Genomic DNA, 57,671 nt, shown 5'->3' on the forward strand with positions numbered 1-57,671 from the left:
GCGGCGGCGCTGCCCGACGGCGACGGCTGGCAGCTGATGGCGACCGAAGGCTTCATGAACGACTTCGTGGCGCAGGCGCCGTGGTTCGCGGGGTGGTGCGCGGTGATGGTAAACGTCTCGGACATCGCGGCCATGGGCGGGCGGGCGACGGCGCTGACCAATGCGCTTTGGGCCCCTGATGCGGGAATCGCCGCCGAAATCCTGCGCGGCATGGCCGAGGCGAGCGCCGCCTACGGCGTGCCCATCGTCGGCGGCCATTCCAACCTGCGCACCGACCGGCCGCAGCTCGCGGCGTCTATCTGGGGGCGCGCCAAGGCGCTGATCACCAGTTTCGATGCCGAACCGGGCGATGCGCTGATCGCCGCCGTGGACATGCGCGGGCACTATCCCGGCGACAGCGACAATTTTCCGGCCTTCCTCAGCGCCCCGCCCGACCGGCTGCGCGGCGACCTTGCGCTGCTGCCCGAACTGGCCGAGGCAGGTCTCGTCCGCGCGGGCAAGGACATCAGCCAGGGTGGCATCGCCGGCACCGCGGTCATGCTGGCCGAATGTTCCGGCGTCGGCATCGAGATCGACACCGACGCGATCCCCCTGCCAGCGGATACGGCACTGGCGCGCTGGATGGTCACCTTTCCCAGCTTCGGCTTCCTTTTGGCGGCGAAACCCACCGACGTGGCCGCGATCTGCACCCGCTTAGCCGCGCGCGATCTGTCGGCGGGCGTCATCGGGCGGGTCACGCCCGGCAGTGCCGTCACGCTGTGCGCGGGTGATACCCGCGCCACGCTTTGGGATCACGCAGCGCAGCCCTACCTCGGCCTCGCCCCGGCACCGGAGCCCGCCCATGCCTGAAGTCAACTTTCGCATCCGCTGGCCCGACGGCAGCGAAGAGACCTGCTATTCGCCCTCGACCGCGATCCGGAGACACCTGAGCGCCGGGGAAAGCTACGCTCTACACGATTTCCTTGACCGCAGCCTCGCCGGGCTCGACCTCGCCGCGCGCCGGGTCGAGGCGAAATACGGCTTTCGTTGCAGCTCCGCCGATGCGCAGGCCGCGCGCATCACCACCCGCGCCGCGGCCTTTTCCCCCGAGGAGACGATCACATGCCTATCCATGACCTGAACCCCACCCGCACCCATCTGCCCGTCGTCATCGTCGGCGCGGGCCAGGCCGGGATGTCCGCGTCGTGGTATCTGTGCCGCGCGGGCATCGACCATGTGGTGCTGGAGCGGAACGTGCGGTTCAACGCCTGGAAGAACCAGCGCTGGGACACATTTTGCCTTGTCACGCCGAACTGGCAATGCCGCCTTCCCGGCCATCCCTACCGGGGCGACGACCCCGAGGGGTTCATGCTGAAGGACGACATCGTCGATTATGTCGAGGCCTTCGCCGACAGCTTTGACGCACCCCTGCGCGAAGGCGTGACCGTCACCCGCGTGGAACGGGTCGGCGATGGCGGTTTCGAGGTCGATACCGACGCGGGCCTGTGGTCGGCGGATCATGTGATCGTCGCCTCGGGCGGCTATGATCGCCCGGTGACGCCGCCCTTTGCCGCCGATCTGGACCCGTCGATCACCCAACTGCACACGCGCGACTATCACCGCCCCGACGATGTGCCCGAGGGCCGCTGCCTTGTGGTGGGCACCGGGCAATCCGGCGTGCAGTTGATGGAGGATCTGCGCATCGCGGGCCGCGACGTAGCACTGGCCGTGGGCCCCGCGCCGCGCAGTCCGCGCCTTTATCGCGGCCGCGACGCCACCGACTGGCTGTTCGAGATGGGATATTACGACCGCACCATCGCAGAGCAGCCGGACCCCAAGGCGACGGAGGCGAAGACCAACCACTACATGTCGGGGCGCGATGGCGGGCACGAGATCGACCTGCGCGCCTTTGCCCGCGACGGGCTGCCGCTTTATGGATCCGTCACGGGGATGGCGGGGACGACGATCCGGTTCGCCCCGGATCTGGGGCGGAACCTGGATGACGCGGACAAAAGCTACCTGGGTATCCGCGAGATGATCGACGCCCATATCGCCGAACATGGCATCGACGCGCCACCGGCAGACCCTTTCCGCAAGGTCTGGCAGCCGGAGCGCGAGATCACCGAGATCGACGCAGCGGAGGAAGGGATCACCTCGGTCCTGTGGTGCATCGGGTTCCGCCCGGACTACAGCTGGCTGAAGGTGGATTGCCTGGACGACACGGGCCGCCCCGTCCACCGGCGGGGGGTCTGCGACCGCGACGGAATGTACTTCCTGGGCCTTGGCTGGCTGCACACCTGGGGGTCTGGCCGGTTCCTGTCCGTGGGCGACGACGCCGCCTTTGTTACGGATGCGATCATCCACCGGCTGACCGGCGACGAGCGGCGGCGAAGCAACGGCTAAATCGCGATGGGCCTTGGCGGTACCGACAAGCCCCGCACAGGCATCCGCCAACTTCCTTTGCAAGCTGCCGAAACGGGTGTCGGATAACGATCTCAGCGGCGGATGGAACCGTTGCGTCGTTCACCCGCCCCGGTCAAGCGCCCGCCGGGCGCGGTCTCGGATGCTTTCGGCGCGTTCCGGCTTTGGCAGGCCCAGGTCGATGGCACGAACGGCAGCGTCGTGTGCCTGTTGCCAAAGGTCCAGCCCAAAGCAGGATCGGGCCAGCAGCAGATGCGCCTCACTCCTCGTCGGGTCGATCGCCACGGCGGCTTCGGCGTGCCGCTTTGCGGCCTCAAGGCTCTGACGCCGGTCGCCGCCGACGCTTGCGTCCCTGAGCGTCAGGCGGGCAAGCAGTTCGAAAGCGGGCGCGCACCGGCCGTCCAATCGCACGGCACGTTCGGCATGCTGCCTGGCGGCCTCCTCATCGCCCGCGCTCCAGTACCGCTGTGCCAGCGTCAGACTATGCCGCGCCTCTGCTGCGCGTGTCGCGGCGCGGGCGGGCGCAAGGCGGCCGGGGCCACCTTTGCCGCCCGTCAGGCTGCTGAGCAAGACGGCGGGGCTCCGCCCGGCCGCGGCCTCGATGAGCGCGTCCAGAGCCCTTTTTTCCTTCGTGAATCGGGTGCCGTCGTGCAGCAGCACGAGCCGCACAAGATCGCTCAGTTCTTCAAGACTGAACCGAGCGTCATGCAGCACTCGCAGCAGATGACCCTGAAGCGCCTCCACATCCCCAAGGTGCTGTTCGAGGACCCCGTCATGCCAGCTTGCGGTCACGCCTGCGGGGTCCATGATCTTGCGATAGACGACGTCCGGAACCGCGGCGAAGGTCCCGCAAAGGCTGTAGGCGAGCGAGAATGGCAGGTCGGCGCGGTAGCCTTTCTGCCCAATTTCGGGCATCCGCAGCCCCTGCCGCACGGGACCGGAGCGCAGCAGGCTTTTCAGACCAAAGGCAGGCGGCGCGCCGGTCAGGCAGGCGGCGGCGCGGGCAAAACGGTCGCCTTCGATGTCCTGAAAGTGCCGGGTGCGGCGGGCACCGCGCGTGATCTCGATCGCGCCAAAGGCCGAAACGGCATCGGGCTTTTCGCTCATCCGTGCCAGCAGCCGTTCCAGGCAGATCGGGTCGAGCGTGTCGTCGTGAAAACAGAACAGGAAGAAAGACGTGTCTACAGCGTCGAGACAGGCGTTCACATTGCCGACCCAGCCCAGTCGCGTGTCATTCTCTGTCACCGAGACGCGCGGGTCATGGGCGAAGCTGCGGCAAACCTCGGCGCTGCGGTCGTCAGAGGGATCGACCGAGATATGCAGCCGGAATGCCTCGTGCGTCTGTGCAAGGACGCTTTCAATGGCCCGGCCAACCGTGTGTTCGGACCGGTAGACCGGAAGGCAGACGGTCACGTCGGGCGTCATCTTGGCGCGATCCTGTCTGCGATCTCTTCCGCGAAGAGCGGCGCAAGCGTGAGCTTGCCTGTGTCCACAGTGTGATATCCCGGCGGCCCAAGCGTGCTGAGGCCGACATCGTGCCGCGCATGCAGTTCGCTCTGCGGATCGTCGACATCGGTCTGGCCCCAGCAGAAGATCACCCCCGGGACCGAGGACCGTTCGGTGCTTTGCGCCGCGAGCCGCGCGATGCCGGGGACGCGCCTGGCCAGTTCTTCGACCGCCGAATCGAACGTGCCGACCAGGAAGCTGTCGGGCGTGTCGTTCCAGTCGTCGGGCGGACGGATCCGGTCGGTCCGGCGGATGCAGCTGGTCGGATACCAGCTCAGGTAACATGACCCGCTTGGAAGGGTCACGAAATCACCGTAGGGACCAAGGACCATCGTGGCCGAGGCGCCATGGGTCTGTCCGCCAGGCACCTGCATGCGATGGGCCACCTTCTGCCGAAAGAGAAAGGGCCGCGTCACCTCGATCCCAAGGGTCGCATCGACGCGCAGCCTGTCGTGCCACAAGGCGTTCACGACCTCGGTGAACGGCCCCTCCAACCCGCCATCACCGGTCAGAATGTCGAACCGGCCATCGGAGCGTGTGCGGACCGCTTGCACGCGCGTGCTCCACAGGCCGGTCACGTGCCCCGCGCCCCTGATCGCCGTCCGCAGCGCATGGGCCATGCGGCTCAGGTCGATGGCGCGCTCGGGCGTTCGGAATGCGGCGACGACGTATTGCGGGTCGTAGGTTTCTTCAAGCTCCGGCTTGGTCAGGCGCTGGACCGGTGGCAGGTCGGGGCGACCAAGATAGCTGTTGGTCGCGGCGCTCAGGTGCTGGCCGATAGTGTCGTCGATCTCGGCGTAAACCCTTTCCAGCCGGTCGGGATGCTCAAGGCTGTCGGCCATCACAAGATAGTCGAAGGGGCTGGAGGCCGACTGCATGATCTCGGCCGCGGGCCACCACCGGTCCAGCAGCGCGGAAAACCGCGTCGCACCGCGGGCCATGAGCCGGGCCGTGGCCTGGGTGCGGTCCCTGGCGTAGACATAGCCCAGATGGATCTTGCCTTCGTTGTGCAGGCTGGTGCCCGTCACCGGCTGGTCGCCCGCGTCGATCAGGACAACGTCCCGGCCGCGTTCGGCCAGTTCCAGCGCGCTCAACGTTCCCAGAAGGCCGGCCCCCAGCACGCAAACGGTCAATCCTGTGCCCCCTCATGGAAAACGGTGCGCCGGGGTGACATCACGGGCGATGTGGGCGCAGACCAGTCAAGCTACGCCGCAACCATGCATGACTTGGCGCAAAAGCAAAACAGTTCCGCCACGGGCGACCGGATTTGACGCAGCCGCATGCGTGACCGGGCCGCGCCGTACCGGGAACGCGGTGGACCTTCGGCCCTGTTCTTGGTTTCATTGTCATGCAGAATGCGCGGAGGAACGACCTTGAGCAGTTGGGCAAAGCCGCAGGACCCTGCACACGGCACATGCGGGTTTGTCTTTGCGGCGTCCGGCCAGGCCTATGCGACCCTGGCGGAACAGGCCTGCGATACACTCAGGAACACCAACCCGGGGTTCGAGGTCGATCTTTTTACCGATTGCGACGTGCGGCCGGGGCTTTTTTCCCGGGTGCATCCGCTTGATCGCAGTTGGTTCCGGCCAAAGTTCGAAGCGCTGTTGAAGTCGCGGTTCGACCGGACGATCTACCTTGACTGCGATCTGGTGGTGGTGGCCGACCTCAGCGATGTCTTCTGGCTTTTGCAGAAGCACGATATCGCCGCCGCCCATGCGCCTGTCCGAAACGCCGGGTTTGCGACAAGCTGTTGGCGAACGGAGATCCCCAACAGCTTTCCGATGATCAACGCCGGGGTCATGGGCGTTCGGAACAGCCCGGAGAGCAGGGCCTTTCTGTCCGACTGCCAGACCGCGCTGATCGAAAGCGGGCTGCCCCGCGACCAGATCATCGTGCGTGAACTGTTGTGGCAAAGCGGTCTGCGCCTGGCGGTGCTGCCGCCGGAATACAATGTGCGCGACGAACGAACCACGTTGATGAAGGGATCGCGCGTCGGCGCGCCGCGGGTGCTGCACAGTTCGGCCTTTACGAAACGCATGCAAAGCCCCGACCGGGCCCCCACGCCGCACGAAATCTATGGCGAGGTGTTTCTCGACCACGTCGATGCGCTGATCAGGGCCGACCGTCAGCTTTCCCCCGGCGGGCAGCGGCAGGTGCAGGATCTGCCACTGGGGCGCATGGTCAAATGGCGGGCGGCGATGCCGGACTAGCCATCGCTCTCTGGCTGCGGGTCATCCCGTCCCGGATGTCAGACGCAGGCTGAGGCCCTGACTGAACGGATAGGTATATCCCATAAGCGCGATTTCGCGCTTGTAGCGGCGCGCGATGATGTCCCTGTACTGGGCGTGCTGCGCCGCCGAGGTCAGCACCTTGGCGAATTTGCTCCGGCTGTTGGTCTGGTTCAGATGCGCAGGCGCACCCGGCAATGCGTCGGCCCCACACCACGCGCCAACCACCCGAAACACCTTGCCGATCTGGCCGATGTCGACGACCATGTCCGGCAGCACCCGGTTATCGAGCGTAATCATCGCCCATTGCGACCTGATGTGCACATCGGCATCGCGGTCCCGGATCGTGGCAAGCTTCTCGGCGAAATCGATGAAATCCATGTCTGCCTCGAACCCCTGCGCGCCAAGGGCGGGGTGCACCTGGGGCCTGCAGATCTTGTCGACATAGGTCGACACCAGCCGTTCCCACGGGTTGCGCAGGACCGCAAAGGAAAACGTCTCGGCCGCGATCCTGGTGAACTGCGGCTTTGAAATCCGCGGCCAGTCGACCTCTTGGTGGATGTTCCTCATCGTCCGGTAATCGGCGTCCGAGATGAGCGGCAGTAGCCAGGCCCGCAAAGAGGTATTCGCCACCTTCGGGACCGCGAAGTACGCCAGTTTCTGGGGGGCGAAGTGGATGATCACGTGCGTTGCGTCCTTCGGTGGCTGTCAGATCCGGAAGGCGCGCGGGTAAAGCAGCTTGCCGATGCGCCGGTATCTCGGGGAACTCAGGTTGGTGAAAAAGAATGCCGGGTCCTGGCGATACTGCCGCGCCGCGTCGGGACTGCCGATGTGGGCGACGAAGAACGCGACGAAGGGAGTGAGCAAGCGCCGCCAGCGCAGCGGGCCGTAGACGCGCGATTGGTTCGTTTCGCGCCAGATCACCCTGGCGCCTTCGGTCCAGATGGAGGTGGCGGGATCGGCAGCGTCGCTGACGATCTGGTTGCTGGAGCGCCCGCTGTACACGTTTTCGAAACTCAGCCCCTGGAACAGGCGCGCATCGGCCGGTGCGGGATTGTCCAGCATCATCCGGAACCCACTGGTCGCGTCGTTTCCGGTCAGCAGATGACGCCCGATCAGATGCCCGAAATGGACCTTCATGTCCTGGCTGAACGCGACAACCGCATCGTGGCAGTCGCGCGCGAACCGGACGCGGGGTCCTTCCTCGTCCGTGGACATGAAAATGGGCCGCACCCCGTCGCCATCCTTTTCGGCCTTCAGGAAACTACCCTCAGCGTTCAGGAACATCGCCTCGAACATCAGGATGTTGCGCGGGTAGCTGTGGCTGTCGCGGGCCGGGTTGATCCGGTCGACATAATAACCGCGCGTGTGGGTTTCCGGGTTGGGGATGTTGCGGTCGATGTCCTGGAACGTGGCGAAATAGTATCCGCGCAGCTCGTCGGTCTGGAACAGCTTCTGCAGTCCCGCCTGCAACGTACCAAGGTGGCCGATATCGACAACGGCGCCGGTTCGGGCGGTGGTCTTGTTCAGGCCCGAATTTGCGCAGAGTTCCAGGTAGGCCTCCCGCTCCCGTGCCGCATTGCGCAGCACGGGCGTGGCAAATTCGCGGTCGGACACAAGACTGACCAGCCTGTCGCGGTCGGTCGCAAGACCCACGCATTCGTCAGCGGTGGCAAAGCCGTACCGCGACAGAAACTCTGGTCCCAGATCCGCGGCGTCCATGCCGAACCGGTTGGACAGCAGCGCCGACAACGGCATGGGGGTAAAGTTGGTGTCAAGCAACGCCGGAAGGTCCGCAGGCTCGAAAAGCCCCGCCGTCCGGATCGCGCGTCGGGAAGCCAGCACGTAGTGCGATCTTGGCGCGTCTTCGTCACCCGCGGCCAAGGCATCGTAGCAGCGTTTGACGATTTCACCGTCCCGCGACAGGAAAAACAGATCGCGCACGCCATCGGCCTTGGCGTTTTTGAGTACCCAGGCGGCCATTCCGAAAAAGAGCGGACCCAGAACCGCATATCCGCAGGTTTGAACAGAATGCTGCGTGAACCCCGGTACAGGCGCCCGTGGCGCGCCGACGATACGGCGCGCGACCAGCCCGCAGACGGCGCTGCGCATTTCACGGTTGGGGATATCTGCGTATATCCGCGTGAGGGGCGACAGCTTTTCCGCCACCTTCGGCGTGGCGGACAGTTCAAACGTGGCAAGGCCCGCCTGATCGCCGCGGATGATATCCGAGAAAGGATTGTCGCCGATGTGCAGGATCCGGTCCGGCGGCACGCGTTCGGCATCGAGCACATGCGCGAAGAGCGTGCCGGATTGCTTGAGCGCGCCGGTTTCCGAGGACAGATAAAGCGCGTCCCACCCTTCGATCCCGGCGGCCTGCAACCTCAGCTCGATGAACGCGCGGTCAAAGAAGGTGTCCGACACGAGGATCACGCGCTTTCCGGCGGCCTTGGCATGGCGAAAGGCATCGCGCCCGACACGGCGCGGGACAAGCACCTGGTCTTCGACGGACAGCTCCAGCCGGTGCAGCCATGCGGCGTCGTCCGGGCCTAGCCCGAACCGCTGGGCCAGCGCGCCGTACCTGTCCTCAAGCCGGACCTCTTCGCCCACGGCACGGTCGGACGCAAGCGCGCGGGCGGATTTGCGCGCCTCGATGAAGTTGCTGAAACGATTGGGAAAGCGGTCGTGCACGTGGCGCCCCATGTGCAGGAAAATATCCGCAGGGTCCGCGACGACACGTTCGAGCAGCGTGTCGAAGATGTCAAACGACACGACGGCTGCCGCGTCGATCCTGGCGGTCAGATCGGCAAAGTCCTCGGGGCTGTCCACGAAGCCGGTCAGATCCGGCTCGAACCGGATGCTCGCCGCCTTGGCGGCGCCCGGTCCGGCAGGGCGCGCGCCCTTTCGGTTCGATTTGGCCGCCCGGACCTCTTTCAGCTGGACCCGCGTCGCCTCGGCCTTGTCGACTTGGGCGTAGCTCCAGTAAAATCCCAGCATGTCCCGCACCTTGTCCTTGCTGTCGCGGAAAAGGATGGGCTCGCAGCGGGTCACCGGCATGACCGGTGCCAGCAGCGCGGACCAGAAATGCGGGCTGATGAAATCCTGACAGACCGAATGGAACTGGCCCGGCTGGTCTGGCCGGTCGAATTCGATGATGGGTCTGAACAGAAAGCGGGTTGTCTTGTCGAAATACTTCGCCTCGTGCACCACGGAAGAAGAGATCGACACGACCTCGTCCAGATGCGGGCTCGACAGCATGCGGTAGGTCGGATGCGCGCTGACCTCGGCGAAAGGGCGCGATGTCACGAAGCGCAAGATCGCCTCGTCCCCGCGTTTGAGGTAGGGGTGGCGCTGGTAGAACACGCGCGTCCGGCGCGCGCCAAGGTCTTCGAACGCCTGCCTGTAGTCCAGAAGGCTCAGCATCCGGCCCCGATCGCAGACGGATTTGTCCTTGAGCGTCTGGCCGAAGAACGCCGCCGATCCGGGCGGAATGGCGGCTTCCTCGCGGTGCCAGCCCTTGTAGGTCTGAATGCGGATCCGGTCGGCATACAGGTAGAACTGGCTTTCGGGCACGTGGAAGGCCCCGATGCCGGCATGGATCTCCGGATCGTTGGATTGGAACGCGAAAAGAATGTCGTCGTAAAAGCGGACCGGATGAAGCCAGAGATCGATGTAGGTGGCACCGGTGCGGGCCAGCATCCGTTTGGTCTGCGGCGAAAGCTCGTACCCGATCACCAGACTGTGCTCGTCCAGCCCGACGGACTGCAGCGCCTGCACGGAGCGATCGGTGAACAGCGCATCATCGAACCACATCTGCGCGACGTCGGGATCGCACTCAAACCCCGCATCGGCAAAGAACGCGCGTCGACTGAACCGGGCGCCGTCGCTTTCGCCCGAGGCCAGCACGCGCAACGGGGTCTGCGTGGCCATCCCAAGCGGGCGTTTCAAAAGGTCGTGCATCCAGCGCAGGTTCGACCACTGTTCGTCTTCCGAGGTCATCAGGAAATCGCTGCACAGCAGGATTTGCCGGATGGCACTGTGCCGGGATGCTGGCGCGGTTCCTTGAGACACGTTCAAAAGATCGACCCTGACCCGCTTGCACCGTTCCTGACTGCCCGATTTGAGCCATAGCGGCCCTGGTATTGCAAGTGATGGCTGCGGCGTTCCAGCCTTGGTCAGTCGCGCGGATAGAGCCAGCGCCCGATGCGCCAGTAGGTCGGGTGCCGCAAGCGCCGGAAAAATCCGATCGGGTCGTCGCGGTAATGATCGACGTCATGCGGTTGGCCCAACCGCGCCACAGCCATCGCGACGAACGGCGTGAACACCCGCCGCCAGCCCAGCACGCCGAATCCTGCCTGTCGCGGTCTGGGCCGTCCGGACAGTGTCGCGAACCGCCGGGCTGCGCGCGGATACAAGACCGCGGCGCCTTCTTGCCAGCTTGATGTGCCGCCACCCTCCGCCGCGATCAGGGGGTGCGGTGCTGCCTGCTTGTCCGGGTCATCAAAGGTCAGTCGGCCGATCAGGCGCGCATGCGCGGCGTCGGGGCGGGCCAGCAGGGTGGCCAGCGGCAATTCGGCCATATCGGGCGGTATCTCGGCCCCGACGATCTCTGGCGCGATATCTCTCAGCGTCCGCGCCATGGCGACCGCGCCGTCATGCGCGCGGGTCACGAATTGCTCTCTGTCGCGGGTGTCGGTCTGGCCGGTCGCGAGCCCGTGCCATTCGACCCCGGCCCGGGCAACGCCGGTGTAAGAGGGCCCCGCCCGGCACAGCAGGGTTTCGTAGACCCGCCTGTTGCGCTCGATCTGGCGCGTACCGGTGGGGTTGAACCGCGCGGTGAAATAGCCCTGCGACCGGTCGCCGGGCGCGCTGGTCGCAAGGTAGAAGCCCGCGATGTCGCGCCCCAGCAGGGATGACATCGCGGCCTGCATCGTGCCCCTGTACCCGATATCCACGATTGCGCTGTCGGCCTGGTCCAGGCGCAGGCTGGTCAGGTAATCGCGGTAATCCCGCGCCAGCTGCCGGTTCGCCGCCACCGCCGGGCCCGCCATGTCCCGCGCCAGATGCGCGAGGGCGGTGCGTGGGCAGTCGATGCCGATGACGGCCTGGGCATCTCCGATGCCGCAGCGCGCCAGCAGGTCGGCGTCGGGCTGCTGACCGGCGTGGCGCGCGCACCATCCGGCCACGGTTTCGCCGTGGGCCACATGCTCCAGACAGCCAAGAAAGCGTTCTTCACTGGTCACCTCGGTGCGCCGGGCAATCTGGCGCGATGCGATGACGTCAAAGGTTTCGCCGCCCGGGAAAAGTGCGTCATAGGAGCGGCGCATGACCTCGCCCTCGCGCGTCAGGAACCCCAGGCGCGGAGCGCGTGCCCGGTGCGCCGAGTGATGAAGCCAGATCGCAAAGCCGCAAAGCAGCGGACCGAGGCAGACCGCGCCAAACCGCCAGGCGCGCGAGGCCGAACGCGGGTCCTCTGCCATCGCAAGCGCCGCCGATTTGATCAGAAACCCGGTCTCGATCCCCCGCTCCAATCGGTTGAAGGCCGATCCGAGGGTCGGAAAATCCCGCCGAACGGCGGCATCGGGCGGCGGGACATGGGCAGCGCGGAGGCCGTTTTCCGTCGCACGACTGATATCGCTTTGCACGTTGTCGCCGTGGTGACAGATCTCGGCGGCAGGCACGTTCAACCGGCTGAGCACGGCGGGATACAAGCCGCCCGATTTCTTTGTTTTCCCCAGATCGGCAGAGGTGAAGATCCCAGACCATCCCGAATACCCGGCCTTGGTCAGCAGGGCGGCGCATTGATCCGCGCTGTAAAGCGTATCGGACAGGATGATGGGCGCGCGGACGCGTTCAAACAGCCGTTTGCCGCGTGGCAGGGGATGCACGGCGGCCAACTCTTCCTCGAATTCAAGCGCCACCAGCGACGCGACATTCTGCCCGTCCGGCGCGGGCCGGATGGCGGCGTAGACCTCTGAAAGTCTCGGCTCTTGCCGCCCCTCTGCCGCCGCGGTCTTCCTCGCGACAAACTCCGCTTTCCGGCGCGTGTCGCTGAACGCCCCGGGCGCGATACCCAGCAGTTGCGCCGCCTTGGCGGCGATGGCATCGAACACATGGTCGGGCCGGGCGTATCTGCGCGTGATCAGCGTGTCGAAAAGGTCAAACGAATGGACGGTCATCCGAGGCTGAGGCGCGCCCCGTTCGGGCAGGTGCTGTTCAGCCCAGTGAAAGCCAAGCGCATCGCGCAAGGGTCCGCCGGCGGCGGTGTGGGGTGGCGAAGGAGGCGGGGCCGCCAGGTCCAGCATGCCGCCCAGGATGTCGCGCCAGAATGCTGCATCCGTCAGCTTTTGGTAGGTGCCGACATAACCGTCCGGACCGTCAAGCGGCACGGCGGGGTCCAGAAAACGTTGCCCCATTTTACCGAAAAACCGCGCTTCTTCGGACAGGGACGACGACAGCGACGCGACCCCGGCGATGCGAGGGTCGGACATGAGCGCGTAAGAAAGGCCCGACAGGCGCGAGACGTTGGAAAACCCGTCGAGAAACGCGGAAACCTCGGGATCGGACCGTCCGAGCTTTGGATGATCGAGGTAATAGATATGCGGAACCCGCGCCGCGAGGTCAGCGAATTTCGACGCGTGGTCCTGCAGGGTGTGAAAGCCTTGCGGGCCAAGAACCGACTTGTCGCGCGGCAACTGCCCGGCAAAAAGAAAGGCGCCGTCGATCAGGCCGTGCTGCACCGCGTCGGCCTGAAGCTGCGTGATGATCCCGTTGGCCATTTCCTGCAATGCGTCGTCCGGATATTGGTGCCGCCGCAACCGGCTGTTGATGCGCGGATCGGATGACCGCAGCGCGAAAAGGATGTCGGGGGCGAAGCGCACCGGATGCAGCCAGATGTCGATCCAGGCAATGCCGCAAGTCGTCAGCGCATCGCGTGTTCCCTTCGACAGCTCGTACCCGAGAAGAAGCGTTTCGCTTGGCAAGGCGGAGATGAGCATGGCCTTTGCGGCGTCTGGAAGGCCTCTGCCATCGAACCAGCGATGCCTGTCACCGACGGCACCTGTCGCCCCGGCCGCTGTCAGGAACCGCGCCTGATCGAACCCAGCGCCGATCCCGCAGGTCACCAGGACGGTCCCGATCACCGACGACAGGGGGGGTGCTACGTAGCGTTCAAGCCACCTGACCGAAGCCTTTTGTTCGCTTGGCCGCGATGCGAGAAAATCGGCAACCACCTTGACATGCTGGATGGGCATTTGGTCTTCTTGCATTGTTTTCAGGGTGTGGCCGGTCGCATTCATGTTCATTCAAGTCGAACGACGGCCTGGCATGCAACTGCTATCGGTGGTCGCGGTGTGGGATAAGAGTTGCAGTCATGCAGAGACGTGCCCACGATCCTGGCCTGAACTCGCTCATCATCACCGGGGCCAGCAGCGGCATTGGCCGCGCCCTTGCGCTGGAATACGCGCGGCCCGGACAAACGTTCCTGCTCTGCGGACGCAATGCCGAGCGGCTGGAGGCGACGGCGGCAGCAGTGCGCAAAAAGGGCGCAATTGCTGAGCTGTGTTGCGTATCAGTCCGTGACGCACCGGCCTTTGCCGCTGTTATCACCGGTTTCGATGCGCGCTGCCCGGTCGATGGGCTTTTCTTTGTGGCGGGGGTCAAGGCCGGGAACCAGGACGCCATCGAACCCGCACCAGAGGTGCGCCGGGTCATCGATGTGAACCTCGTTTCGGTGATCCTGGCGGTTCAGGTGCTGCTTCCAAGCTTGCGGTCGCGCGGGTCCGCGCGCATCGTCCTTGTCAGCTCGTTCGCGGCGCTGACGCCGCGCGGCGAACTGCTGTCGTACTCGGCCAGCAAGGCAGCGATCATGGCCTATGGCACCGCGCTGCGGCGGGAATTGCGGGGCACCGGCCTGTCTGTCACGACCGTGGTGCCCGGTTTTGTCGACACGCCGATGACCGACCGCCACCTTGGCCCGGCGCCCATGCTTGTCCCTGCGGAAAAGGCCGCGCGGATCATCCGCCGGGGGGTGGCGGCGCGCCGGGCCAGGGTCGTGTTCCCCCGGCTTCTGGCCTTCGGGGTCTGGTGGCAGGAGTGGCTTCCGCCGCGGCTTTCGGACCTGATCGGAGAACGGTTTCGCGCCGGGGTTCTGGCGGACGACGACGAACTGGGACGACGTGGTGACGAAGGTAACAGCCCATGAACCGGATGAGATCGGCTTTCACATGACCCCGACCCGGCTCAAACTGCGGGCGTGCAGGCAGAACGCCCGGGCATCGGATCAGCCTCCGCAGGCCTGTCGCCCCGTTGCACTGGTGTCGGTTGCGCAAAGCGGATGGCGGACATCCAGGGGCCGCGCATGACGAACCGGAGCGTCGCAATTGTCGGCTATGCGGCCCGCCTGCCCGGCGCGCCGGATGTCGCGGCTGTGTGGGATGCGCTGGTCGGGGGCACATGCGCCATTCGTGACATTCCCCCTGACCGTTGGGCCGCGGCGCGGTTTCTGAGCGATGAGGAGGATGCGCCCGGCAAGACCTATGTCGCCCGCGCCGGTCTCATCGACGATGTCTTTGCCTTCGACAACGCGCATTTCGGGGTTACCCCGCGGGATGCCCGCCAGATGGATCCGCAGCAACGGCTGCTGCTCGAAACGGTCGCGACGGCGCTGGATCATGCCGCCATAGACCCGGCGCGGCAGGATCGCACACGGATCGGGGTCTTCGTCGGTGCGTCGTCTTCGGATCATTCGACCCTTGCGCTGGAGGATCCGGACACTGTCGGGCCGAGCTACATGGTCGGCAACACGCTGTCGATCCTGTCAAACCGGATATCCTTTGCCTGGGATCTGCAGGGTCCCAGCTACTCGGTCGACACGGCCTGTGCCTCGGGGCTGTTTGCGCTGGATCACGCCCGGCGCGCCATCGCGGAGGGCGAGATAGACACGGCCATCGTCGCGGGCGTCAACGCCTTGCTGTCGCCGCTGCCCTTTGTCGGGTTTTCGCACGCCCGCATGCTGTCGAAGACCGGGCTGTGCCAGGCCTTTTCCAAAGATGCGGACGGATATGTGCGGGCCGAAGGTGCCGTGGCCTTTATCCTGCGCGATGAAAACAGCGCCCGCGCGCAGGGCGATCAGATCCGGTCGATCCTGGTGGCGTCGGGCACCAACAGCGATGGCAGGTCGCCCGGCATTTCCCAGCCCAAAAGCGCCACGCAGGAACGGCTGATGGCCGAGACGTGCCGCCGGTTCGGGGTCACACCGGACGACCTGGCCTTTCTCGAAGCGCATGGCACCGGCACGGCCATCGGCGACCCAGAGGAAGCGCAGGCGATTGGCGGCGCCTATGGCAAGCGTCGTTCGACGCCACTGCCCATCGGATCGGCCAAGAGCAACTTTGGTCATCTCGAACCGGCCTCGGGCCTTGTCGGGCTTCTCAAGGCGCAGCTTGCGCTTGAACATCAGACGATCCCGGCGTCGCTGCACTGCGCCGAGCTGAACCCGAACATCGACTTCGACGCCCTGGGCTTGAGCGTTGTGCGCGAGACGCAGCCGATCCCGCAGCGCGACAAGCCCTGGTTTGCCGCGGTGAATTCCTTTGGCTTCGGCGGCGCGAATGCGCATGCGATCCTGCGCCAGCCGACGCCGGTTCCGACGGCCGGTGATCAGCCACTGCCCCGCGGTCTGATGCTGAGCGCCAGTTCGCAGGACGCGCTGCGCGCGCTGGCACGCCGCTGGGCGGACAAGGCGCAGGGCGCGGGCCCCCACCTTGCCTCCGAAATCTTTGCCGCCAACACGCGGCTGACCCGGCATCGGCACCGCCTGTGCCTGCGGGCGGGCAGCGCCCAGGGGCTGACGGCGGCGCTTCATGCCTGGCTGGAGCGAGAGGCGACATCCGAGGCGGCCAGCGGCACCGCGCGCTTTGATCAGGGGCGGGTCGGGTTCGTCTTTCCCGGCAACGGCGCGCAATGGGCCGGCATGGGCCGACAGGCGTTCCTGGGCGATCCGGTCTTTCGCGACTCCTTCCAGCGAACCAGCGACCAGTTCCAGGCGCTTGGCCTGACATCCCTTGTCGATCGCCTGATGGCGCCCGATCTTGCGGCATCTCTTGACCGCTCGACCGTCGCGCAGCCCTTGCTTTTCGCCCTTCAGGTCGCGTTGGTGGACAGCCTCGCCGCACAGGGTGTGACGCCACATGCCGTGCTTGGCCATTCGGCGGGTGAATACGCCGCAGCCTGTGCAGCCGGGGCTTTGTCCCGCGAAAACGCGGTCTTCGCGGTCTTCAGCCGCGCGACCGCGCTTGCCGAACTGCACGGGACGGGCGGCATGATGGCGCTGGCGACATCCCTTGATCAGGCGCAGGCGCTGATCGCCGACGCCGGGCTGGCCGCCGACATCGCCGCCGACAATGCTGACAACAACGTCACGGTTTCGGGATCGGTGGACACGCTCGACAGGCTGCGGCGGCTGGCGCGGCAGAACCGCATCGCCGCCAAGATGCTGCCGATCCCCTACCCATATCATTCGCACCTGGTGCAGCCCTTCCGGGACCAGCTGATCCGCGACATGGGCGTGATCGATCCTGCGGACCCATCTGTCGATCTCTACTCGGGAACACTGGCCCGCAAGATCGCCGCAGCGGACCTGACGCCGGACTATTGGTGGACCATGACGCGCGGCACCGTCCGGTTCAGGAAGGCGCTGCGCGAAATGCTGAACGACGGCATCGGCCTTATTGTCGAGATCTCCGGCCGGTCGGTGCTGCGCGGCAATATCGCGTCGATTGCCGCACAGGAAAACCGCGGCGTGCAAGTCATCGCGTCGCTCGAAGACAAGCAGACGGACGTGTTCACGCCCGGCCGCTGCGCGCTCGACGTGCTGGCGCACGGCGGAGCCGTCGACGAAACGCCGCTGCTGGGGCGCCATCAACCGTTTGTCGGCACGCTGCCCGCCTACCCGTTCCAGCGCACGGAATTCCGCCTGAGCTCGGACAAGGGGATCGACCTTTTCGGCCAGGGGGCGGAGCATCCGCTCTTGGGCCACCGGATCGCGCAGAACGTGGATGTCTGGAGAACCGATCTGTCCGTCGGGCGCCACGGCTGGCTGCGCGATCACCGGGTCGGCACGGATATCGTCGTGCCGGGCGCAGCGATTGTCGAAATGCTGTGGTCAGCGGCGAAAGAGCTGTCGGGCGAGGCCGCGTGCGCCCTGTCGGACGTCGAATTCCTTCAGCCCATCATGCTCAAGGACACCGGTCAGGCGGATGTCCGGGTCGTGCACGATGCCGCCTCAAGGCGGCTGTCGGTCGGCCTGCGCGCGGGTCCGCATTGGCGCACCGTCGCCTTTGCCACCCTCACCCAGGCCGCCGCTGCCGCACCAGCCAGGGCGACGGCCCGGCCGGTCGGCCCGGCGGAGGAGCTTTACCCCAGATTGGCCGACATGGGGCTGAACTATGGCCCGGCGTTCGCGCTGGTCACGGGCCTGTCGGTCAGCGGTACCAACGTGTCGGCCGACCTCGCGCAGCCCGGTGAGACGACCGATGGCTTCACCCTCAACCCCTTCAGCCTTGATGCCGGGCTGCATGCGCTTATCGCCCTGATGCCCGACCAACGGCAGGCAAGGCCATTCGTGCCCGGTCGCATCGGGCGGATCACCTGCGGGCCGGACGCGGGGATCAGACGCGCCGACATTCATCTGCGCCGCGCGTCTGATCACGGCCTTTGCATCGACGTGACCTACTACGACGGGTCGGATTGTCTGTGCGTCCAGCTTGACGAGGTCTGGCTGCGTCCCTTCCGCGCCGCGCCACAGCACCGGCCTGCCTTCTGGGATGAACGGCTTGTCCCTGCAAAGCCGTGCCCGGATGCGGATCTGACACGCCGCGCGACAGAGGCCTTCCTGGCCGGACCGGCTGACCCCGATCTTGGCGTCATCCGGCAATCCATCGCCGGGCGCGTGGCTTATGACAGGGCCACCGCTGCGGAGCCGTCGACATGGGGCGCAAAGCGACAGATCGCGCTGGACGCGCTAGAGGCCATGAACCTGCTTTCGGAAGACGGGGACGGACAACTGACAACACGGCAGACCTGCCCCTGGCCCGAGATTGACGAGTTGATCACCCTTCTGGTGTCCAGCTGCCCGGACGCGACGGACACGCTGAACGGCATTCTGCGGCATCAATCCGGTGACGCGCCCGGGGATGTCGGCATCACCCGCGTCGCGACACGCGTGATGTCGGCACTGTCCGGGCATGACGCGCGCATTCTTGTCGCCGGACAGCTCGATCCCGCACTCTTCGCGACGCTCGCGTGCGGCAAGGCGCATGTGGTGGTCGGCGCCGCGGATTCTGACGCGGCTCAGGGATTCGAGATCGTGCTGGGGGCCAACGGCATCGCTCCCGTCGCGACCATTGCGGACCTGGCGGAAGGGCCGACATTCGATCTGGTCGTTGTCGTGGATCCGGGCTCCGGCCTGCCCGGCCCGATGCGGCAGAGCCTGATGGCCCTTGTCGCCCCGGGCGGGGCGATCATGGCGCTGGAGCGGTCGGACGATCTCTTCGAACTTCTGACTGCGCCGGAGGTGCCAGGGCCAGCAGACAGCATTGCCAACGCCCTGAAACGGCGCGCGTTCACCGTGACGCAGCATGTCGCACCCGATGAACCGTCTGTCTCGCTCCTGATCGGGACGGCAGCCCAACCGCAGGTGACGGACGATGTGCAAGGTGACTGCCCTGCCGCATTGGCAACACTGGACGGTCAAAGCCTGGGCGGCGACGCTCGGCTTGTCATCTTGCCGGAACAGGCCGACCCGCTGACGACGGTGGTGGCGCAGGCTGAGGCGTTCAAGCAGATCGACGCAGCGACCGCTCCGGTCTGGGTCGTGCAAAGCGGTCTTGAAGGCGCGCGATCCTTGCGCGCCTGGCGCCGCTGCATCGTGAACGAGACGGGGCGCGACATCCGCGTGGCGTCGGTCAGCGCAACGACGCCGCCGGAATGTGTGCTGCGCCATCTTTCGACAACCCCGGAAACCGAGCTCGAACTGCACGGCTCCCGTGCCCTGGCCCCCCGCCTGTCGAAACGGCTGCTTGAGGATCTGGTCGATCCGGCGGAGCATCGCTATGTGCTGGCCCAGCCGCACGGCCTGCAGCTGAACGACCTGTCCTGGCGACGCGACGATCGGACACCGCCCGTGGGCAACGAGGTACAGATCGAGGTCGAGGCCGTCGGGCTCAATTTCCGGGACGTCCTGTGGGCGCAGGACCTGCTGCCGCCCGACATGCTGGACGGCGGGTTCGCCGGAGCAACGCTGGGCATGGAATGTTCCGGCACGGTGGTGATGTCGGGGCCGGAGGCGACCCTGCAACCCGGCACGCCGGTTCTGGCCTTCGTGCCCGGGGCCTTCGCCAGTCATGTGACCGTGTCCGAAGACACCGTGATGCCCGCGACCGACGCGGCATCCCTGCCCGCGGCCACGTCGATCCCGGTGCCTTTCCTGACCGCGCTTTACGGGCTGGAGGAACTGGCCCGCCTGCAGACAGGCGAAACCGTTCTTATTCACGGGGCGGCGGGCGGCGTCGGGCTGGCGGCGGTGCAGATCGCGCGGCGGATCGGGGCCGAGATCATCGCGACGGCGGGTCGCCCGGCCAAACGGGCCTTTCTGAAATCCCTTGGCGTGCGCCATGTGCTCGACAGCCGGACGCTGGAGTTCGAAACTGGGGTGCAGGAACTGACCCGGGGCCGCGGCGTGGACGTCGTTCTGAACTCCCTCGCCGACGAGGCCCTGAAGCGGTCGCTCGCCTGCCTGGCGCCGTTCGGGCGTTTCATCGAGCTGGGCAAGCGCGATTTCCTCGCGAACACCCCACTTGCCATGCGGGTCCTGCGGCAGAACATCTCGTTCCACGCGGTCGACGTGGACCAGCTTTTGAAACATCGCCCCGACACGGCCAGACGGCTCATGGCCAGCATCGTAGAGCGGATGGCCGCCGGGGAATACGAGCCTTTGCCGACGGCGGTGTTCCCGCCCGAGGACGTCACCGGCGCGTTTCGCCGGATGCAGAAATCCGATCACATCGGAAAGATCGCGTTGCGTCCGAAGACGCCCGGGCCAAACGTTGGGAAGGCGACCCAAGACCTAGGAACGGTGTGGCTGGTCACGGGCGGCTCCTCGGGCTTCGGCTTCGCGACGGCCCGGTGGCTGGCGTCCAAGGGCGTGGGCACCCTCTGGCTCTGCAGCCGCTCCGGCGAACTGAAGCCGGAGCAGGCTCAGGCGCTCACCGATCTGGGCGCCACGGTCAGAACCGTTGCCTGCGACGTTTCGGATCCGTCGGCTGTCGCCGGGCTGATGGCGCAGATCGGGGCGGACGGTCCCGGCCTTGATGGCGTGGCCCATTGCGCGGCGGTCTATGGCGACGGGTTGTTCGGCGAGGCTGACCTTGATGCCGTCAAGGCACGGCTTGGCGTCAAACTGGGCGGCGCGGTACATCTTGATGTGCAGACGCGGCAGTTCGACCTGCGGCATTTCTGGCTTTACGGTTCAGTCGCGGCGCGGTTCGGCAACCCCGGTCAGGCCGACTATGCCGCGGCGAATGCGGCGCTCGAGTCCCTGACCGACAGGCGGCAGGCCGACGGCCTTTGCGGGACGACCTTCGCCTGGGGCCCAATCGGTGATACCGGATACCTGGACCGCAGCCCGAACGTCGCCGAGGCGATTTCAGCGCGGACCGGCGGGCTGATGACCACCGATCAGGCCTTCGCGCATCTCGAAAGCGCGCTCGAAGCCGGGGCCCTGCCCCCGACGCTGACAATCGCGCCAGTGGACTGGCACTCGATGCTGCGCGGATTGCCGGTACGCACGGATCCGCTCTTCTCTCACCTTGCCAAGCGGCTGGTGGCCGAAAGCGATGCGGCCAGGATCGATCTGAAGGCGATGATCCGTGATCTTGGCGAGGCGAGGGCCCGGGAGAAACTGATCGAGATCATCAGGGCCGAGGCAGCGGCAATCATTCAATCCGCGCCGTCGGACATCGACATCGACCGGCCGCTGGTCGATATCGGGCTGGACAGCCTCATGGGCCTCAACCTCAAGATGGCGGTCGAGGAACGGCTGGGGCACAGCCTGCCGCCAGTGTCGATTGGCGAGGGGCTGACGCTGAGAGACATTGCCCGCGATGCAATTGCGCATGCAACCGGTGCTGCGGATCCGGCGGCTTTGAGGGATCAGATGATCGAACGACACGTCACCGATCCGGACGCCAAGGATCAGCTGAAACAGGGGCGGGCCTCAGCCTGACAATCGGAACCGGGATGGAGAAAGATCACAAAGCGACCCTGCTGCGAAAGCTTCGCCAGATCAACGAAACCCTGGCCGTGGCCGAGGCGCGCCCGAAACCGGCCGCGGCACCGCGTCGGGTGCCGTTCGACTTTGCCACGCACGAGAAATTCTCGGAAATCTCCCTGGCCCGACAGGCCGGCGCGTTTCTGGGTGTCGAGTCGCCCTTCTTTCGCAACGCCCGTGCCGCGGACGGCACGCGGATCCTGATCGGCGACACCTGGGTCGAGAACTTCGCCGCCTACGATTACCTCGGGCTCAACACCTGTGACGCCGTCAGGGCCGCTGCGGCGGCGGCCGCCCGGGAATGGGGCGTGTCGGCGACGGCGTCCCGTCTGGTCGGGGGAGAGCGGTCGCTGCATTCCCGTCTGGAGGAAAAGCTGGCGGCCTTTCTTGGCACAGACGCGGCGCTGACCTTTGTTTCGGGCCACGCGACGAACGTGGCGGTCCTGCGCACGTTGCTGGGTCCGCGCGACCTCGTCCTGGTGGATGCGCTTGCCCATAATTCGATCTTCGAAGGGATCAGGGCGTCGGGCGCCGCGCACCTCACCTTTCCGCACAACGACTGGCAGTGGGTCGATGACCAGCTCGAAACCAGGCGGCACAGCTACGACAACGTTCTCATCGCGATCGAGGGGCTATATTCCATGGACGGCGACGCGCCGGATCTGGCGAAGTTCGTGGAGGTGAAGTTTCGCCACGAGGCCTGGCTTCTGTTGGACGAGGCGCATTCACTGGGCGTGCTCGGCGATACCGGGCGCGGCATTGCCGAAGAGCAGGGCATCGACCGGTCGGCCATCGATGTGACCATGGGCACCCTTTCAAAGACCTTTGCGTCCTGCGGCGGTCTCGTGGCCGGGTCCACGGCGCTGACCGACCTTCTGCGCTATCACGCGCCGGGATTCGTCTATTCCGTCGGGCTGTCGCTGCCCAATACTGCAGCCGCCCTGGCGGCGGTCGAAACGCTGGCGCGTGAACCCGAAAGGGTCGGACGGCTGCGCGAGTTGTCGCGCCATTTCAGACGCAAAGCGACCGACCTGGGCCTCGACTGCGGATTGTCGGACGGGTTTGCCATCGCCCCGATCATCATCGGCGACTCCCTCAAGGCGACGAAGATGTCGAACGCGCTACTGGAGAAGGGGTTCAACGTCCTCCCGGTGATCGCCCCGGCGGTGCCGGAAAAATCGGCGCGCCTGCGGATATTCCTCACCCAGGATCACGGGCGGGGCGTCATTGACCAGCTTCTTGACGCAGTGGCAGAGCTTTCGTGAACGGTTTCGTATTCGTCCCCCAGGCCCCTTTCTGTCCGCCTCCCGGTCGGCCATGACATCGCCGGTCCGCGCCTTTCTATTCCTGCAATCGCATCCGTCCTTTTTCGGACGCGCGGTGATCCGCGACATGCGCGCAAAGGGACAGACCTGCCACGTCGTCAACCTCACCTTCGGCGACTGGTTTTTCCGAATGGGCATCGGCGCCGTCAATTACCGCGGGTCGCTTGCGAACTGGCGCGCATGGCTGGGCGGGTTTCTGGAACGGTACGGGATCACCGACATCGTCTATTACGCCGATCAGCGCCCCTATCATCGCATCGCGAGCGAGGTCGCCGAAGGTCGCGGCATCGCCTGCTACGCCTATGAATTCGGATACCTCCGGCCCGATTTCATCACCCTGGAGCGCACCGGGATGGGCGTCCGGTCGCATTTTCCCGCCGATCCAAAGGTGATCGAGGATCTGGCCGCCAAGGTCGATCACGCCGAACCGGACGGGCATTATCCCTACGGGTTCAGCGACGAAGCCCCGACGGAGGTGTTTTATCATCTCGGATCATGGCTGCTGTCCTTTCTCTATCCCGGGTACGTGCGCGACCGGCGGTTCAATCCCGTGACTGAATATCTGAGCTATCTTCCCAAGCTGGCGTTTCGCAAAGGCCGCGCGCGGCACGCCCGGGCGGTGACCGACCAACTTTGCCGGCAGGACACGCCGTTCAACCTGGTGCTGCTGCAGATGCAGGGCGATTACCAGGTCCGGTGGGCGACGCGGTACGAAAGCCTCGACCAGTTCGCCACTGACGTGATCACGAGCTTCTGCGTGCATGCCCCGCCCGACCGGCACCTGGTCTTCAAGTTGCATCCGCTGGAAAACGGGCTGCGGGATTGGGCCGGTCTGATCCGAAAAACCGCCGCACGGCTCGGCCTGCCGGACAGGGTCCACGTGATCGACGGCGGCGACCTCATCCAACTGATCGACAGGTGCGAGGGCGTGGTCACGATGAACAGCACCGCCGGTCTGACGGCCCTGCAGCGGGGTGCGGCGGTCTGCACGATGGGCATCGCGGTCTACGACATGCCCCGCATGACACACCAGACGGGTCTGGACGCGTTCTGGACCGATCCGCAGCCGCCTGTGCCGTCGACCGTGGCCGCGTTCCGGCGGCTGCTTATCGCCGCGATCCAGATCAAGGGAAATTTTCTCACCCCTTCCGGGCGGGCACGTGCGGTCCCGGAGTTTTCCCGTCGCCTGATCGAAAGAGACGTGAACCGCCACGGCTGCTTCGTCACCCCTCCGCCTCGGCTGGCCCGCGCCCACGCCATGGGTGTGCCGACCCTGCCGGAGTGGGGCACTTGACCGCGGCGCCCACCGTCCTAATGCTGCAAGGGCCGCTAGGGCCGCTCTATGGTCAGATTGCGGGGCATCTCAGAACCGCGGGCTGCAACGTCCTGCGTGTGCAGTTCAGCGGCAACGACGTCGCCGACTGGCCGCATGCGGGCGCGTTGGAATTCACGCAACCGTTCTCTGATTGGGAGCGTTTTCTGGACACCACCATTGCACCGCTTGGCGTCGATGTGATGCTGCTGCATGGGGACAGGCGCCCCTATCACCGGGTCGCCACGGACTGGGCGCGCCGCCGCGGCATCGCGGTTTTCGTGTCAGAGCTGGGGTACATGCGCCCCGACTGGATGATCCTCGAACGTGACGGCGTGTCCGCCCTGTCGCGGTTTCCGTCCGATCCTGCCCGTATCCGCCAGATCGCAGCCGAAAGCCCGGACATCGACCTTGCGCCGCGCTGGACGTCGCGCATATGGCCGCGCGTTGTGGGCGAGCTTCGGTTTTCGCTCTTCAACACCCTCTACGCCCGCCGTTTCCCGCACTACCAAAGCCACCGCGATCAATCCGCCTGGCGGGTCTATCCGGGCTGGGTCTTCGGACAGGTTCGAAGGCGGTTCAGACAAATTCATCCACTGCCGACCGCACCATACTATGTCTTCGCCCTGCAGTTGGACGGGGATTACCAGATCCGGGATCACTCCCCTTACGACGACGTTCGGGACAGCATCGTGGCCGTCGCCAGATCCTTTGCAGCGCATGCCCCCCGCAAAGCGACGCTGGTCATCAAACCCCATCCGCACAGCTTCGCTATTGGCCGGGTCAGGGCGACGCTCAGGCAGGTGTGCCAGCGGTTCGGGCTGGACGGGCGCCTGCGGATGATCAAGGGGGCGACAGTCGCGGAGCTTTGCAACGGGGCGGCGGGATTCGTCAGCGTGAACAGCTCTGCCGGGTTCGAGGCGCTTGACGCAAGCTGCCCGACCCATGCGATCATGCCGACGCTCTACGACGTGCCCGGCCTGACCCATCAGGGGGATCTCGATGCCTTCTGGGCAGCGCCTCGGCAGTCTGACAAGGACCTGTTTTCCGACCTGGTGAAGGCCATCTGCCACACCGTGCAGGTGCGCGGCACGATCTACCACCCCGACGGCTGCCGACACGCCGCCGCCGCGATGGCCCGGCGGATGATCGAATGGACAGCCAAACGCCCCACGGCAACCCCGCCGGACCCCGCGCGCCTGATCAAGGCCGCCGACATGGGGGTGCGCTATGACTGACCCGGTGATCGTGATCGGGGCCGGCATCTCTGGCCTGGCCGCCGCGACGGCGCTGCGGAAACGCGGCCGCGCGGTTCAGGTCATCGAGACGTCGGACCGGCCCGGCGGGCGCGCCGTCACCATCCCGAGGCCGGACGGAAGCGGCGACCGCGTCGACGTCGGAACGCAGTATTTCCATTCCAACTACTCTCGCGGCAAGGCCCTTTTGAAAGACGCGGGCGTCACCTGGCGGCGGCTGCGGGGCGGCACGTATTTTTTCGACGACCTTCACCCCGCGGGCGGTTTTTCCACCGGGCATCGGTTTCCCGTCATCCGCTCGATCGGCCTGCGCGGCAACGTCGCCTTGTTCGCGCGCGGCCTTGCCCGCATGCTGCGGCATCCGATCCATCCCTACGCGGTGACATCCTACCCCGGGCCGGACAGTCTGACGGCGTTGGAGGCCGTCACCGATCCGGTCGAACGGGCCTACACCCTGCGGGCGCTGATCTCTGTCGGGGCCCTGGTCGAACCCGAAGGCCAGCCGGGGTTCGACATCTCCTACCTGCATCTGGTCCGGCTGATGCGGATCATCCTGATGACCGACTACCTCGTGCTCGACGACGGGATGGCGGCGGTGCACACGGCGCTCGCCGGCCGGTTGGACGTGTCCTATGCGACCCGGGCGCAGGGGCTGCTGTGCAAAGGTAGCGAGGACGGGCCGGTCACGGGTGTCGTGCTCACCGACGGGCGTGTCCTGCGCGCCTCTGCCGTTGTGGCCGCCGTCCCGCCGCAGGCATTGGCCGAGCTCCTCCCGCGGGACTGGACGTCGGAACAGGCGTTTCTGCGCGACATTCCGCATCCGCCCGGGGTGATCGTGACGCTGTTTCTCGACCGGCCCCTGAAGGGGCGGTGCTGGTCCTTCGTCTTTCCACATGACCCGGCGCGGCTGGTGAGCTTTTGCGTCGACGCCGCGCGGAAATCCCCCGCCATGGTCCCCAGCCGCCGGTCGGCGCTGCAAGCCTGGATCTGCTGGCCCAAAGCGGGCGATGTCGCCGCGACGACGGACCCCGACCTCGTGCGCCGCGTCATCGCAGAGCTTTCGTCCTTCTTTCCCAAGCTTGCCGATAGGGTCGACAGCAGCGACGTCACGCGGCACGCGCAGGCCGTGCCGCAATGCCTGCCCGGCCATTCCGAACGCGCGCAGCAATTCCTTGCCGCGATGGACAGGCGTGACGGCTTGGAGGTCTGCGGCGACTTCCTGTCCGGCGGCTATGTGGAAAGCGCGCTGGCCAGCACGGAGCGCGCCGTCGCCCGCGTCTTGGCGCAAGCCCCGAACCGCCGTATCTGAAAGGAAGGCCGGGCCATCCCGAAACCGGCGAGGTCTTCCCGGAGGTCTGACCTTGATCCCCACCTTTTGACCAAGACAGGCAAACGCCCTCCGCGCGTCCGATCCGCGTTACTCATCCGTACCGCTGGTCCTTGAGGAGAACATCGGGCCACCCTTCCAGCGCGGGAAACCGTAGCCGTGGATTTCGACCAGATCGATGTCTTCGGGCTTTTGCGCGATGCCTTCGGACAGGATCGCCTGCCCTTCCGCTGCCATGGTGCCGACCAGATGGCGCGCGATGTCTTTGCGGGCCATCGCCCCGGGTGCGGCAGCGGTAATACATTGCGCAAGCAGCTTCGCCACGCGGTCCGACGGGTGTGGTGTCCCGTCGCCCTCCGCATAGTCGTACCAGCCGCCGCCGGTCTTCTGCCCCTTGCGCCCGGCCCGGACAAGGATGTCGGCCAGGGTCTCGGGCACATCCTCGCCAGCGGCGCGTGCGCCTTCGCGCTGCAGAAAGGCGATGTCGAGCCCGCCCAGATCCTGCGCCTCGAACGGTCCCATCCGGAACCCGTAGTCGCGCATCGCGGCGTCGACCTCGGCAATCGCCACTCCTTTTGTCACCAGGTCCTCTGCCTCGGCGCGGTAGCGTTTGAGGATGCGATTGCCGATGAACCCTTCGCAGATGCCGGCCTGCACCGGGATCTTGTTCAACGCGCGGGCAAGGGCAAATCCGGTGGCCAGCACGTCCGGCGCGGTATCGGGGGTGGGCACGATTTCCAGCAGCTTCATGATGTGGGCCGGGCTGAAGAAATGCAGACCGATGAATCGGTCGGGGTTGGGCAGCCCCTCGGCAATCGCGCGGGGATCGATGTACGAGGTGTTGGTCGCCAGCACCGCATCGGCGCGGCAGACCCGGCCCAGCTCGGCAAAGACCGCGCGCTTGACCTCGAGGTCCTCGAACACCGCCTCGATCACCAGATCGGCCCTGGCAAGGTCGCCATAGTCGGTGCTGCCGCGCACACCTGACATGCGGTCGGTCCTGGCGTCGGTGGTCAACTTTCCGCGTTTCACCGCGCCGTCGAAAATCCTGCCGACGGCCTCTAGACCGCGTTCCACGGCATCCCGGTCGCGTTCGATCACGACGACCTGCAAACCGGCCTCGCGACAGGCGGCGGCGATGCTGGCTCCCATGGTTCCGCCGCCGATCACCCCGACGGTCCTGACGTCGCGGGGCGGGATGTCCCTGAGGGGCGCGGGCTTCGGCGCGGCGCGTTCGGCGAAAAAGACGTGGCGCAGCGCGGCTGCCTCGTCCGAATCGCGCAACTCGATGAAGGTGTCCCGTTCGTAAGCCATCGCCGCGTCAAAGGTGTTCTCGGTCGCGAAACGGATGCTGTCGAGCGCGCGCAGCGGCGCCTGATAGCCGGCCTTAGCCGCGCTCTTGCGCGCCGCCTGCCAGAACGTGTCGGGCATCGGTTCCAGCGAACGATCGGACACACGCTCTGGCAGGTCCGACCCGAGCGCCTCTCGGGCAAAGCCGATGGCCGCGGATTCGAGGTCGACGCCGACGACCAGATCCACCAGCCCCGCATCCAGCGCCGTCGAGGCCGAGATGGGTTTGCCGCCGGTCGCCAGATCGACAGCCGCCGCCACCCCCGCCAGTCGGGGTGTGCGCACGGTGCCCGACGCGCCGGGGATGAGGCCCAGATTGACCTCGGGCAGGCCGACCTTGGCGCTGCCCAGCGCCACGCGGAAGCGGCAGCCCATGGCGATCTCCAGCCCGCCGCCCAGCGCCGTGCCGTGAATGGCCGCGACCCAGGGCTTTTGCGCCGCCTCGATCCGGGCGACCACGTCGGGCAGGTGCGGCTCGACCAATGGTTTGCCGAACTCGCGCACGTCGGCGCCCGCGATGAACGTGCGCCCCGCGCAGATCAGCACCACGGCGCGGACGGATGCGTCGGCATCCAGTTGCGCCACCAGATCCCACAGCCCCTTGCGCACCTCGGCGGACAAAGCGTTGACGGGCGGGTTGTCCAGAGTGACGACGGCGATGTCGCCGTCATGGCGCAGGGTCAGAGGTGTCATGTTCGGACTCCCAAGTAGTCTCTTCGATTGTGCGGCTTGACGATCCTGCGCGTGCCACCGCGAGTCTGCGCGACCCGCAGGACCCTGGCAAGACGCACAACACGATCGGTGCCACCGCTGCCCGGATGGCAGTCTGCACGGCGCTTCCGCAAGGTCCCTTGGCAGGTGATCGGATCTGTCATGGTGGCTCCCCAAGCATATTCAGTATCATTGACCGTCCGGTCGGTTTATGCAACAAGTAATCTCGGAGGCGCCTGGAGGAGCGTCGGGAGAATGACATGACGACACCGCAGACCGTACCTTCGGCCCTTTGGTCGGACGCTCAAGACCTGACGCTGAACCGGCCGGATGCGCCAAGGGCGGATGGACCGCTCCTGAGAAACGACCATCCATCGTTAGGGGGACATAAGCCATGACCGGCACCAACGATATGAGCCCGCAAGACCTGGCCGAGGCCTGCGCCAACGAAATGTGGACCTCCGACAGCGCCTCGCAACGGCTGGGCATGACGCTGAGGCACATCGCCCCCGGCGAGGCGACGCTGGGGATGGAGCTGACGTCGGACATGACCAACGGACACGGCAACGCGCATGGCGGCTATCTTTTCACGCTGGCCGACAGCGCCTTTGCCTTTGCCTGCAACACCTACAACGCCGTCACCGTCGCGCAGCATTGTTCGGTCACCTACATCACCCCCGGCACGCTGGGGGACAGCCTGACCGCCACCGCGCGCGAGGTGTCGCGCAAAGGCCGGTCGGGCATCTACGATGTGACGGTCACCCGGGAGGACGGGACCGTCATCGCCGAATTCCGCGGCCATTCGCGGTCGCTTGGCACGCCCATGCTGTCCGGGACCGCCCGGACATCTGATCATGAAGGGAGGAACCCATGACAGACCTGACGCCCACGAAGGGCTCGCTCGACCCGATCGAGATTGCCAGCCGGGACGAGATTTCCGCGCTTCAGGAAAAGCGCATGGCCTGGTCGCTGCGCCACGCCTACGACAACTCCCCCTTCTATCGCACGCAATTCGACGCGCACGGCGCGCATCCCGACGATTTCAAGACGCTCGCGGACCTCGCCAAATTTCCCTTCACGCTCAAGCAGGATCTGCGCGACACCTACCCCTTCGGCATGTTCACCGTCCCGCGCGAGGAACTGGTGCGCGTGCACGCCTCTTCCGGGACGACCGGCAAGCCCACGGTTGTCGGCTATACCCAAACGGACGTCGACAACTGGGCCGATTGCGTGGCGCGGTCGATCCGCGCCGCGGGCGGGCGCAAGGGCGACATCTGCCACGTGGCTTACGGCTATGGCCTTTTCACCGGCGGGCTGGGGGCGCATTACGGCGCGGAACGCCTCGGTTGCACCGTGGTCCCGATCTCGGGCGGGATGACCGAACGGCAGGTCACGCTGATCCAGGATTTCGGGCCACAGATCATCATGGTCACGCCGTCCTACATGCTTTCGATCCTCGATGAGTTTCGCCGCAAGGGCATTGATCCGCAGCAAAGCTCACTGCGTGTCGGGATCTTCGGGGCGGAGCCCTGGACCAACGCCATGCGCGCAGAGATCGAAGCGGCCTTCGACATGCACGCGGTCGATATCTATGGCCTGTCGGAAGTGATGGGCCCTGGCGTGGCGCAGGAATGTGTGGAGACGAAGGACGGCCTGCACGTCTGGGAGGATCACTTCTATCCCGAAATCATCGACCCGACGACCGGCGACGTGCTGCCCGATGGCGAGATGGGCGAACTCGTGTTCACGACGCTCACCAAGGAAGGCCTGCCCATGGTGCGCTACCGCACCCGCGACCTGACCCGCATCCTGCCCGGTACCGCGCGGTCGATGCGGCGCATCGAAAAGATCACCGGCCGCAGCGACGACATGATCATTCTGCGCGGCGTCAACGTTTTTCCCACCCAGATCGAGGAACAGATCCTCAAGTGCGACGGCCTCGCCCCGCATTTCCAGATCGAACTGACGCGCGAGGATCGGCTGGACGTCATGACGGTGCATGTGGAATGCACCCCGGCCCGGGCCGACACCGATGCCCGCGCCGCCTCGGCCAAGGAACTGTCGCATCACATCAAGTCGGTGGTCGGCGTATCGACCCGCATCAAGGTGCACGATCCCGAAGGCGTTGCACGGTCCGAAGGCAAGGCCAAGCGCGTGGTGGACAACCGCCGCGTCTGAGCGGTCATCCGGGTGGGAACATCAGGTCCGGTAGCCACGCGGGCAGCAACCGTCCAGCCGCCGGACAAGCAAGAAACGAAGGTATCCATGGCCAGAACGCGCGCCAGCGACTTTGAGGAAAAGCAGCACAGCCTGCTTCTGACCGCCGCGAATGTCTTCGCGACGCAGGGCATGGAAAAAGCCTCCATGTCGCAGATCGCGTCAGAGGCCGGCGTGTCGAAATCGCTGCTCTACCACTACTATCCGTCAAAGGGCGCGCTGATCTTCGCGATCATCAAGACCCATCTCGAAGAGGTGGACACCGGACTGGAAGACGCCAGGGACGCGGCGCTGCCGCCGCGCGAGCAGCTTGAACGGCTGGTGATGACCGTGCTGGAGGCCTACAAGGGCGCCGACGATCAGCACAAGGTGCAGCTGAATGCCGGTCCGGCCCTGTCGGACGACCAGAAGGCCGAGATCACCCAGATCGAGCGCCGCATCGTGAAGCATTTCTCTGACGTCATCGCCCGCTTGCACCCGCACCTCAACAGCCCCGAACGGCCGCTGCTGATGCCGGTGACGATGTCGCTTTTCGGGATGATGAATTGGGTCTACATGTGGTTCCGCGACGGCGGAAAGATCAGCCGCGACGACTATGCCCGCCTGGCGACGACGCTGCTCCTCGACGGGATCACGGGCCTGAGATAGCGGCCGCGCGCATCCCGGAACCGCGAAGCCGTAGCTACGCCTCTTCCGGCAACGGCCAGCTTTTGGCGACCATCGTCAGCACGTCGTACTGCGCGACGACCTCGTCGTGCTGGTTGGTGACGCGGCAATCCCAGCGCACTTCGCCGTAGACCGTGCCTTCGCGTGGATTGATCTCTTTGCAGGTCAGTTGCACCTGAAGACTGTCGCCGAAATAGACCGGCGTGAGGAAGCGCAGGTTGTCGACGCCGTAATTCGCCAGCACCGGACCGGGATCGGGTTGTACGAACAGACCCGCCGCGAAGGACGCGATGAGGTAGCCATGCACCACGCGATCCTCGAAGAACGGGTTCGCCTTGGCGGCGTCGCTGTCCATGTGGGCATAGAAGGTGTCGCCGGTGAACTCTGCGAAATGCTCCACGTCCTCCTGGCTGACCACACGGGCATCGGTGGTCAGTTGGTCGCCGATGCGCAGCTCTGCCAGCGATTTGCGGAAGGGATGCGTGCCCTGTTCTGCCGGCGCGCCGGACACCCAGTTGCCTGTCACCGCCGACAAAAGCCGAGGCGTCCCCTGCACGGCGGTGCGCATCATGAAGTGCTTGACCCCGCGCATGCCGCCCATCTCCTCGCCACCGCCCGCGCGGCCCGGTCCGCCGTGCACCAGCGGTGCAAGAGGCGCGCCATGGCCGGTAGAGCTTTTCGCGCTGTCGCGGTTGCCCAGCATCACGCGCCCGTGGAAGGGCGCGATGCCCAGAACCAGCTCTGCCGCGACAGCATTGTCGTTGGTGAAGACCGAGGAGACAAGCGACCCCTTGCCTTTCATCGCCAGGGTGATCGCCTCTTCCAATCCGTCGTAGCCCATGACCGTGGCGACCGGGCCGAAGGCCTCGACCTCGTGCGGGGCGCAAGCGGTCATCGGGGCGGCGCAGCGCAGCAGAACCGGGTTCAGGAACGCGCCCCTTTCAGCGTCGCCGGAAAGGACGTCGACCGTGTTGGGATCGCCAAAGACGATTTCGGCCTCGCGGGCAATCTCGGCGATCTTCTCGCGCACACCGTCGCGGTCACCGAGGGACGCCAGCGCGCCCAGCCGCGTGTCCTTTGCATCGGGCAGGCCCGCCGGGGTTTTCGCCAGCCGTTCCGACAGCGCTGCGATGACGTCACCCTCCAGCGCTTTCGGGACGATGACACGCCGGATCGCCGTGCATTTCTGCCCGGCCTTGGCGGTCATCTCGCGATGCACTTCACGCACGAAAAGATCGAATTCCGGTGTATCGGGTCCCGCATCGGGACCGAGGATGGCGGCGTTCAGGCTGTCCGCCTCCATCGTGAAGCGGACGGCGTTTTCGACGATCGCGGGTTGCGATTTCAGCTTGCGGCCTGTCGCAGCGGAGCCGGTAAAAGTGACAACATCCTGCCCTGTGACATGGTCGAGCATGTCGCCCACCCCGCCGCAGACAAGCTGCAGCGCGCCGTCGGGCAGGATGCCCATGTCTAGAATGCGCCGCACCACCAGCTCGGTCAGATAGGCGGTCGAGGACGCGGGCTTTACCAGGCACGGCATCCCGGCGATCAGCGCCGGCGCGATCTTCTCCAGCATCCCCCAGACCGGGAAGTTGAAGGCGTTGATGTGGATCGCGATGCCCCGCATCGGCACGAGGATGTGCTGGCCGACGAAGCTGCCATCCTTCGACAAAGGCTCGACCGCGCCTTCTGGAATAACCTTGGCGTTCGGCAATTCGCGCCGCGCCATCGACGCGAAGGTCAGCAGCGTGCCGATCCCACCATCGATATCGGGCCAAGCGTCCTTGGGCGTGGCCCCGGTGGACAGGCTTTCGGCGTGGAACGCGTCCTTCATCTCCAACAGCTTGAGACCGATGGATTTCAGCATCAGCGCACGTTCATGGACCGTATGCGCGCGCAGGGCCGCGCCGCCCACTTCGCGCCCCCAGACCAGTGCGCCCGCAAAATCCAGCCCCTCGGAGCCGATATAGGCATGAACTTCGCCTGTCGCGGCATTGGCCAGCGGCTTGCCCGCGCCTTCGCCAGCGCGCCAGGCTCCGTGCACATAGCTTTCGAGGCGGCGCGCGGTGCGTCCGGTATCCAGCATCTGCTCGTCCCTTTCCGTTCAGTTCAGACCAAGCGCAGAGAGCGTCTGTTCCGCCTCGGCGCGCCACGCGCTGCGCAGGGTTTCATTGTCGGTGCGGCGCAGGCCCATCGCCTTGAGCCGTTCAAACCGGTCGGACTGGGCCGGACCAAAGGTTTCGGCCACGCGCGGCATCCAGTAGGCGACCGACGCCTTCGCCGCGTCGGGCGCGCCGATCCGTTCCAGCCCTTCCAGCCCCAGTTCCATGTGCCGCCGTTCGCGCGGCAGCAGGCCACGCAGCACGTCCGCGAGCGGCTGGTAGGAACACTGGGTCAACTCACCCAGCGCATGCTGCGTCGCCTGCCCCATCAGCACGTTCATCACAACCGCATCGGTCCAGCCGGTCAGCGGATAGTGAAAGACCGACAGGCGCATGTCCCCGCCGTGGCGCCTGGCCTCGAGCGTGCTGTCGCGGGGTTCGCGCGCCGACCAGTCATGCGCGCGGTCGTAAAGGGTCTTGTCCGTGCCGAATCCCTCCATCAGGTCCAGCACCCGCTCGGCGTGGTCGGCTTTTTCCAGTGTGATGCGGCTGGCGGCAATGCGCGACTTGATGCCCGGCGCCCAGTTGATCGCGGCGGCGAACCCCGCCGAAGCGGCCAGCTGGCTGTCGACAAAGGAGGACATCAGCCGCAAAAGCTCACCGCGGTAGCGCGGCGGCACGTTTTCGGGCGAGGTCAGCTTGCCCCCCTGCGCGAGGTAATCGGCAAAGGTCATGGTGTCGAAATCATTCGTCATAGCTCAGCACCACCCTGTCAGAAAGCGGGACGCACTGGCACGACAGCACATAGCCCGCCCGCACCTCGTAATCCTCGAGCGCGTGGTTGATCTCCATCTCCACCTCGCCTTCCAGCACTTTGGCGCGGCAGGTGGAACAGACACCCGCCTTGCAGGAATATGGCGCGTCCAGGTTGTGACCCAGCGCGGCGTCCAGCACCGCAGTGCCATCCTTGGGCATGCGGAAGTTGCGCGTCGCCCCGTCGAGCGTCACCGACACCTCGCAGGTATTGCCCGCAGTCGCCGCCTGTTTCGAGATCACGCGTTTCTTCACGCGGCCCGGCTGGGACGAGGCGAAAAGCTCGAACTTGATCTGCGCGTCGCTCAGCCCCGCCTGGCGCAGGCTTTCGGCGATGGTCAGCATCATCGGCTCGGGTCCGCAGATGAACGCGGTGTCGACGCTTTCCGCGTCGATCCAGAGTCGGAACAGCATCTCCATCTTCTCGGCGTCGATGCGGCCGGTGAACAGGTCGATCTCCTGCCCTTCGCTGCCAAGAATGTGGATCACCGAAAACCGCCCGAGGTAGGTGTTCTTGAGATCCTCCAGCTCTTCGCGGAACATGATCGAACTGACCTGCCGGTTGGCGTAGACCAGCGTAAAGGTGGCGTCGGGTTCCCGCGCCAGCGTGGTCTTGATGATCGACAGCAGCGGTGTGATGCCCGAGCCGCCGGCAAAGCCGAGATAGGTTCTGGCGCTGTCGGGGTCGATCTGAGTGAAGAACCGGCCCTGCGGCACCATCGCGTCCAGAGTGTCGCCGGCTTTCAGCTCTTCATTGGCCCAGGTCGAAAAGGCCCCACCCTCGACCCGCTTGATCCCGACCTTCAGGCATCCCTCGCCCACGCCGGCGCAGATCGAATAGGACCGGCGCAGTTCTTCCCCGTCGAAGTCGCGGCGAAAGGTCAGGTACTGACCTTGGGTGAAGTCGAACTGCGCCGCTTCTTCGTCACGCGGCCTGAGCGTGACCACCACCGCGTCGCGGGTATCGCGGCGCACTTCGGTCACTTCGAGCGGGTGGAAACGGGGCATGTCAGTCCTCCTGATGTCTGGACATGGACGCATCTGGGGCAGCGCCCCGCCGGGGCACCGAAACGCCTAGTGGCACTTGAAATAATCGAAGGGTTCCAGGCAGTCGCGACAACGATAGCTGGCCTTGCACGGGGTCGAGCCGTACTGGCTTACCCGCTCGGTCTGGTTCGATCCGCAGCGCGGGCAGGCGATCACCAGGTTCGACCGGCCCGACAACCGCGCCGCACGACCCGCCGTCATCCCGTCGGACGCAGTGCCATCCACCGGCGGCGCGATGCCATAGGCGCGTAGCTTGTCGCGGCCCGCCTCCGTCACCCAATCGGTCGTCCAGGGCGGCGACAGGCGGCGTTCAAGCCGCAAGGCGCCGATGCCCTTTTCACGCAGGTGAGTTTCGATCATCAGGTCGATCACGGCGGTGGCGGGGCAGCCGGAATAGGTCGGCGTGACCGCCACGACCAGCGTCCCCCCATCCCACCGGACCTCGCGCACGATGCCCAGATCGGTGACCGACACCACGGGAATTTCGGGGTCCGGCACCTCGGCGAGCCAATCCCAGACCTCTTGCGTTGATGGCAGGACCTGCGTCATCGGATCTACCAGCTCGCGCCCGGATAAGCGCGCTGCAGAAACTGCATTTCCGCCAGGATATAGCCCAGATGTTCGGTGTGCCGCCCCTGCTTGCCGCCTTTCTGCGCGTCGAAACGCTGCTCGGGCTTGTTCAATGTCGCCTCTGCCAGCACCTCATCGACGGTCTGCCGCCAGCGCGGCAGAAGGTCAGACAGCGCGGGTGCAATCCCGGCCCCGGCCACCGCGTCGTCGACCGCATCCGCCGCGAACATCTCGCCCGTGTAGGGCCAAAGCCGATCCAGCGCCGCCTGCATGCGGGTGTGGCTCTCTTCGGTGCCGTCACCCAGCCGAACCACGAGGTCGGACGAGCGCTCAAGATGATAAGACACCTCCTTCAGCGCCTTGGCGGCGATCTCGGCCACGCGCGGACTTGAGGAATCTCTAAGCGCCGTCAGCAGCTCGAAATGGAAGACATCGAACAGGAATTCGCGCATCAGGGTCACGGCCATGTCGCCATTGGGCAGTTCGACCAGCTTGAGATTGCGGAACTTCAGCGTGTCGCGCAGGTACGCCAGATCATCGGCGCTGCGCCCCGCTCCCTCGACCTCGGCCGCCAGACCCAGCCACATCTGCGTGTGCCCGATCAGGTCCAGCGCGGTGTTGGCCAGCGCGATGTCCTCCTCCAGCGCGGGACCGTGCCCGCACCATTCCGAGATGCGGTGACCAAGGATCAGGGCATTGTCCCCCAACCGGCAAAGCCAGTCGAAGAAGGCCGGTTGCAGGTCGACATCCGCGACATGCGGGTCATGGGTCTGATGGGCGGCGGCCTCTTGAGCGAGCGCTTCGGCATCGGGAGTTGCGGCGTCGGGAAGCGACGGCATCACATGTGCCCCACTTCGTCGGGAATGTCGTAGAAGGTCGGGTGACGATACACCTTGCTCTCGGCCGGGTCGTACATCGGCCCTTTCTCCGAGGGGCTCGACGCCGTGATCTGCGCGCTCGGCACGACCCAGATCGACACCCCTTCCTTGCGGCGGGTATAGACGTCGCGCGCGTTGCGGATCGCCATTTCGGCATCCGGCGCGTGCAGCGATCCGACATGCCTGTGGTTCAGCCCGTGCTGGCCCCGGATGAAGATCTCCCACAGCGGCCATTCTTTTTTGCTCATGTCATCTCCTCCCTAAGCGTCCGATCACTCGGCGGCCATCGCCCCATTGGCGCGGCGCGCGGCGGCCTTGTCGGCATAGGCGGTCAGCCCATCGCGGAACCACGCGCCGTCGTCCCAGGCTTTCTGGCGCGCGGCCAGGCGCTCTTCGTTGCAGGGGCCGTTGCCCTTGATCACTTCGAAGAACTCGGACCAGTCCGGCTCGGCAAAATCATATCCGCCCTTCTCCTCGTTCCAGGTCAGGGTCTCGTCCGGGACAGTCAGGCCAAGGTATTCGGCCTGCGGCACGGTTTCGTCGACGAATTTCTGACGCAGTTCGTCATTGGTGTTCATCTTGATCTTCCACGCCATCGACTGCGCGGAATGCACCGAGTCCTTGTCGGATGGCCCGAACATCATCAGCGCGGGGAACCAGAAACGGTTGAGTGCGTCCTGCGCCATTTCCTTCTGCTCGGGCGTGCCGTTCGCCATCTTCATCATCACCGCATAGCCCTGCCGCTGGTGAAAGCTTTCCTCTTTGCAGATCCGGACCATCGCGCGGGCGTAAGGCCCGTAGGAGGTGCGCTGCAACGGCACTTGGTTCATGATCGCCGCCCCGTCGACCAGCCAGCCGACCGCGCCCATGTCTGCCCATGTCAGGGTCGGGTAATTGAAGATCGACGAATATTTCATTTCGCCCGACAGCAGCTTTTCGGTCAGCTGATCGCGGGTGACACCCAGCGTTTCGGCGGCGGAATAGAGATAGAGCCCGTGGCCCGCCTCGTCCTGCACCTTTGCCAGCAGGATCGCCTTGCGCTCCAGCGTGGGGGCGCGGGTGATCCAGTTGCCCTCGGGCAACTGGCCGACGATTTCGGAATGGGCGTGCTGGCCGATCTGGCGGATCAGTGTCTTGCGATAGCCCTCGGGCATCCATTCCTTCGGCTCGATCTTCTCGTTCCGGTCGACCCGCTCCTGAAAGGCGCGTTCCTCGGGGCTCATCTCTTCAAGAGATTTCATGCCGTCCGATTTCACCATCTGTGCATACATGATCTTTCCTCCCGAAGGTAATCTAGGTCCGTTCCAGAATCATGGCGATCCCCTGCCCTACGCCCACACACATCGTGCAGAGCGCATAGCGCCCGCCGGAGCGATGCAATTGCCGCGTCGCAGTCAGCACAAGTCGTGCGCCCGACATGCCCAGCGGGTGGCCCAAGGCGATGGCGCCACCATTGGCGTTCACGTGCGGCGCGTCGTCGGGCAGCCCCAGTTCGCGCAGCACGGCCAGGCCTTGCGCTGCGAAGGCTTCGTTCAACTCGATAACGTCCATCTGATCCAGCATCAGTCCCGCGCGGTCGAGCACCTTGCGCATGGCCGGCACCGGGCCGATACCCATGATCCGGGGCGCGACCCCCGCCGCCGCCATGGCGACGATGCGGGCCTGCGGGGTCAGGCCGTTCTTCTGCGCCGCCGCCTCGGATGCGACGATCGCCGCCGCGGCCCCGTCGTTCACGCCCGACGCGTTGCCCGCCGTGACCGTCAGGTCAGGGCCGTTGACGCCGCGCAGGCGGGCAAGGTCTTCGGCGGTGGTGCCCGGGCGGGGATGTTCGTCGGTGTCGACGACCTTCGGATCCCCCTTGCGTTGCGGGATCGTCACGGGGACGATCTCTTCGGCGAAGATGCCCGCCTTTTGCGCCGCCTCCCACCGTTCCTGAGACCGCGCGGCAAAGGCATCCTGATCGGCGCGGCTGATGCCGTAGTCCTCGGCCACGTTGTCGGCGGTTTCGGGCATCGAATGGGTGCCAAAGGCCTTGTCCAGCTTCGGGTTCTTGAACCGCCAGCCGATCGTCGTGTCATACATTTCGGCATTGCGCGAAAAGGCCTGCATCGCCTTTGCGACGACGAAGGGCGCGCGGCTCATGCTTTCCACCCCACCGGCAAGCAGAAGCTCGCCGTCCCCCGCGCGGATCGTGCGCGCGGCAAGACCGATCGCATCCATGCCCGACCCGCACAGCCGATTGACCGTGGTGCCGGGCACCGCGACCGGCAAACCCGCCAGCAGCCCGGCCATGCGTGCGACGTTGCGGTTGTCCTCGCCCGCCTGGTTGGCGCAGCCAAGGATGATATCATCCGTGCTTTCCCAGTCGACCGCGCCGTTGCGTGTCGCCAGCGCGGCCAGTGGGGCGGCAGCCAGGTCGTCTGCCCGCACGCCCGAAAGCGCGCCGCCGTAGCGACCGATCGGCGTTCGCACCGCGTCACAAATGAAGGCTTCGGCCATCCGTGTCGTCTCCCTCAGTCTCTGGCCGGCGACCCGCAAAGATCGACCGTTCGGTCAGGGTATTACCACGCAATGCAGCACATGTTAAATGGAAACTTAGGCATCACTGTAATGTTTCATCGGTCAGGCCGTCAGGCCCCCAATCCGCCGCCTCCCGCTCCAGTCGGAACAAGCGCCGCTGCGTCTCGGGGTTGGCGGCAGGCAAAGGCCCGTCGTCATTGAGAAAATGGTCGCCCACATAGCTGTCTGCCAGACCGGAGAGGCCAAGGTAGCCGGTCACGAACAGCCGCCGCGCCCGGTCTGCGGGCCAATCCGCCGGACAGGCGGCACGTGGCAATCGTGGATCGGCAAGCGCCGCGTGGCGGTAATCATGCACCAGACGCAGCCGCAGGGCGAGCGCCTCTTCTGCCAACAGGGTCGAATCAGTCGCGATGCGCGCTGGCAACCCGCGGTGACGGTCCAGAAACGCGGCATAGGCACTGGCAACCTCGTCAAGGCGCCACTTTTCCCGCGCGAGCGATCGTAAATCGCCGTATCCCTCAAGCTGTTTCGCCCGCATGATCACGCCCTCCATCGGCGCCAGATCCTCCCGGTTCGGGGCGAGCGCAACGGTCGGTGACAGGCGGATCCAGGCGGCGGGAAGCTCCTGCTCCCGCGCGACCTCGGTCAGGCAGAACAGCCAGTCTTCGGTGGCAGGCGGCGGTTGAAACAGCAGGCGCGCGGCCTCGCGAAACTCGGCCCGGGCGCGCTCCGACAGGCGGTAATAGCTCTTGCGCCCGATCCGCACCCCTTCAAGGTTCCCCGACGCCACAAGCCGCGACACCGCCGTGCGGACAAGCGTCTCGTTCAACCCGTGTCTGGCACAGCACTCGATCACCGTGCCGATCCAAAGCACACCGCCCCGCGGTTCGACCACGTCGCCATAGAGCGTCACGATGAACGCAGGCGCGCGCGGCACCTCGGCCAGCGGCGTAGCCTGTGACACTTCTGATCGCACGGTCATCGCATGCTCCCAACCCCGGACGGTCTGCCAGCGAGCAGACCTTGAGTCAGCGTAGCGCACCTGACCTGTCACGACAAATGCGAAACGCCCTTATTTTCGTGCCGCTTTCGAGGCCACCGCCCCTAAGCGAACGAAGAGCGCCGCCGCCCTGACAAAAAGCGTGGTCTTGAGAGCGGTCCTTTGGCTCGTGGCTCAGCCCATCTCTGCCAGCGCGGCGGCGGCTGCTTTGACCGCCGCGTCCGTCAGGGCAAGATCCTCCTCGGTCAGGGCAAGGCTGGGGTAGGTTTTTCCCGGTGACTTGAAAACGCCGTGCCGCCGCAATGTATCGTTCCAGACCTTGGCCCGCCCGGCGTCGCCCACCTGCACGGCCCTGTAGTCGCGCGGATCCTGCGCGGTGAACACGACCTCGAACAGCGTCGCGTCACCCACGATGCGGTACGGAATGCCTGTGGGATCCAGCGCGGCGCCGATCAGTCCCGCCACCCTGTCGCCCAATGCGCGCAGCCGCGGATATTGCCCGTCGCGGCGCAGGATTTCGAGGCTCTTGAGCCCCGCCGCCGCCGCAACCGGATTGCCCGAAAGCGTCCCCATCTGCATGAGCCACCGGTCTTCGCCAACCGCGGCCTTGTCGAAATGCGCCATGATATCGGCCCGGCCCACCGTCGCGGCAAGAGGAAAGCCGCCGCCGATCACCTTGCCCAGCGTGCAGAGGTCCGGCGTAACCCCGTAGTGTTCCTGGGCACCGCCATAGGCAAAGCGAAAACCGGTCACCACCTCGTCGAAGATCAGCACGATGCCGTAGCGGTCGCATTCGGCGCGCAGCATCTGCAGGAACCCCGGCTGGGGCGGGATGATGCGTTGCAGCGGCTCCACGATCAGGCCTGCGATCTGGCCGTCGTATTCGGCCAGAAGCGAGCGGATGTAATCGGCGTCGTTGAAGGGCGCGATCAACATTTCGTCGGCCACGCTGCGGGGGATGCCCGCGCTGTCGGGAACGGCCTGCGGAAAGTTCTCGCGGCGCGCGGGGGCCAGGCTCATCTGCGCCTCGGCGGACATGCCGTGATAGCCGCCTTCGAACTTCACGATCCTGTCGCGCCCGGTAAAGGCACGCGCCAGGCGCATGGCGTACATGTCCGCCTCACCGCCTGACGAGACATAGCGCAGCTGTTCGGCACAGGGGACGGCGCGACAGATCTCCTCGGCCAGTTCGATGCCCAGCGCGTTGTTGGCAAAGAAGGTCTGGCCTCTGGGAAGCTGTTCCAACACGGCCTCCAGCACCTCGGGATGGCCGTGGCCCAGCAGCATCGGGCCGGACCCGATCAGGTAGTCGACATATTCGCGGCCGTCCTCGTTCCAGACCCGCGCGCCGCGCCCTTCGCTGATCACGATTCCGGGGTCGAAATTGCCGAAACCGCCGCCGGGCAGTACGGCGCGGGCGCGGTCGGTCCAGTCGGCTTGGCTGTGGTGTCTGTTCATCGGTTCAATCCAGTATCAGATCAGGGGGACCCAGCAGGTCACGGTCGGGGGCGATGCCCAGGCCCGGCCCGTCGGGCGGGGCGATCCGGCCCTGTCGGCGCACCGGGCCGTCGGGCGCAACGCGGGGGGCGACATAGCCAGAGAGATCGCAGACGTTCAGCAGACGCGCCGGACGGGTCGCAGCACCAAGGTGCAGAGCGGCGGCGGTCACGATGTCAGAGCCCCAGGTGCATTCGACGCACATCTTCGCCCCCAGATGCAAGCACAGATCCCGCGCCCGGCGCAACGCCGAGAGCCCGCCGAATTTCGACAGTTTCAGCGCGACGGCATCCATGATTCCCAGCTTATGCGCCTGCAAGAGCGTGTCAGTGTCATGCACCAACTCGTCAAGCTTCATCGGCAGGTCCGTCGCCGCGCGCACCTGCGCGCATTCGGCGAGCGTGGCGCAGGGCTGTTCCAGCATCACGTCGAAACCCGCCACGGCCCGTCCCACACGCGTGGCCCAAAGGGTCGTCGCGCCGCAATTCCAGTCGCCGTAGACCAGCGGGCCGGGGCCCACCGCCTCGCGCACCTTGACGAGGCGTTCGACATCGGTTCGCCAATCGCCCGACGCGCCCAGCTTGGCCTGAAACTGGGTGATGCCGCTGGCCCGGGCGTCGCGGGCGATGCGCGCCATTTCGTCCGGGGCCACGCAGGTGATCGAATGATAAAGCGGCAGGTCCGCCGCCTGTCGGCCCCCCATGAGCGTGTAAAGCGGCAGGTCTGCCGCCTTGCCGGTGATGTCCCACAGCGCGATGTCGAGCGCCGACTTGGCGAAGGCATGACCGGGCAGCCAGGCATCGGCCTTTGCCATCAGCGACTCGACCCCCAGCGGATCGCCGCCCAGGATGACCGGCGCAAGTTCGGTCAGTGCGGGGGCAACGCCGCGGGCATAGGCGGGCAGGTAATGCGGGATCGGGCAAACCTCGCCCCAGCCGGTCAGGCCGGCGTCGGTTTCGACCGCGATGACCACGCTTTCCACCGTATCGCAGGTCTTGCCATCGGCCATGTAATAGGCGGTGTGGCTGGTCAGCGGCACGTGCCAGAGCGACAGGCGGGTGATTTTCATGGGTAAGCCGCCACCGCCGGAGCGCCCTGCATGTTCTCGTCCGGGTGCACGCCCAGCACGGGCGCGTCTGTCATCTGCAGGTAGCCGTCCGCGTTGCGCGGCCCGCAGGCACCGGCGCGGATCAGCACCTCGCCCTTACCCGGATCGGGGCGCGGCCAATCGGTGTGCAGCACCATCCGGTCCAGATCCCCATGTCCCATGGTCACCATGGCACGCATCGTCTTGGGCAAGGTCATGGGCGGGCTCCGTTTGGTGTCTGCGGTGCGCTCGGACCGTTGGTGGGTGCCGCTGCTATTCTGCCGGCTCGTAGACGGCGTCGGTCCGGGGCAGCAGGCTTTCGGGGTCGTAGGCCGGTGCGCCGAGCACGCTTGCCGAACGGGGCTGGCCGTGAATCACGACCTCAAGCGTGGTGCCCGGGGCGGCGGCGTGCGGCTTGAGATAGGCAAAGGCGAGGATCTTGCCGACGCTGTGGCCATAGGCGACCGACGCGGTAGAGCCGACGACCGAACCCTTCAGAAGAACCGCCTCGCCGCCGTGGCCGTCGACCTTGCCATCGGGTTCGATCTCGAGATAGGCGCAGATCCAGGGCAGCGCGCCGCGTTGCGCCTGCCCGGCGCTGGCGCGGGTTTCCGCGGCGCCCAGGTAGTCCTTGTCGAGCCGGGCAAAACGCATCACGTCGGCCTCTGCCAGCGTGACCTCGTTGGTGAGTTCGCCTGCGCCCTTAAAGGCCTTTTCCATGCGCAGCGCGTTCATGGCAAAGCTGCCGTAGTCGGCGATGCCATGCGCATTTCCGGCAGCCCAAAGCCCGTCATAGACCGCAAGGGCGTGATCGCGCGGCATGTGCAGCTCCCACCCCAATTCGCCCGCATAAGACATGCGGAAGGCCCAGACCGAAGCTCCGGCCACGGTGATCTGCCGCGCGGTAAGCCAGCGAAACCCGGAGTTGCTGAGGTCGGCATCGGTGCATTCCGCCAGGACATCGCGCGCAGCCGGACCGTTGAGCGCGAGCGCCGCCCAGTCGTCGGAGCGCAGGATGACCCGAGCGTCCTCGCCCGCGCGGTTCTGCTCGATATGGTCCAGCAGCCGCTGTTCAAAGAAGGCGGCACATACGAGGTAGTAGCGATCCTCGGCCAGCTTGACCACGGTGGTTTCCAGTTCGATCCTGCCGCGGCGGTTGAGCATGTGGGTAAGCGCGATGCCCCCCACCTTTTGCGGCAGGCGGTTTGCGACCAGCCGGTCCAGCAGCGCAGCGGCATCGGGGCCCGTCACCTCGACCTTGGTGAAGGCGGAAATATCCATGATCCCCACACCCGTGCGCACCGCCCGGCATTCGGCGGCGACCATATCGTGCACGACGTTGCGGCGGAACGAATACTGATCCTGCTGCGGCACGCCATCCTTCGCGAACCAGCGCGGGCGTTCGTGGCCGTAAACCTCTTCGAACACCGCGCCCTTTTCCTTGAGCCGGTCATAGAGCGGCGACGGCTTCACCGGCCGCCCGGCCAGACGGTTGAAATGCGGGAAGGGGATCTCGTGGCGCAGGCAGTAATCCTCCCTGGCCTTGATGACCTGCCAGTCCTTCGTGGCATAGGCACCAAAGCGGCGCGGATCGTAGTCGCGCATCGAGATGTCGGCGGCGCCGTGCACCATCCAGCGCGCCAGTTCGCGGGTCAGCCCCGGCCCCCAGCCGATGCCGATCTGGGTGCCGCAGCAGCACCAGTAATTGCGCACGCCGGGGGCCGGACCGATCAGCGGGTTGCCGTCAGGCGGGTGGCTGATCGCGCCGTGCACATCGCGGGTGATGCCCAGTTCGGCAAAGATCGGCATGCGTTCCAGCGCGTTTTCGAGCCAGGGCATGACGCGGTCGTAATCCGCATCGAAAAGCTCGTTCTCGGCCTCCCACGGGCAGTGGTCCACCCAGACGGTGTTGGGATTTTCCTTTTCGTAGATCCCGATCAGGCCCTTTTTCTGCTCCATCCGGATGTAGCCGGACACCTTCCTGTCATCGCGGATCACCGGCAGTTCGCGGTCGAGGTCGCGAAACTCGGGCACGGTATCTGTGACAAAGTAATGGTGCGTCATCGACGTCATGGGCAATTGCAGGCCCGACCATTCGCCCATCTGCCGGGCATAGGTGCCGCCCGCGTTGACCACGTGTTCGCAGCGGATCGTGCCCTGTTCGGTGTCCACCACCCAGTCGTCGCCCTGCCGGGTGATGTTGGTGGCGCGGCAGCGGCGGAAGATGCGCACGCCCTTCTGACGCGCCCCGGCGGCCATGGCCATGGTGACGTTGGTGGGGTCGACATGCCCGTCATCCGGCGTGTGCAGCGCGCCCAGCACCCCGTCGAGATTGTAGAACGGGTGCAGTTCGGCGATCCGCGCAGGCCCGACAAGCTCGATGTTGAAGCCAAGCGTGCGGCCCACCGAAAGCGTGTGGCGCAGCCAGTCCATCTCGTCCTCGGTATAGGCCAGCCGGAACGATCCGCAGCCATGCCAAGTCACCGGCTGGCCGGTTTCAGCCTCTAGCCCGCCGGAATAGAGCCCGATGTTGTAGTCCACGCATTTGCCCAGGCTGAAACTGCTCGTCGAATGGGTGATCTGCCCGGCGGCGTGCCACGTGCTGCCGCTGGTCAGTTCGGCCTTTTCCAGCAGGACGGTGTCGGCCCCCCAGCCTTCGTGCGCAAGGTGGTAAGCAAGGCCCACCCCCATCACGCCGCCGCCGACGATGACGACGCGGGCATGGGTCGGAAGGGTCGGTGCGGACATGGCGCGTTTCCTGTGTGCAGAGTCGCATTTTCGATGGACAGGGTAGACGTACAATTGTACCATCGTCAATCATGAATCAAACAAACGTATCAAACATCATTCTCGACCGCTTGACCGAAGAGTGGGATCGCCTGACCCCCGAGGCGCAGAAGGCGGCGCGCTACGTGCTGGAAAATCCGGCCGACGTGGGCGTATCGACGGTGCGAGAAATCGCCGAGGCGGCGAATGTGAAGCCCAACACCTTTGTCCGCATGGCCCGGCAGGTCGGGTTCGAGGGCTACGATGATTTCCGTGCCCCCTTCCGCGAGGCGATCCGCAAGGGCGGCGTCAGCTTTCCGGACCGGGCGCGCTGGCTGCAAGACATCCGCAAGTCGGGCGAGATCGGCGGGCTTTACGCCGACATGATCGACGCCGCCGCCCGCAATATCGAGGAAACCTTTGCAGCCATCCCCGAAAGTGCGCTGAAAGCCGCGGCCGAGGCGATCTGGGCCTCGCGGCAGGTGTTCACGCTAGGCGTCGGGGTGAACAACGCCAATGCGCGCAACTTCACATACCTCGCCTCGACCGGCATGACACAGTTCCACGCCATTCCGCGCCCGGGGTCGACGCCGGTCGATGACCTGGCCTGGGCCGATGGGCGCGACGTGCTGATCGCCATGACGATGAAGCCCTACCGCAGCGAGGTGGTCGATGCCGTGCGCATCGCGCGCGAACAGGGCGTGACCGTCATCGCCATTTCCGACAGCCCGGCCAGCCCGATCGTTCTGCAGGCACAGCACGGGTTCACCGTGGCCGTCGACACGCCGCAATTCTTCCCATCCTCGGTATCGACCATCGCGCTGCTGGAAACCCTGCTGAGCTTCGTCATCGCGGTGGCCAGCGACGAGATCGTCGCGCGGGTTGAAAAATTTCACCAGCGCCGGCACCAGCTTGGCATCTACCGGGAGGAGCCGGAATGACCATCGCCCTGACCCATTCGCTGGAGGCGCGGTACTACACCGACCCGGCGATCTTCGAAGCCGAGCGGACCGGCCTTCTGTCGCGGACCTGGCAATTTGCAGGCCACGGCAGCCAGTTGCAGAACCCGGGCGATTACTTCACCTTCGACCTGGCGGGCGAAAGCCTGTTCTGCGTCATGGGCCGCGATGGCATGGTCCGCACCTTCTACAACGTCTGTCAGCACCGCGCGCATCAGCTGGTCAGCGGGGCCGGATCGACCCGGGTGGTCGTCTGCCCCTACCACGCCTGGAGCTACGAGCTGACCGGCGCGCTGCGCGCCGCGCCGAACACCAAATCCGTGCCCGGCTTCGACAAATCCTCTGTCTGCCTGACCGAGGTGCGCACCGAACTGTTCCTGGGCTTCATTTTCGTCAACCTCGATCCCGATGCCGCGCCGATGGACGACTGGTTCCCGGGCGTCCGCACCGAACTGACGGCCTGGCTGCCACACTGGGACAGCCTCAAACCGCTGGAATGGGTGGAGATTCCGGAAAACTGCAACTGGAAAGTCTCGGTCGAAAACTACTCGGAATGCTATCACTGCTCGCTCAACCATCCGACCTTTTCCACCGGCGTCATCAAGCCCGAAACCTATGACATCCAGCCCCAGGGCTATTGCCTGCGCCACACGACAGAATGTCAGAGCCTCGAAAACATGACTTACGAGATCGACCGGTCGAAACCCCATTCGCAGGAGTATTCGAGCTGGTTCCTCTGGCCGATGTTCAGCTTTCAGGTCTATCCCGGCAACGTGCTGAACACCTATCACTGGCGCGCCATCGATGCCGATCACGTGGTCGTCTGGCGGGGCTGGTATACGGACGGCGGCTGGGACAGCGAGGTGATCCGCCGACTGGCGGTGCAGGACCGCGCCACCACGGTGGAGGAGGACATCCACCTTGTCGAAGCGGTGCAGCGCGGGCTCAGGTCGCGCGGCTACGTGCCGGGGCCGCTGGTGGTCGATCCCGGCTGCGGCGTGAACTCTGAACATTCGGTGATGACGCTGCAGAAATGGATGCGCGAAGGGGTGGATGGCTAAGATGCGCCCGTATTTTCAGAACTACATCGACGGCGGCTGGTGCGACGGCGGCGCGGGCCGCGTCGATGTCATCAACCCCGGCACCGGCCAGAAACTGGCCGAACAGGCGCTGGCCGATGCGGCGGATGTGGATCGCGCCGTGCAGGCGGCAAGGCGGGTGCACGCCTCCGGTGTGCTGACCGCCCTGCGCCCGATCGAACGTGGCCGGATGGTCCAGGCGATGGGGCGGTTCCTGCTCGACCATCTGGACGCGCTGGCCGATCTGCTGACCGCCGAACAGGGCAAGCCCCGCTGGGAGGCCGAGATCGAGGTCAGGGGCGCGGCGCTCTACTTCGAATACTACGGCAACCAGGCCAGCACGGTCGAAGGCCGGTCGATCCCGCTGGGATCGGGATATTTCGACTTTACCCATCACGAACCCTTCGGCGTGTCGGCGCAGATCATCCCGTGGAACTACCCGCTGGAAATGACGGCGCGGTCGCTGTCGGCGGCGTTGACCACCGGCAACACCTGCGTGATCAAGACGCCCGAGCTGACGCCGCTGTCGAACTACATTTTCGCCCAAGCCGCCGAGGCGGCAGGCCTTCCCCCCGGCGCGGTCAACATCCTGTGCGGCTGGGGGCACGAGGCGGGTGCTGCGCTGTCGGCACATCCGGGCATCGACCAGGTGGTGTTCACCGGCTCGGTCGCCACGGGCATCGCCATCGCGACAGCGGCCGCGCAGAATGTCGTACCCTGCGTGCTGGAACTTGGCGGCAAATCCGCCGCCATCGTGCACGAAGATGCCGATCTTGAGGCGTTCGAGAAAGACATCCGTTGGGGGATCTATTTCAACGCGGGTCAGGTCTGCAGCGCCATGAGCCGGGTGATCGTGCACGAAAGCCGCCACGCCGAACTGATCGAACGGGCGGCCCGGGTCGCCACCTCGCTGTCGGTGGGCCCGGGCGCCGAACGGCGCGAACCCGGTGCCAACATGGGGTCCATGGTCAGCGAGGCGCAGCGTGATCGTGCCGCGGCCATGGTCGAGGCGGCCCAGGCCCAGGGCGCCCGGGTGATCACCGGCGGGCGCAAGCTCAACATACCCGGCGCCTTTCTCGAACCGACCGTCCTTGGCGATGTGACGCCCGACATGACCATCGCGCAGGAAGAGGTGTTCGGCCCCGTCCTGTCGGTGCTGTCGTTCCGGGACGAGGCCGAGGCGATCGAGATCGCCAACGGCACGCCTTACGGGCTGGTGGGCGGCGTCTTCACTCGCGACCTCGACCGCGCGACCCGCGCGGCGCAGAAGATCCGCGCCGGGCAGGTCTTCGTCAACGAATGGTTCGCGGGTGGGGTCGAAACGCCGTTCGGTGGCTATGGCAAGTCAGGCTATGGGCGCGAAAAGGGCCGCGAGGCGCTCTGGAACTATGTGCAAACCAAGAATGTCGCCGTGAAGATCAAAGGAGGGCACAATGAGCGCTTTTGACGAAGACCTGTTCCTCAAGGGGCTGGAGCAACGCAAGGCCACGCTTGGCGCGCACTATGTCGAAAAAAACCTCGCCGCGGCGGACGAGTTCACCCGGCCCTTCCAGGAAGCGATGACCGCCTGGTGCTGGGGTTTCGGCTGGGGCGACGATGTGATCGACGCCAAGACACGCTCGATGATGAACCTCGCCATGATCGGGGCCTTGGGAAAGATGCACGAATGGGAGGTTCACTGTCGCGGCGCCGTCAACAATGGCGTGACGCGAGAGGAAATCCGAGCGATCATCCACGTCATCGGCATCTATTGCGGCGTTCCGCAGGCGCTGGAGTGTTTCCGCGTGGCGCGCAAGGTCCTGGATCAGGACTGACCGGTCACGCCGCCGCGCGCACTACCATTCGTAAACCGCAATCTCGTCGGCAACGATGGAATAGCCAGTCTGACCCAGATCGGTCGATTGCAGCTGCGTGCGCATCCGCCCCGTGACCCAGACCGGATTCCAGAGCTCGTCGCCGGGCCAGGGCTTTTCGGCGGTGACCATGACCAGCTGGTTCGCGGGCGGCGGCGGTGTGTGTATGCAGGCACCGACGTAAGGCACCAGCATGAATTCCGTGACCCCCTCGGCGCTCAGCTCGAACGGAATGATGAAGCCGGGCATCTTGATGTAGGCGTCGTTCAGCGCCTCGTTCAGCTTGACCCCGTTGGCGTCGTAGATCGGGTTCCAGAGGTCATTGACCTCGTCCAGCTCGCCTTCGCCGATGATCTCGGAATAGGGCACGCCGGGGGGAATGAGGTCGTCCCACGCGATTTCCCGGGGCGTTGCGGCCAGCGCCGCCCGCGGGGCGGCCAGGGAGGCCGACAAAAGCAGCAGCGTGTTTCGCCGGTTGAGCATTGCGGTTGCCTTCTGTCCAGTTGTCACGTCTTCACCATCATACCATCGGCCAAAGACATCCGGTAGGCGCGCAGCGCGGGCACCAGGCTCACAATCGCGCCAGCAGCGACAACCGCCAGCAGCACCCAAAGCTCGCGCAGGGTCGGCGCCTCGATCGGCAGCCAGAGGCCGAATGCGCTGTCCAAAAGCGGCTGCGCCACGGTCAGCCCGATATAGAGCAGTGCCAACCCGAAAAGCGCCCCGACCGCCGCCATCACCATTGCCTCGATCACCAGCATGCCGAGGATGGTCGACGGGCGCGCGCCCATGGCGCGGAAAATCGCCATCTCGCGCCGACGTTCGTTGAGGCTGGAAAAGATCGTGGCCATCATCCCGATCAGCGCCGTGACCACCACCATCGCCGAGACTGCCAGCAACGCGGTTTCGGCAATGCCGACGATCCCCCAAAGCTCTTGCAGGGCAACGCCGGGCAGGATCGCCTGCAGCGGCTCTGCCTTGTATTCGTTGATCGCGCGTTGCAGCGCAAAGGTCTGCAGCGGGCTTTGCACCCCGACGAGCGCGGCGGTGATCGCCCGAGGGGTCAGGTCCATATTACGAATGACCTCGACCGGGGTGGCGGGGCCCGGGGCCTGTGCGCCGCCGCGCCAATCCACATGAATCGCCTCGATCGCTTCCATGCTGATGATCACGGTGCGGTCGACCGGCGTGCCGGTCTTGGCCAGGATGCCCGCGACGCGGAACGGCTGATCGTCATGCTCGGTAAAGGACGCGACGCCATGGGCCACGATGATCGGGTCGTCGATGTCATAGCCCAGCGTCGCCGCGACATCGGCGCCGATCACGGCATCAAAGAGATCGTCCATAATCTTGCCGCTGGAAAGGTCCAGCGACCGCCCTTGCCGGTACTTGTAATGCTCGAAGAAGCCACGCGACGTGCCCATGACCCGGAACTGGCGATGACTGTCACCCAGCGAGATCGGCACGATCCAGTCGATCTCGGGCCGGGCGGCGATGTCCTGATAGCTTTGCCAGGTGACGTTGTTGGTGGCGTTGCCGATGCGGAACACGGAATAGAGCAGCAGCTGCACCGATCCCGAGCGCGCGCCGACGATGAGGTCGGTGCCCGAGATCGTGTCGGCAAAGCTGGCCTTGGCCCCGGTGCGCACCTTTTCGACACCCAGAAACAGCGCGACGGACAGCGCGATGGCAAGGATCGTCATCCCTACCGTCAGGGCGCGCGCCAGAAGCGATGCGATGGCCAGACGCAGGATCATGCGGCGGCCCGTTCGATCTGCGCGATGTCTTCCATGCGCAGCACACGATCAAAGCGGTCACCCAGCCGCGGGTCATGGCTGACCATCAAAAGCGCGGTGTCATGGGCGGCGGTCTGGCGAAACAGCAGGTCGAGGAACGCCGCCTGGCTGTTGGCATCCAGCGCCGAGGTCGGCTCGTCCGCGATGATCAGCGGCGGCTGACCGATCAGCGCGCGCGTCACCGCGACGCGCTGTTGCTGACCGACGCTGAGCGTGCTGGCCTTGCTGCGCATCACCCCTGTTGGCAGGCCAAGCGCGGTGCACAGATCGGCCGCGGCCGCAGCGGCGTCACCGGCCCGCGCGCGGCGGTCGGGCGCAAAGAGCAGGGGCAGCAGAATGTTGTCCGCCACGGTCCCGAAGGGCAAAAGGTTGAACTGCTGGAAGATCACCCCGATGCGTTCGGCGCGAAACCGGTCGCGCGCGCCGCCCGACAGGGTTGCCAGATCCGTCCCCGCGACGCGCACGGTGCCGCTGTCCGGCAGGATCGTGCCGCAGATCAGCGACAGGAGCGTGGATTTTCCAGACCCGCTTTCGCCCAGCAAAAGCACGCTTTCCCCCGCCGCGACCGCCAGCGCGGGCACGCCAAGGGCGAAGCCCGCCTGCCCCGGCCAGCGGTAAGCCATGTCGGCAACATCGAGGACCCTGTCCGGCACGTCAGTTCAGGTTTTGCAGGTTGAGTACCGGTGCATCGCGCGTGACCTCGAACGCCTGCGCTCCGGTGCTGGTGACAAGCTGCACCTCGACCTCTTGCGCGTTCGGGAAGGTGTCGAAGAAAGCAAAGGTGATTTCCGTCAGCGCCCCGGGCGTGTCGCAGGACAGCGCATAGTCGGCATCGAATTCGGTGTGTCCGGCAGTGTGCATTTGATGGTGTTCTTCATGTGCGTGCCCCTCGTCACCATGGTGCTCAGCCGCGTGGTCGTCATGCGCCTGCCCTTCATCACCGTGATGCTTCTCTGCATGATCGTCATGGGCATGCTCTTCATGTCCCTCCTCGGTCTCGATCTCCGCACTGGCCTCTGTCGCCTTACACCCCGCATCCGCGGGCACGACGAAAAGGTCGAGCGGCGCTTTCAGTTGCGCCAGGGCGCTGTCGATGGCGGCGCGGTCTTCTTCCGTTTTCGCCGCGTATTCGAAACCCACGATATCGGCGCCGGGGGCGCGCAACTCCATCGCCACCTCACCACCGTCCATCGCGATGTTGAGCGTGCTGACCCCGTGTTCATGGGCCCCAAGTTCGCGGCTTTCCTGCGCCAGCACCGGAGCAGCCGCGAGCAGGGCGAGGATCGAAAGGGTCTGTTTCATGTCATGCCTCTTTGGATTGGAAGGGGTGCTCTGCCGGGATCAGGTCGCACATGCGCCGCAAAGCCCGTGGATTTCGACGATGTGCCGTTCTGCCCGGAACGCGCTTTGATCGGTGAGCTTCGTCAGCGTCGGCAAAAGCCCGCTGCCGTCATGCTCATCAACTGTTCCGCAACCTTCACAAATGGCCAGCACCGGAACGGATTCCGCATGGCTGCAGCGGCACGGCACAAAGGCCTTGATCGATTCCAACTTGTGCGCCCGCCCCTGATCGGTCAGCGCCGACAGTGTGCGATAGACCGTCGGCGGCGCGATGTCGGGCTCGGTCGCCTGCAATTGCTCAAGAATCTGGTAGGCCGTCATCGGCTTGTCGTAGGCATTCAATACGCTCAGAACATCGTCCTGCCGGGCCGTGGCGCGCTTTCTCATGGCGGATTCCTTTGTCTTGCGGATTTGTTATTTTATAAAGTAATAAACCGCAAGGCCAAAAGGCCGACCATCGCAGCAGCGCCATAGCCGCGCAGTGACCATAAATTCATCAATGCTGCGTGGCCAAAGCGCAGGCGTCTTCCGACAGCACCGCCGCGATGGCTGCGGCGTTCTTTCCCGCGATGGCGCTGTAGTGGTCGCCGGGGGTCCGGCGCTGGCCGTAGCGGGTGCAGGCGGCTTCCCAGGCGCGGAAATTCTGGTCCGGCCAGTCGGACTGTACCGCGCGCAGTTGCAGGACCGGCACGTTCCCCGGCGACGGCGCATAGCGCAGCCAGCGCGCCTGGTTGAGCGCGTAGCGCAGGTAAAGCTGGTCCACCAGGTCGTCAGTCAGGCGCGGATCGACGGCCTGCAACGCATCCTTCAGGGTGCGAAGTGACGGATAGGGCTTCATCTCAAATCCGGCCTTGTCCACGAAGAACTCGCAGAAACGATCGTCGATGGCTAGAAACGGCTCGGCCCGGTTGTCCGGGCCTGCGACCGGCGCGTCGATCAGCACGGCGCTGACGCCGCGCAGACCTGCTTCGGAAAGGGCGCTGGCGACCTCGTAGGCCAGCGTGCCGCCAAAGGACCAACCGGCGCAGATCACCTCGGCCCCCTTTGGCAGGGTGTCGCGCAGATCACGGGCCAGGCCACTTGCCTGTTCAGCGATGGACGCGTCGCCATAGCGGTTCTCGACCCCCGACGCGCTCGCCCCCGTTATCTGCGACGCGATGGGCAGGTAGGGAAAGATATTGCCCGCATGGGTCGGCATGAACAGCACGTGCCGCGGGCTGGTCCTGTCGGTCTTCAACCTAGTCAGCATGGCGGTCCAGCCCCGTGCCCAGGATTTCCAGCATCACCTCGGACGCGCCGCCCAGAATGGTGCTGGCGCGCGCGGCCAGAAATCGGTCGGCCATGGCGGTGCCTTTCATGTAGCCCGCGCCGCCGTGCAGCTGGAAACACTTGTTCGCCGCATCGGCCTGCAACTCGGACGCCATGTATTTGATCAGCGCCGACTGATAATCGGTGATCCTGCGCGGGATCACACCATGCTTGATCTGGTCCAGATAAGCCTGCGCCACGTCGCGCTGCGCCTGCAGCCGGGCCAGGACAAAGCGGGTGTTCTGGAAGTCGAGGATGCGCTGGTCGCGGATGCGGCGCGCCTTGCAATAATCCACCGTATCCTCGAGCATCCCGGTCACCGCCGCCAGCGATTGTGCGCCGATGATGACCCGTTCGCGGCGCATGACCTCCATCACGTAGCCGAGGCAGGCGTTTTCGCGGCCGATCAGGTTTTCCGGCGGCAGTTCGACATCATCGAAATAGATCGACGCGATGTCCTGCGCGTGCATGCCGATCTTGGGCAGCGGGTCGGACACGGTGACGCCGGGGCGGTCCCTTTCGACCAGGTAAAGCGACAGCGCCATGGGAATGTCCTTGCGGCTGCGCGCGGCGACCAGAAAGAAATCCGCCACGCTGGCGCCGCTGATATAGGTCTTTTCGCCGTTCAGAACCCAGCCGCCGTCGGTTTTCCACGCGCGGCTCTTCAACGACAGGATATCGCTGCCCGCGCCCGGTTCGGTCAGCGCGATGCAGCCCACGAAATCGCCCGCGACCATTTTGGGCAACCACTGGCTTTTCTGATCCGGATTGCCGAAATAGCTCAGGTACGGCACGACCATATCCGCATGGGTGCAGATATCGGCGCCCGGCAGATTGCTGTGCGCGATGGCCATGGCGAGCATCAGGTTGAAATCGAAATCCTTCAGGCCCAGGCCGCCATACTCCTCGGGCACGTCGGGGCACAGCAACCCGGCCTTCCCGGCCTTCTGCCAGACCTCTTTCGGGGTCTGCCCGGCGGCATCCCATGTCTGGTGGTTGGGCCGGATTTCGGTGTCGATGAAGCGTTTGACACTGTCGGCGAACTGCGCCTTTTCTTCCGCCAGGGGGGCGGCATCCGCCTTGTCGAAACTTTGAAACGGGTAGGTCATGATCAGGCCTCCTGCGGGATCTTGGCGGCTTTGGCCGAGGGCGGGGACGCCGCGACCAGCCGCGCGGCGCGCATGCGGGTGTAGAACGGGGTGTGATGGCGCACGCAGTCCGCCCACTTTTGCGCCAGCGCCGGATCGTCGTAGACGGGTCGCTTTGGCGGGCGCTGGGGTGTCCGGATGAAACCGCCGCTTTTCGCCACGTCCTTGTGCCAGGCGGCTGAGCGCGCCCAGACATCCTGCTGACCGGGCGACCAGCTCAGCATGTCGGGGCTATAGGGCAGCCCAAGGCGCGCGCAAAGCTGGGGCAGCAGGGCCGCCGGATCGGCGATCAGGTCGTCGGAATCCAGCACGACCGCGTCCAGCCCCGGGATGTCGCTGATCGACCGCCACATCGCATGCAGGTTGTCGAACCCGATCTCATCCACCCGCACATGCGGTTTGAGCCGCAGATGCGAGGTCACCACATCCTCGACCCGGCGCATCAGCAGAACGTGCTGCACCTCGCGCAGCAGGCGCGGATTGCGGCGGAAGGGATAGTCGTGTTCCAGCGTTTCCTTGAGGATGACCCGCCGCGTTCCGGCCAGCTTCAGCATCTGGGTCAGCAGGGTGTCCGCATCGCGCGCGATCATCTGGCCCGCCTCGGCATCCGGGTCGGGCAGCACGGCATAGCCAAGATCCATGAGGTCGGCAAAAGGTTCGTGCAGGAACAGCGTGTCGGGCAGGTTCATCAGCGACCGGAAAAGTGCGGTCGAGCGGGATCGGGGGATGGCCCAGAGGGCGATCAGTCCGGTGTCGTTGGGCATGGTCTTCTCCTTTTCGGGGCTTTCACTGCGACCATTCCGTCGGTTCGCGGTCCCAGCGGTGGCGGCGAAGTTCGGCCATGAGTTCAGGCGACAGCGGCGGCAGGCCACTGACCCGCAGGTTCGCGTCCACGTGGCGAAGCTGGCGCATACCCGGGATGGTGGTGCTGAGCACCGGATGCTGCAGGATGAAGCGCAAAGCCGCTTCGGGCATCGACATGCCATCGGGCAGCACAGCGCGCAGCGCCTCGGCGTGATCGACGCTGCTGCACAGATTCTCGGGCACGAAATAGCTGTTGCGCCAGTCGCCATCGGGCCAGGTCGTGTCCTTGGTCAACGTGCCGGTCAGCGTGCCTTCGTCAAAGGGAACGCGGGCGATCACCGCGATGTCCAGGTCGCGGCAAAGCGGGAACAGTTCATCTTCGGGCGCCTGGTCGAAGATGTTGTAGATCACCTGAACGCTGTCGATCAGCCCGGTGCGCAGGGTAGCCAGGCAATTCCACGGCTCCCACCGATTGATCGACAGGCCGACGCCCCTGACCAGACCTTCGGATTTCCAGTCGTCGATCATCCGTTTCCAGCCGTCGTGATCGGCCCAGTGATCCTCCCACACGTGGAACTGCATCAGGTCGATGCAATCGGTGCCGAGGTTGTCGAGGCTGCGCTTGAGGTAGTCGTCGCAGAACTCCGCGGGAAAGATATCCTCGATCCGGTCGCCGCGTTTGGACGGAAAATCGCGGTTTTTGGGCGGGATCTTGGTCGCGACATAAAGCTTGTCGCCCCGGTGCTGGTCCAGCAACTCGCCCAGCAGCTTTTCCGACCCGCCGCGGCCGTAGATCCAGGCGGTGTCGAAGAAGTTGCAGCCCCGTTCGACTGCGCGGAAAAGGCTGTCGAGCCGGGTGGCATCCTCGGTGACACCGGTCCAGCCGCCTTCGCCGCCCGCGATGCCCCACATGCCATAGCCGATTTCACTGACCTGCCAGTTCAGGCGGCCAAAGCGGCGGGTGCGGACCTGCGTCTCGATCTGTGCGTCGTACATTGGACATTCCTTTCGAGTTTGAAATCAGGGAATTGCTCGGGCTCAGCCTGCTGCGCGCAGCGCGCAGCCGCAGCCCTTCTGGCTTAGCCGTGTGGCCAGCAGTTCGGGGCGTGGCCAATTGATGCCCAGCCTGTCGCCCGCGGTTTCGATGTAATGCAGCGCCGGATCGGGGAACCGGTCCTCGAAGGCGCTGAGCGCAGTGGTATCGGCCTCTGCCACCTTGGGCGCGGGCAATTGCCCCAGAAGGCCGCGCAGTTTGGCCGCGCAGGGTCGCCGGTCGCAGAGTGCCCTGAGCGCTGCGTGAAATTCGGCATAAGGTACGTCGCGCAACGCCATGCCCTTGTCCCGCACCAGGCCCAGAAGCTCGGGGATGCCGAGCGTCTGCGGGTTGAACAGGTGATAGGTGCGCGACGCGGTGGCATGCAGCAGCATCGCCTCGGCGATGGCGTCGCTCAGCGTATCGACGGGCGAACAGTCGACC

46 protein-coding genes (2 of these 46 cut by a window edge) are annotated in these 57,671 nt (G+C 65.6%); 17 read left to right on the plus strand and 29 right to left on the minus strand.

Features of this window, described 5'->3' with window-relative positions:
- The 3 genes in view from ACOXXX_RS14785 to ACOXXX_RS14795 are tightly spaced (each overlapping or abutting the next) and all read left to right on the plus strand, a layout consistent with a single transcriptional unit that may run on beyond the window.
- Window positions 1-849, plus strand: the 3' portion of a protein-coding gene (locus ACOXXX_RS14785) for a sll0787 family AIR synthase-like protein (RefSeq protein ID WP_422827373.1). Its footprint begins 129 nt before the window's first position; 849 of the gene's 978 nt are visible here — the last part of the coding sequence; its start codon lies beyond the left edge, outside the window; its stop codon occupies window positions 847-849.
- A complete protein-coding gene (locus tag ACOXXX_RS14790; protein ID WP_422827374.1) occupies window positions 842-1,120 on the plus strand; it encodes an MSMEG_0570 family nitrogen starvation response protein in 279 nt (92 codons plus the stop codon). Before ACOXXX_RS14785 ends, ACOXXX_RS14790 begins: the two co-directional genes overlap by 8 nt.
- Entirely contained in the window at window positions 1,102-2,382 is a 1,281-nt protein-coding gene (locus ACOXXX_RS14795) for an MSMEG_0569 family flavin-dependent oxidoreductase (RefSeq protein ID WP_422827375.1), read from the plus strand. The genes ACOXXX_RS14790 and ACOXXX_RS14795 overlap by 19 nt, the downstream gene beginning before the upstream one ends.
- Window positions 2,383-2,502: 120 nt before the next feature.
- Here the strand turns inward: ACOXXX_RS14795 and ACOXXX_RS14800 are convergent, their stop codons facing one another.
- Together ACOXXX_RS14800 and ACOXXX_RS14805 are read right to left on the minus strand one after the other, a co-directional pair.
- A complete protein-coding gene (locus ACOXXX_RS14800; protein ID WP_422827376.1) occupies window positions 2,503-3,825 on the minus strand; it encodes a glycosyltransferase in 1,323 nt (440 codons plus the stop codon).
- Window positions 3,822-5,039, minus strand: coding sequence for an NAD(P)/FAD-dependent oxidoreductase (locus ACOXXX_RS14805; protein ID WP_422827377.1), 1,218 nt, complete (start codon window positions 5,037-5,039; stop codon window positions 3,822-3,824). Before ACOXXX_RS14805 ends, ACOXXX_RS14800 begins: the two co-directional genes overlap by 4 nt.
- Before the next feature lie 240 nt (window positions 5,040-5,279).
- Between ACOXXX_RS14805 and ACOXXX_RS14810 the strand changes: the two genes are divergently transcribed.
- Window positions 5,280-6,116: a hypothetical protein gene (locus tag ACOXXX_RS14810; RefSeq protein ID WP_422827378.1), complete on the plus strand. Its 837-nt coding sequence runs from the start codon at window positions 5,280-5,282 to the stop codon at window positions 6,114-6,116.
- Window positions 6,117-6,137: 21 nt separating this feature from the next.
- Here the strand turns inward: ACOXXX_RS14810 and ACOXXX_RS14815 are convergent, their stop codons facing one another.
- From ACOXXX_RS14815 to ACOXXX_RS14825, 3 genes are all read right to left on the minus strand, one after another.
- On the minus strand, window positions 6,138-6,818 hold the full coding sequence (locus ACOXXX_RS14815; RefSeq protein WP_422827379.1) for a sulfotransferase family 2 domain-containing protein: 681 nt from the start codon (window positions 6,816-6,818) through the stop codon (window positions 6,138-6,140).
- Window positions 6,819-6,842: 24 nt separating this feature from the next.
- Window positions 6,843-10,133: an HAD family hydrolase gene (locus ACOXXX_RS14820; RefSeq protein ID WP_422827380.1), complete on the minus strand. Its 3,291-nt coding sequence runs from the start codon at window positions 10,131-10,133 to the stop codon at window positions 6,843-6,845.
- Window positions 10,134-10,309: 176 nt separating this feature from the next.
- Window positions 10,310-13,387 carry a hypothetical protein gene (locus tag ACOXXX_RS14825; protein WP_422827381.1) on the minus strand — a complete coding sequence of 1,026 codons (3,078 nt, stop codon included), beginning with the start codon at window positions 13,385-13,387 and terminating at the stop codon, window positions 10,310-10,312.
- A gap of 119 nt (window positions 13,388-13,506) precedes the next feature.
- On the opposite strand from ACOXXX_RS14825, the gene ACOXXX_RS14830 reads away from it, so the two are divergent.
- From ACOXXX_RS14830 to ACOXXX_RS14855, 6 genes are all read left to right on the plus strand, one after another.
- On the plus strand, window positions 13,507-14,337 hold the full coding sequence (locus ACOXXX_RS14830; protein WP_422827382.1) for an SDR family NAD(P)-dependent oxidoreductase: 831 nt from the start codon (window positions 13,507-13,509) through the stop codon (window positions 14,335-14,337).
- A gap of 156 nt (window positions 14,338-14,493) precedes the next feature.
- Window positions 14,494-21,417, plus strand: coding sequence for an SDR family NAD(P)-dependent oxidoreductase (locus tag ACOXXX_RS14835; protein WP_422827383.1), 6,924 nt, complete (start codon window positions 14,494-14,496; stop codon window positions 21,415-21,417).
- Window positions 21,418-21,431: 14 nt separating this feature from the next.
- Window positions 21,432-22,727 carry an aminotransferase class I/II-fold pyridoxal phosphate-dependent enzyme gene (locus tag ACOXXX_RS14840; protein WP_422827384.1) on the plus strand — a complete coding sequence of 432 codons (1,296 nt, stop codon included), beginning with the start codon at window positions 21,432-21,434 and terminating at the stop codon, window positions 22,725-22,727.
- A 52-nt stretch (window positions 22,728-22,779) separates the two neighbouring features.
- Window positions 22,780-24,081 carry a capsule biosynthesis protein gene (locus tag ACOXXX_RS14845; RefSeq protein ID WP_422827385.1) on the plus strand — a complete coding sequence of 434 codons (1,302 nt, stop codon included), beginning with the start codon at window positions 22,780-22,782 and terminating at the stop codon, window positions 24,079-24,081.
- Window positions 24,078-25,337: a capsular biosynthesis protein gene (locus tag ACOXXX_RS14850; RefSeq protein WP_422827386.1), complete on the plus strand. Its 1,260-nt coding sequence runs from the start codon at window positions 24,078-24,080 to the stop codon at window positions 25,335-25,337. The genes ACOXXX_RS14845 and ACOXXX_RS14850 overlap by 4 nt, the downstream gene beginning before the upstream one ends.
- Complete coding sequence (locus ACOXXX_RS14855; protein ID WP_422827387.1) at window positions 25,330-26,664, plus strand: protoporphyrinogen/coproporphyrinogen oxidase; 1,335 nt, start codon at window positions 25,330-25,332, stop codon at window positions 26,662-26,664. The genes ACOXXX_RS14850 and ACOXXX_RS14855 overlap by 8 nt, the downstream gene beginning before the upstream one ends.
- Before the next feature lie 108 nt (window positions 26,665-26,772).
- Here ACOXXX_RS14855 and ACOXXX_RS14860 read toward each other — a convergent pair whose 3' ends face one another.
- On the minus strand, window positions 26,773-28,725 hold the full coding sequence (locus ACOXXX_RS14860) for a 3-hydroxyacyl-CoA dehydrogenase NAD-binding domain-containing protein (protein ID WP_422827388.1): 1,953 nt from the start codon (window positions 28,723-28,725) through the stop codon (window positions 26,773-26,775).
- A 430-nt stretch (window positions 28,726-29,155) separates the two neighbouring features.
- Between ACOXXX_RS14860 and paaI the strand changes: the two genes are divergently transcribed.
- From paaI to ACOXXX_RS14875, 3 genes are all read left to right on the plus strand, one after another.
- Window positions 29,156-29,617 carry a hydroxyphenylacetyl-CoA thioesterase PaaI gene (paaI, locus tag ACOXXX_RS14865; RefSeq protein ID WP_422827479.1) on the plus strand — a complete coding sequence of 154 codons (462 nt, stop codon included), beginning with the start codon at window positions 29,156-29,158 and terminating at the stop codon, window positions 29,615-29,617.
- A complete protein-coding gene (gene paaK, locus ACOXXX_RS14870; protein ID WP_422827389.1) occupies window positions 29,614-30,921 on the plus strand; it encodes a phenylacetate--CoA ligase PaaK in 1,308 nt (435 codons plus the stop codon). The genes paaI and paaK overlap by 4 nt, the downstream gene beginning before the upstream one ends.
- Before the next feature lie 87 nt (window positions 30,922-31,008).
- A complete protein-coding gene (locus ACOXXX_RS14875; RefSeq protein WP_422827390.1) occupies window positions 31,009-31,608 on the plus strand; it encodes a TetR/AcrR family transcriptional regulator in 600 nt (199 codons plus the stop codon).
- Between the two features lie 34 nt (window positions 31,609-31,642).
- Here ACOXXX_RS14875 and paaZ read toward each other — a convergent pair whose 3' ends face one another.
- From paaZ to ACOXXX_RS14940, 13 genes are all read right to left on the minus strand, one after another.
- A complete protein-coding gene (paaZ, locus tag ACOXXX_RS14880; RefSeq protein WP_422827391.1) occupies window positions 31,643-33,712 on the minus strand; it encodes a phenylacetic acid degradation bifunctional protein PaaZ in 2,070 nt (689 codons plus the stop codon).
- 18 nt (window positions 33,713-33,730) lie between these two features.
- On the minus strand, window positions 33,731-34,483 hold the full coding sequence (locus ACOXXX_RS14885) for a Phenylacetic acid catabolic protein (RefSeq protein ID WP_422827392.1): 753 nt from the start codon (window positions 34,481-34,483) through the stop codon (window positions 33,731-33,733).
- A complete protein-coding gene (paaE, locus tag ACOXXX_RS14890; protein WP_422827393.1) occupies window positions 34,473-35,549 on the minus strand; it encodes a 1,2-phenylacetyl-CoA epoxidase subunit PaaE in 1,077 nt (358 codons plus the stop codon). Before paaE ends, ACOXXX_RS14885 begins: the two co-directional genes overlap by 11 nt.
- 66 nt (window positions 35,550-35,615) lie before the next feature.
- A complete protein-coding gene (paaD, locus tag ACOXXX_RS14895) occupies window positions 35,616-36,137 on the minus strand; it encodes a 1,2-phenylacetyl-CoA epoxidase subunit PaaD (protein WP_422827394.1) in 522 nt (173 codons plus the stop codon).
- A 5-nt stretch (window positions 36,138-36,142) separates the two neighbouring features.
- A complete protein-coding gene (gene paaC, locus ACOXXX_RS14900) occupies window positions 36,143-36,997 on the minus strand; it encodes a 1,2-phenylacetyl-CoA epoxidase subunit PaaC (protein WP_422827395.1) in 855 nt (284 codons plus the stop codon).
- Window positions 36,997-37,284 (minus strand): 1,2-phenylacetyl-CoA epoxidase subunit PaaB, encoded by a 288-nt coding sequence (gene paaB, locus ACOXXX_RS14905; RefSeq protein WP_148587546.1) that lies wholly within the window; start codon window positions 37,282-37,284, stop codon window positions 36,997-36,999. Before paaB ends, paaC begins: the two co-directional genes overlap by 1 nt.
- A gap of 24 nt (window positions 37,285-37,308) precedes the next feature.
- Window positions 37,309-38,307, minus strand: a complete 999-nt coding sequence (paaA, locus tag ACOXXX_RS14910) for a 1,2-phenylacetyl-CoA epoxidase subunit PaaA (RefSeq protein WP_422827396.1) — start codon at window positions 38,305-38,307, stop codon at window positions 37,309-37,311.
- 22 nt (window positions 38,308-38,329) lie between these two features.
- Window positions 38,330-39,535 (minus strand): 3-oxoadipyl-CoA thiolase, encoded by a 1,206-nt coding sequence (gene pcaF, locus ACOXXX_RS14915; RefSeq protein WP_422827397.1) that lies wholly within the window; start codon window positions 39,533-39,535, stop codon window positions 38,330-38,332.
- A 103-nt stretch (window positions 39,536-39,638) separates the two neighbouring features.
- Entirely contained in the window at window positions 39,639-40,538 is a 900-nt protein-coding gene (locus tag ACOXXX_RS14920; RefSeq protein WP_422827398.1) for a PaaX family transcriptional regulator C-terminal domain-containing protein, read from the minus strand.
- A gap of 192 nt (window positions 40,539-40,730) precedes the next feature.
- Window positions 40,731-42,014, minus strand: coding sequence for an aspartate aminotransferase family protein (locus ACOXXX_RS14925; protein WP_422827399.1), 1,284 nt, complete (start codon window positions 42,012-42,014; stop codon window positions 40,731-40,733).
- A 4-nt stretch (window positions 42,015-42,018) separates the two neighbouring features.
- Window positions 42,019-43,122 (minus strand): mandelate racemase/muconate lactonizing enzyme family protein, encoded by a 1,104-nt coding sequence (locus ACOXXX_RS14930; protein WP_422827400.1) that lies wholly within the window; start codon window positions 43,120-43,122, stop codon window positions 42,019-42,021.
- Window positions 43,119-43,358: a hypothetical protein gene (locus ACOXXX_RS14935; RefSeq protein ID WP_422827401.1), complete on the minus strand. Its 240-nt coding sequence runs from the start codon at window positions 43,356-43,358 to the stop codon at window positions 43,119-43,121. Before ACOXXX_RS14935 ends, ACOXXX_RS14930 begins: the two co-directional genes overlap by 4 nt.
- Before the next feature lie 55 nt (window positions 43,359-43,413).
- Window positions 43,414-45,888: an FAD-dependent oxidoreductase gene (locus ACOXXX_RS14940; RefSeq protein ID WP_422827402.1), complete on the minus strand. Its 2,475-nt coding sequence runs from the start codon at window positions 45,886-45,888 to the stop codon at window positions 43,414-43,416.
- Between the two features lie 71 nt (window positions 45,889-45,959).
- On the opposite strand from ACOXXX_RS14940, the gene ACOXXX_RS14945 reads away from it, so the two are divergent.
- The 4 genes from ACOXXX_RS14945 to ACOXXX_RS14960 are packed head-to-tail and all read left to right on the plus strand — an operon-like array spanning window position 45,960 to window position 49,758.
- A complete protein-coding gene (locus ACOXXX_RS14945) occupies window positions 45,960-46,847 on the plus strand; it encodes a MurR/RpiR family transcriptional regulator (RefSeq protein ID WP_422827403.1) in 888 nt (295 codons plus the stop codon).
- Window positions 46,844-47,926, plus strand: coding sequence for an aromatic ring-hydroxylating oxygenase subunit alpha (locus ACOXXX_RS14950; RefSeq protein WP_422827404.1), 1,083 nt, complete (start codon window positions 46,844-46,846; stop codon window positions 47,924-47,926). Before ACOXXX_RS14945 ends, ACOXXX_RS14950 begins: the two co-directional genes overlap by 4 nt.
- The gene (locus ACOXXX_RS14955; RefSeq protein WP_422827405.1) at window positions 47,919-49,391 is read left to right on the plus strand and encodes an aldehyde dehydrogenase family protein; all 1,473 of its coding nucleotides are present in this window, start codon (window positions 47,919-47,921) and stop codon (window positions 49,389-49,391) included. Before ACOXXX_RS14950 ends, ACOXXX_RS14955 begins: the two co-directional genes overlap by 8 nt.
- A complete protein-coding gene (locus ACOXXX_RS14960; protein WP_422827406.1) occupies window positions 49,378-49,758 on the plus strand; it encodes a carboxymuconolactone decarboxylase family protein in 381 nt (126 codons plus the stop codon). The genes ACOXXX_RS14955 and ACOXXX_RS14960 overlap by 14 nt, the downstream gene beginning before the upstream one ends.
- Before the next feature lie 21 nt (window positions 49,759-49,779).
- Here ACOXXX_RS14960 and ACOXXX_RS14965 read toward each other — a convergent pair whose 3' ends face one another.
- From ACOXXX_RS14965 to ACOXXX_RS15010, 10 genes are all read right to left on the minus strand, one after another.
- The gene (locus tag ACOXXX_RS14965) at window positions 49,780-50,280 is read right to left on the minus strand and encodes a DUF3299 domain-containing protein (protein WP_422827407.1); all 501 of its coding nucleotides are present in this window, start codon (window positions 50,278-50,280) and stop codon (window positions 49,780-49,782) included.
- A 23-nt stretch (window positions 50,281-50,303) separates the two neighbouring features.
- Window positions 50,304-51,554: an ABC transporter permease gene (locus ACOXXX_RS14970; protein WP_422827408.1), complete on the minus strand. Its 1,251-nt coding sequence runs from the start codon at window positions 51,552-51,554 to the stop codon at window positions 50,304-50,306.
- Window positions 51,551-52,216 (minus strand): ABC transporter ATP-binding protein, encoded by a 666-nt coding sequence (locus ACOXXX_RS14975; RefSeq protein ID WP_422827409.1) that lies wholly within the window; start codon window positions 52,214-52,216, stop codon window positions 51,551-51,553. The genes ACOXXX_RS14970 and ACOXXX_RS14975 overlap by 4 nt, the downstream gene beginning before the upstream one ends.
- 31 nt (window positions 52,217-52,247) lie before the next feature.
- Window positions 52,248-52,895: a zinc uptake protein ZrgA gene (gene zrgA, locus ACOXXX_RS14980; RefSeq protein WP_422827410.1), complete on the minus strand. Its 648-nt coding sequence runs from the start codon at window positions 52,893-52,895 to the stop codon at window positions 52,248-52,250.
- A 39-nt stretch (window positions 52,896-52,934) separates the two neighbouring features.
- The gene (locus ACOXXX_RS14985) at window positions 52,935-53,321 is read right to left on the minus strand and encodes a Fur family transcriptional regulator (RefSeq protein ID WP_422827411.1); all 387 of its coding nucleotides are present in this window, start codon (window positions 53,319-53,321) and stop codon (window positions 52,935-52,937) included.
- Between the two features lie 109 nt (window positions 53,322-53,430).
- Entirely contained in the window at window positions 53,431-54,183 is a 753-nt protein-coding gene (locus ACOXXX_RS14990; RefSeq protein WP_422827412.1) for a thioesterase domain-containing protein, read from the minus strand.
- Window positions 54,173-55,351, minus strand: a complete 1,179-nt coding sequence (locus tag ACOXXX_RS14995; RefSeq protein WP_422827413.1) for an acyl-CoA dehydrogenase family protein — start codon at window positions 55,349-55,351, stop codon at window positions 54,173-54,175. Before ACOXXX_RS14995 ends, ACOXXX_RS14990 begins: the two co-directional genes overlap by 11 nt.
- Before the next feature lie 2 nt (window positions 55,352-55,353).
- Window positions 55,354-56,154, minus strand: coding sequence for a hypothetical protein (locus ACOXXX_RS15000; protein WP_422827414.1), 801 nt, complete (start codon window positions 56,152-56,154; stop codon window positions 55,354-55,356).
- Window positions 56,155-56,176: 22 nt separating this feature from the next.
- Entirely contained in the window at window positions 56,177-57,190 is a 1,014-nt protein-coding gene (locus ACOXXX_RS15005; protein ID WP_422827415.1) for an aldo/keto reductase, read from the minus strand.
- Window positions 57,191-57,232: 42 nt separating this feature from the next.
- Window positions 57,233-57,671 carry the 3' end of a non-ribosomal peptide synthetase gene (locus tag ACOXXX_RS15010; RefSeq protein WP_422827416.1) on the minus strand. Its footprint extends 2,525 nt past the window's final position, so only the last 439 of its 2,964 coding nucleotides appear in the window; its start codon lies off the right edge, out of view; its stop codon occupies window positions 57,233-57,235.

The organism is Thalassococcus sp. BH17M4-6 (assembly GCF_049323015.1).
GTDB lineage: Bacteria > Pseudomonadota > Alphaproteobacteria > Rhodobacterales > Rhodobacteraceae > Puniceibacterium.

Coding starts and splice junctions, on each gene's coding strand:
- paaC (WP_422827395.1), bottom strand. CDS start 36,997: ATGCCGTCGCTTCCCGACGCCGCAACTCCCGATGCCGAAGCGCTCGCT.
- ACOXXX_RS14825 (WP_422827381.1), bottom strand. CDS start 13,387: ATGCCCATCCAGCATGTCAAGGTGGTTGCCGATTTTCTCGCATCGCGG.
- paaI (WP_422827479.1), top strand. CDS start 29,156: ATGAGCCCGCAAGACCTGGCCGAGGCCTGCGCCAACGAAATGTGGACC.
- ACOXXX_RS14995 (WP_422827413.1), bottom strand. CDS start 55,351: ATGACCTACCCGTTTCAAAGTTTCGACAAGGCGGATGCCGCCCCCCTG.
- ACOXXX_RS14970 (WP_422827408.1), bottom strand. CDS start 51,554: ATGATCCTGCGTCTGGCCATCGCATCGCTTCTGGCGCGCGCCCTGACG.
- ACOXXX_RS14840 (WP_422827384.1), top strand. CDS start 21,432: ATGGAGAAAGATCACAAAGCGACCCTGCTGCGAAAGCTTCGCCAGATC.
- ACOXXX_RS14885 (WP_422827392.1), bottom strand. CDS start 34,483: ATGACGAATGATTTCGACACCATGACCTTTGCCGATTACCTCGCGCAG.
- ACOXXX_RS14930 (WP_422827400.1), bottom strand. CDS start 43,122: ATGAAAATCACCCGCCTGTCGCTCTGGCACGTGCCGCTGACCAGCCAC.
- paaB (WP_148587546.1), bottom strand. CDS start 37,284: ATGAGCAAAAAAGAATGGCCGCTGTGGGAGATCTTCATCCGGGGCCAG.
- paaZ (WP_422827391.1), bottom strand. CDS start 33,712: ATGCTGGATACCGGACGCACCGCGCGCCGCCTCGAAAGCTATGTGCAC.
- zrgA (WP_422827410.1), bottom strand. CDS start 52,895: ATGAAACAGACCCTTTCGATCCTCGCCCTGCTCGCGGCTGCTCCGGTG.
- ACOXXX_RS14985 (WP_422827411.1), bottom strand. CDS start 53,321: ATGAGAAAGCGCGCCACGGCCCGGCAGGACGATGTTCTGAGCGTATTG.
- ACOXXX_RS14860 (WP_422827388.1), bottom strand. CDS start 28,725: ATGACACCTCTGACCCTGCGCCATGACGGCGACATCGCCGTCGTCACT.
- ACOXXX_RS14940 (WP_422827402.1), bottom strand. CDS start 45,888: ATGTCCGCACCGACCCTTCCGACCCATGCCCGCGTCGTCATCGTCGGC.
- ACOXXX_RS14950 (WP_422827404.1), top strand. CDS start 46,844: ATGACCATCGCCCTGACCCATTCGCTGGAGGCGCGGTACTACACCGAC.
- ACOXXX_RS14955 (WP_422827405.1), top strand. CDS start 47,919: ATGGCTAAGATGCGCCCGTATTTTCAGAACTACATCGACGGCGGCTGG.
- ACOXXX_RS14990 (WP_422827412.1), bottom strand. CDS start 54,183: ATGCTGACTAGGTTGAAGACCGACAGGACCAGCCCGCGGCACGTGCTG.
- ACOXXX_RS14975 (WP_422827409.1), bottom strand. CDS start 52,216: ATGGCTTACCGCTGGCCGGGGCAGGCGGGCTTCGCCCTTGGCGTGCCC.
- ACOXXX_RS14935 (WP_422827401.1), bottom strand. CDS start 43,358: ATGACCTTGCCCAAGACGATGCGTGCCATGGTGACCATGGGACATGGG.
- ACOXXX_RS14965 (WP_422827407.1), bottom strand. CDS start 50,280: ATGCTCAACCGGCGAAACACGCTGCTGCTTTTGTCGGCCTCCCTGGCC.
- ACOXXX_RS14795 (WP_422827375.1), top strand. CDS start 1,102: ATGCCTATCCATGACCTGAACCCCACCCGCACCCATCTGCCCGTCGTC.
- ACOXXX_RS14820 (WP_422827380.1), bottom strand. CDS start 10,133: ATGACCTCGGAAGACGAACAGTGGTCGAACCTGCGCTGGATGCACGAC.
- ACOXXX_RS14790 (WP_422827374.1), top strand. CDS start 842: ATGCCTGAAGTCAACTTTCGCATCCGCTGGCCCGACGGCAGCGAAGAG.
- ACOXXX_RS14945 (WP_422827403.1), top strand. CDS start 45,960: ATGAATCAAACAAACGTATCAAACATCATTCTCGACCGCTTGACCGAA.
- ACOXXX_RS14960 (WP_422827406.1), top strand. CDS start 49,378: ATGAGCGCTTTTGACGAAGACCTGTTCCTCAAGGGGCTGGAGCAACGC.
- ACOXXX_RS15005 (WP_422827415.1), bottom strand. CDS start 57,190: ATGTACGACGCACAGATCGAGACGCAGGTCCGCACCCGCCGCTTTGGC.
- paaE (WP_422827393.1), bottom strand. CDS start 35,549: ATGCCCCGTTTCCACCCGCTCGAAGTGACCGAAGTGCGCCGCGATACC.
- paaA (WP_422827396.1), bottom strand. CDS start 38,307: ATGTATGCACAGATGGTGAAATCGGACGGCATGAAATCTCTTGAAGAG.
- ACOXXX_RS14830 (WP_422827382.1), top strand. CDS start 13,507: ATGCAGAGACGTGCCCACGATCCTGGCCTGAACTCGCTCATCATCACC.
- ACOXXX_RS14925 (WP_422827399.1), bottom strand. CDS start 42,014: ATGAACAGACACCACAGCCAAGCCGACTGGACCGACCGCGCCCGCGCC.
- pcaF (WP_422827397.1), bottom strand. CDS start 39,535: ATGGCCGAAGCCTTCATTTGTGACGCGGTGCGAACGCCGATCGGTCGC.
- ACOXXX_RS14875 (WP_422827390.1), top strand. CDS start 31,009: ATGGCCAGAACGCGCGCCAGCGACTTTGAGGAAAAGCAGCACAGCCTG.
- ACOXXX_RS14845 (WP_422827385.1), top strand. CDS start 22,780: ATGACATCGCCGGTCCGCGCCTTTCTATTCCTGCAATCGCATCCGTCC.
- paaD (WP_422827394.1), bottom strand. CDS start 36,137: ATGACGCAGGTCCTGCCATCAACGCAAGAGGTCTGGGATTGGCTCGCC.
- ACOXXX_RS14920 (WP_422827398.1), bottom strand. CDS start 40,538: ATGACCGTGCGATCAGAAGTGTCACAGGCTACGCCGCTGGCCGAGGTG.
- ACOXXX_RS14855 (WP_422827387.1), top strand. CDS start 25,330: ATGACTGACCCGGTGATCGTGATCGGGGCCGGCATCTCTGGCCTGGCC.
- paaK (WP_422827389.1), top strand. CDS start 29,614: ATGACAGACCTGACGCCCACGAAGGGCTCGCTCGACCCGATCGAGATT.
- ACOXXX_RS14800 (WP_422827376.1), bottom strand. CDS start 3,825: ATGACGCCCGACGTGACCGTCTGCCTTCCGGTCTACCGGTCCGAACAC.
- ACOXXX_RS15000 (WP_422827414.1), bottom strand. CDS start 56,154: ATGCCCAACGACACCGGACTGATCGCCCTCTGGGCCATCCCCCGATCC.
- ACOXXX_RS14835 (WP_422827383.1), top strand. CDS start 14,494: ATGACGAACCGGAGCGTCGCAATTGTCGGCTATGCGGCCCGCCTGCCC.